41 protein-coding genes are annotated in these 46,035 nt (G+C 46.8%); 27 read left to right on the forward strand and 14 right to left on the reverse strand.

The window, feature by feature from the left end; all coding sequences use genetic code 11:
- The first annotated feature begins 642 nt into the window (after positions 1-642).
- Positions 643-1,371: an MFS transporter gene (locus tag NIES208_RS12325; protein ID WP_075893190.1), complete on the forward strand. Its 729-nt coding sequence runs from the start codon at positions 643-645 to the stop codon at positions 1,369-1,371.
- Between the two features lie 335 nt (positions 1,372-1,706).
- Positions 1,707-3,947 (forward strand): molybdopterin oxidoreductase family protein, encoded by a 2,241-nt coding sequence (locus NIES208_RS12330; protein WP_075893192.1) that lies wholly within the window; start codon positions 1,707-1,709, stop codon positions 3,945-3,947.
- A 40-nt stretch (positions 3,948-3,987) separates the two neighbouring features.
- Here the strand turns inward: NIES208_RS12330 and NIES208_RS12335 are convergent, their stop codons facing one another.
- Positions 3,988-6,147 (reverse strand): hypothetical protein, encoded by a 2,160-nt coding sequence (locus NIES208_RS12335; RefSeq protein WP_075893194.1) that lies wholly within the window; start codon positions 6,145-6,147, stop codon positions 3,988-3,990.
- Between the two features lie 111 nt (positions 6,148-6,258).
- Here NIES208_RS12335 and NIES208_RS12340 point away from each other — a divergent pair, with 111 nt between their 5' ends.
- Entirely contained in the window at positions 6,259-7,566 is a 1,308-nt protein-coding gene (locus NIES208_RS12340; RefSeq protein ID WP_075893196.1) for a proton extrusion protein PcxA, read from the forward strand.
- Positions 7,567-7,611: 45 nt separating this feature from the next.
- On the opposite strand, the gene arsC is transcribed toward NIES208_RS12340, so the two are convergent.
- The 3 genes from arsC to NIES208_RS12355 form a co-directional block, all read right to left on the reverse strand.
- A complete protein-coding gene (arsC, locus tag NIES208_RS12345) occupies positions 7,612-8,013 on the reverse strand; it encodes an arsenate reductase, glutathione/glutaredoxin type (protein ID WP_075893198.1) in 402 nt (133 codons plus the stop codon).
- A 92-nt stretch (positions 8,014-8,105) separates the two neighbouring features.
- Positions 8,106-8,423 (reverse strand): ArsR/SmtB family transcription factor, encoded by a 318-nt coding sequence (locus NIES208_RS12350; protein ID WP_139325051.1) that lies wholly within the window; start codon positions 8,421-8,423, stop codon positions 8,106-8,108.
- A 162-nt stretch (positions 8,424-8,585) separates the two neighbouring features.
- Positions 8,586-9,014, reverse strand: a complete 429-nt coding sequence (locus tag NIES208_RS12355; protein WP_075893202.1) for a hypothetical protein — start codon at positions 9,012-9,014, stop codon at positions 8,586-8,588.
- Between the two features lie 103 nt (positions 9,015-9,117).
- Here NIES208_RS12355 and hemE point away from each other — a divergent pair, with 103 nt between their 5' ends.
- The gene (hemE, locus tag NIES208_RS12360; protein ID WP_075893204.1) at positions 9,118-10,170 is read left to right on the forward strand and encodes a uroporphyrinogen decarboxylase; all 1,053 of its coding nucleotides are present in this window, start codon (positions 9,118-9,120) and stop codon (positions 10,168-10,170) included.
- Positions 10,171-10,338: 168 nt separating this feature from the next.
- Here the strand turns inward: hemE and NIES208_RS12365 are convergent, their stop codons facing one another.
- The 4 genes from NIES208_RS12365 to NIES208_RS18625 all read right to left on the reverse strand — a co-directional run bounded on the left by NIES208_RS12365 (position 10,339) and on the right by NIES208_RS18625 (position 15,803).
- Positions 10,339-11,403 (reverse strand): NAD(P)H-dependent glycerol-3-phosphate dehydrogenase, encoded by a 1,065-nt coding sequence (locus tag NIES208_RS12365; protein ID WP_075893206.1) that lies wholly within the window; start codon positions 11,401-11,403, stop codon positions 10,339-10,341.
- Between the two features lie 160 nt (positions 11,404-11,563).
- A complete protein-coding gene (gene glpD, locus NIES208_RS12370) occupies positions 11,564-13,276 on the reverse strand; it encodes a glycerol-3-phosphate dehydrogenase (protein ID WP_075893208.1) in 1,713 nt (570 codons plus the stop codon).
- A 111-nt stretch (positions 13,277-13,387) separates the two neighbouring features.
- Positions 13,388-14,890 (reverse strand): glucosylglycerol-phosphate synthase, encoded by a 1,503-nt coding sequence (gene ggpS / locus NIES208_RS12375; protein ID WP_075893210.1) that lies wholly within the window; start codon positions 14,888-14,890, stop codon positions 13,388-13,390.
- A 616-nt stretch (positions 14,891-15,506) separates the two neighbouring features.
- Positions 15,507-15,803 carry a hypothetical protein gene (locus tag NIES208_RS18625; RefSeq protein WP_139325052.1) on the reverse strand — a complete coding sequence of 99 codons (297 nt, stop codon included), beginning with the start codon at positions 15,801-15,803 and terminating at the stop codon, positions 15,507-15,509.
- A 154-nt stretch (positions 15,804-15,957) separates the two neighbouring features.
- Here NIES208_RS18625 and gghA (NIES208_RS12380) point away from each other — a divergent pair, with 154 nt between their 5' ends.
- The 11 genes from gghA (NIES208_RS12380) to NIES208_RS12430 all read left to right on the forward strand — a co-directional run bounded on the left by gghA (NIES208_RS12380) (position 15,958) and on the right by NIES208_RS12430 (position 29,547).
- Positions 15,958-18,522: a glucosylglycerol hydrolase gene (gghA, locus tag NIES208_RS12380; RefSeq protein WP_225875305.1), complete on the forward strand. Its 2,565-nt coding sequence runs from the start codon at positions 15,958-15,960 to the stop codon at positions 18,520-18,522.
- 129 nt (positions 18,523-18,651) lie between these two features.
- Positions 18,652-21,012 carry a glucosylglycerol hydrolase gene (gghA, locus tag NIES208_RS12385; RefSeq protein ID WP_075893212.1) on the forward strand — a complete coding sequence of 787 codons (2,361 nt, stop codon included), beginning with the start codon at positions 18,652-18,654 and terminating at the stop codon, positions 21,010-21,012.
- A gap of 102 nt (positions 21,013-21,114) precedes the next feature.
- Positions 21,115-22,623, forward strand: a complete 1,509-nt coding sequence (gene glpK / locus NIES208_RS12390) for a glycerol kinase GlpK (RefSeq protein ID WP_075893214.1) — start codon at positions 21,115-21,117, stop codon at positions 22,621-22,623.
- Between the two features lie 87 nt (positions 22,624-22,710).
- Positions 22,711-23,958, forward strand: coding sequence for a glucosylglycerol 3-phosphatase (stpA, locus tag NIES208_RS12395; protein ID WP_075893216.1), 1,248 nt, complete (start codon positions 22,711-22,713; stop codon positions 23,956-23,958).
- A 30-nt stretch (positions 23,959-23,988) separates the two neighbouring features.
- Positions 23,989-25,077 (forward strand): ABC transporter ATP-binding protein, encoded by a 1,089-nt coding sequence (locus tag NIES208_RS12400; protein WP_075893218.1) that lies wholly within the window; start codon positions 23,989-23,991, stop codon positions 25,075-25,077.
- Between the two features lie 91 nt (positions 25,078-25,168).
- Positions 25,169-26,482, forward strand: a complete 1,314-nt coding sequence (locus NIES208_RS12405; RefSeq protein WP_084176621.1) for an ABC transporter substrate-binding protein — start codon at positions 25,169-25,171, stop codon at positions 26,480-26,482.
- Positions 26,483-26,634: 152 nt separating this feature from the next.
- Positions 26,635-27,612 carry a carbohydrate ABC transporter permease gene (locus NIES208_RS12410; RefSeq protein ID WP_075893222.1) on the forward strand — a complete coding sequence of 326 codons (978 nt, stop codon included), beginning with the start codon at positions 26,635-26,637 and terminating at the stop codon, positions 27,610-27,612.
- A 75-nt stretch (positions 27,613-27,687) separates the two neighbouring features.
- On the forward strand, positions 27,688-27,948 hold the full coding sequence (locus tag NIES208_RS12415) for a hypothetical protein (protein WP_075893224.1): 261 nt from the start codon (positions 27,688-27,690) through the stop codon (positions 27,946-27,948).
- Complete coding sequence (locus NIES208_RS12420) at positions 27,945-28,376, forward strand: type II toxin-antitoxin system VapC family toxin (RefSeq protein WP_075893226.1); 432 nt, start codon at positions 27,945-27,947, stop codon at positions 28,374-28,376. The genes NIES208_RS12415 and NIES208_RS12420 overlap by 4 nt, the downstream gene beginning before the upstream one ends.
- Positions 28,377-28,422: 46 nt before the next feature.
- On the forward strand, positions 28,423-28,632 hold the full coding sequence (locus NIES208_RS12425; protein ID WP_075893228.1) for a hypothetical protein: 210 nt from the start codon (positions 28,423-28,425) through the stop codon (positions 28,630-28,632).
- Positions 28,633-28,680: 48 nt separating this feature from the next.
- Complete coding sequence (locus NIES208_RS12430) at positions 28,681-29,547, forward strand: carbohydrate ABC transporter permease (protein ID WP_075893230.1); 867 nt, start codon at positions 28,681-28,683, stop codon at positions 29,545-29,547.
- Here NIES208_RS12430 and NIES208_RS12435 read toward each other — a convergent pair.
- Positions 29,544-30,104 (reverse strand): pyridoxamine 5'-phosphate oxidase family protein, encoded by a 561-nt coding sequence (locus NIES208_RS12435; RefSeq protein WP_075893232.1) that lies wholly within the window; start codon positions 30,102-30,104, stop codon positions 29,544-29,546. The two genes, NIES208_RS12430 and NIES208_RS12435, sit on opposite strands and share 4 nt — an antisense overlap.
- Positions 30,105-30,174: 70 nt before the next feature.
- Between NIES208_RS12435 and NIES208_RS12440 the strand changes: the two genes are divergently transcribed.
- From NIES208_RS12440 to NIES208_RS12450, 3 genes are all read left to right on the forward strand, one after another.
- Complete coding sequence (locus tag NIES208_RS12440; RefSeq protein WP_075893262.1) at positions 30,175-30,612, forward strand: thiol-disulfide oxidoreductase DCC family protein; 438 nt, start codon at positions 30,175-30,177, stop codon at positions 30,610-30,612.
- A 113-nt stretch (positions 30,613-30,725) separates the two neighbouring features.
- The gene (locus tag NIES208_RS12445; RefSeq protein WP_075893234.1) at positions 30,726-30,959 is read left to right on the forward strand and encodes a hypothetical protein; all 234 of its coding nucleotides are present in this window, start codon (positions 30,726-30,728) and stop codon (positions 30,957-30,959) included.
- Between the two features lie 197 nt (positions 30,960-31,156).
- Positions 31,157-32,494, forward strand: a complete 1,338-nt coding sequence (locus NIES208_RS12450) for a histidine phosphatase family protein (protein ID WP_075893264.1) — start codon at positions 31,157-31,159, stop codon at positions 32,492-32,494.
- Here the strand turns inward: NIES208_RS12450 and NIES208_RS18630 are convergent.
- Positions 32,463-32,705, reverse strand: a complete 243-nt coding sequence (locus NIES208_RS18630; protein ID WP_139325053.1) for a hypothetical protein — start codon at positions 32,703-32,705, stop codon at positions 32,463-32,465. The genes NIES208_RS12450 and NIES208_RS18630 overlap by 32 nt on opposite strands.
- A gap of 115 nt (positions 32,706-32,820) precedes the next feature.
- On the opposite strand from NIES208_RS18630, the gene NIES208_RS12455 reads away from it, so the two are divergent.
- The 3 genes from NIES208_RS12455 to argB all read left to right on the forward strand — a co-directional run bounded on the left by NIES208_RS12455 (position 32,821) and on the right by argB (position 35,342).
- The gene (locus NIES208_RS12455) at positions 32,821-33,576 is read left to right on the forward strand and encodes a hypothetical protein (RefSeq protein ID WP_075893236.1); all 756 of its coding nucleotides are present in this window, start codon (positions 32,821-32,823) and stop codon (positions 33,574-33,576) included.
- A gap of 149 nt (positions 33,577-33,725) precedes the next feature.
- Positions 33,726-34,286, forward strand: a complete 561-nt coding sequence (locus tag NIES208_RS12460) for a shikimate kinase (RefSeq protein WP_075893238.1) — start codon at positions 33,726-33,728, stop codon at positions 34,284-34,286.
- Positions 34,287-34,427: 141 nt separating this feature from the next.
- Positions 34,428-35,342, forward strand: coding sequence for an acetylglutamate kinase (gene argB / locus NIES208_RS12465; RefSeq protein WP_075893240.1), 915 nt, complete (start codon positions 34,428-34,430; stop codon positions 35,340-35,342).
- A gap of 87 nt (positions 35,343-35,429) precedes the next feature.
- On the opposite strand, the gene NIES208_RS12470 is transcribed toward argB, so the two are convergent.
- Positions 35,430-38,726, reverse strand: a complete 3,297-nt coding sequence (locus NIES208_RS12470; protein ID WP_075893242.1) for a CHAT domain-containing protein — start codon at positions 38,724-38,726, stop codon at positions 35,430-35,432.
- Positions 38,727-38,858: 132 nt separating this feature from the next.
- On the opposite strand from NIES208_RS12470, the gene NIES208_RS12475 reads away from it, so the two are divergent.
- The 5 genes from NIES208_RS12475 to trpA all read left to right on the forward strand — a co-directional run bounded on the left by NIES208_RS12475 (position 38,859) and on the right by trpA (position 41,164).
- A complete protein-coding gene (locus NIES208_RS12475; protein WP_075893244.1) occupies positions 38,859-39,101 on the forward strand; it encodes a DUF6737 family protein in 243 nt (80 codons plus the stop codon).
- A gap of 169 nt (positions 39,102-39,270) precedes the next feature.
- Positions 39,271-39,609, forward strand: a complete 339-nt coding sequence (locus NIES208_RS12480; RefSeq protein WP_075893246.1) for a hypothetical protein — start codon at positions 39,271-39,273, stop codon at positions 39,607-39,609.
- 75 nt (positions 39,610-39,684) lie between these two features.
- On the forward strand, positions 39,685-39,921 hold the full coding sequence (gene ndhL, locus NIES208_RS12485) for an NAD(P)H-quinone oxidoreductase subunit L (protein ID WP_075893248.1): 237 nt from the start codon (positions 39,685-39,687) through the stop codon (positions 39,919-39,921).
- 53 nt (positions 39,922-39,974) lie between these two features.
- Positions 39,975-40,298: a DUF3007 family protein gene (locus NIES208_RS12490; RefSeq protein WP_075893250.1), complete on the forward strand. Its 324-nt coding sequence runs from the start codon at positions 39,975-39,977 to the stop codon at positions 40,296-40,298.
- A gap of 71 nt (positions 40,299-40,369) precedes the next feature.
- A complete protein-coding gene (gene trpA / locus NIES208_RS12495) occupies positions 40,370-41,164 on the forward strand; it encodes a tryptophan synthase subunit alpha (protein ID WP_075893252.1) in 795 nt (264 codons plus the stop codon).
- Positions 41,165-41,462: 298 nt separating this feature from the next.
- Here the strand turns inward: trpA and NIES208_RS12500 are convergent, their stop codons facing one another.
- The 3 genes from NIES208_RS12500 to NIES208_RS12505 are packed head-to-tail and all read right to left on the reverse strand — an operon-like array spanning position 41,463 to position 44,708.
- Entirely contained in the window at positions 41,463-44,117 is a 2,655-nt protein-coding gene (locus NIES208_RS12500) for a chloride channel protein (protein WP_075893254.1), read from the reverse strand.
- Positions 44,118-44,175: 58 nt separating this feature from the next.
- Positions 44,176-44,307, reverse strand: a complete 132-nt coding sequence (locus tag NIES208_RS19695) for a hypothetical protein (RefSeq protein WP_282956457.1) — start codon at positions 44,305-44,307, stop codon at positions 44,176-44,178.
- Positions 44,304-44,708, reverse strand: a complete 405-nt coding sequence (locus NIES208_RS12505) for a hypothetical protein (RefSeq protein WP_075893256.1) — start codon at positions 44,706-44,708, stop codon at positions 44,304-44,306. The genes NIES208_RS19695 and NIES208_RS12505 overlap by 4 nt, the downstream gene beginning before the upstream one ends.
- 82 nt (positions 44,709-44,790) lie before the next feature.
- On the opposite strand from NIES208_RS12505, the gene sat reads away from it, so the two are divergent.
- Positions 44,791-45,957, forward strand: a complete 1,167-nt coding sequence (gene sat / locus NIES208_RS12510; RefSeq protein WP_075893258.1) for a sulfate adenylyltransferase — start codon at positions 44,791-44,793, stop codon at positions 45,955-45,957.
- Positions 45,958-46,035: the final 78 nt, after the last annotated feature.

Raw genomic sequence — 46,035 nt, forward strand, 5'->3', positions numbered from 1 at the left:
TTCCTCTTTTCCTTGTCCTCTATTCGACCCTGTTCAACTTTTGTCCTGTACTTAGACCAGACTTACACCATGGAAAAAATCTGTCTCCATCGTTTCAGATAATTTGCAATCTATGCATATCAGAGTATTACTTTATTCTGAAACCGCATAACTTCTTGAAAAAAAGTAGCGAATAATACGAATTTTCCAAGTAAAGAGTGTGATTCTGTTGCCAACTTCTGAAAGCAATTGAAAAAAAAATTTACTAAAACATACAAATTTTGGAAATAGTTCTGCCGACATTTGTTCATGTTAATGCGTAAATTAATTAATCATTTACTTTCATGGCCACAAAGATTTTTAATTGTCTTCAATCCCTGAAAAAAAACAAACAATTAGACATATTGAATACAACAAAATCTTTTTCTTGTGGTTAGGTCTTAAACATCAGAACAGTTCTTTTTGGAAAATAAAAAATGCTCGAAGCAATGTGGTCATTTAATGGGAGATATAAAATCCTTCCTATGACGTGGTTTGCATTTTTTTTGACTTTCATGGTGTGGTTCAACTTTCCTCCCTTTGCCATCACCATCGGTCAAGAATTTGGCTTGACATGTCCTCAGCTCGGTACAATTGGCCTTTGTAATGTTGCGTTGACCGTTTTTGTTCGCGCTATTATCGGCTCGCGTCATTATCGGCATGTTGCTTGATCAGTATGGTCTGAGGCTGACCTACTCTATCCTGCCCATCGATGCATTGATGTCCTGTCTCATTTTTGCAACAGCGCAAAGCTTTAATCAGCTGGTGATTGGCCGTTTTTTGGTGGGTCTTGTTGGTGCAGGATTTGTTGTCGGTATTCGGATGGTTGTGGAGTGGTTCCCTCCTCAGGATGTCGGTACTGCTCAAGGTATTTACGGTGACTGGGGTAATTTTGGTTCTGCATTTGCTGCGTTTACCATGGTGATCTTCGGTATTGCACTATTTTTGATACCTGGCGCATTCAGTTTCGGTGAGCCTGAGACGTTTAAGCTTCTTTTCTTCCCTGCCTTTGATACTTCTATGTTTAACTGGCGTGCGGCGATCGCCGGTTCTGGTATTGTGGCAGCCCTCTGCGGTTGTCTTTACTCTGTGAGCGTTTCCGATACGCCTCCCGGAAAGGAATACAAGCGCCTCGAAAAAGCCCGTGGCATCGAGGTTTCAACCAAATGTGATTTTGGGTGCTTGGTGGCGAATGTTAATGCTACTTTCTTTCAGGTACTCGGTGTTGGTGGCTTAATCGTTGCATTCCTCTGTCTCTTTTCCTTGAAGGAGCCTAGGGGGGCCTTCGCAGAATTCCATGAAGGTGAGGATGAATTGTCCAATGTTCCTGTCGCAAATGAAGTGAGTTACTAAACTTTGTTTGGGTATTTTTTAGGTGTTTTTATCTTCAAAAAAGCGATGCCAAAAAAAAGTTATATTTACCTTTGATTTTAGGTGAGAACGATGGTCTAAATAATCAAAAATTTTCTTTGTAAGGCGATCGCCTCCGTATAATTTAGAGTTGAAATACTCATAGTAATAGATACTCATTTAAGATAAAGAGTATGCCCTATGATGATAATAAAAGTTTAAGGAAGATCAAATCCTAAAGACATTTGTTTGGTACATAGACTAATAGTAATGGGCGAGTTGATCGCAAACTTAATTACTTCAAAACTTTCTTTGATCTCTTAGTAGAGCTTCTAGCAATGGATCAGCAAAAAACAAAAACCCTTTGTCCGTACTGTGGTGTTGGTTGTGGATTGGAGGTTTCTCCCGTTGATAAGCCCGGCCGTACTCCCCTAAAGGTAATGGGCGATCGCTCCCATCCTTCCAGCCTTGGTAAGGTTTGTGTCAAAGGTGCAACTATTGCTGAATCCCTTGATAAGGATCGTCTGCTTTACCCGATGTATCGGCGATCGCTAGAGGATCCCTTTGAGCGAGTGAGCTGGGATACAGCCTTTAACCTCATTACAGACCGCATTCAAACAGTTAAAGCCCAGATTGGTGTAGACGGCATTGCTATGTATGGTTCTGGTCAGTTACAGACCGAGGATTATTACACCGCACAAAAATTACTCAAGGGCTGCCTTGGTACAAACAACTTTGATGCCAATTCACGACTTTGCATGTCCTCAGCCGTGGCTGGCTATATCCAAAGCTTCGGTGCCGATGGCCCCCCACCCTGTTACGAAGATTTAGAATTGACAGATTGTGCTTTTATCATTGGTAGCAATACCGCAGACTGTCACCCCATTGTTTTTAATCGTTTAAATCAACATATTAAGCATTCCAGCGCGAAATTAGTCGTTGTTGATCCCCGCCTCACAAAAACCGCCGAAGCTGCTGATTTACACCTTGCGATCAAGCCGGGCACGGACATCGATTTGCTTAATGGTATTGCCCACTTGCTTTTGAAATGGGAGCATATTGATACCTTTTTTATTGATGAATGTACACGTGACTTTTCGAAATTTGCCACTTTAGTCCAGAGCTATACGCCCGAAACGGTGGCGCGACGCTGCGGTATTCGCATTGATCATTTAGAAAAGGCGGCGAAATATTGGGCAAAAGCGAGTAGCGTTCTGTCCCTGTGGTCAATGGGGATTAACCAATCCTCGGAAGGGACGGCAAAGGTGCGCACCTTGATCAATTTGCACCTCATGACTGGGGAAATTGGGAAACCCGGCTCTGGGCCCTTCTCGTTAACAGGCCAGCCTAATGCCATGGGGGGACGGGAAGCGGGTGGCTTAGCTCATTTGTTGCCGGGCTATCGTCTGGTTAAAAATCCTGAACATCGTCAAACCTTGGAAAAGGCTTGGGGTTTACCGGAAAAGGCGATTTCGCCAGTGCCGGGTAGAGATGCTTGGTCGATGATTACGGGTCTAGAAACGGGAGATGTTGGTTTGCTGTGGGTCGTCGCCACAAATCCGGCGGTGAGTATGCCGGATCTTGAACGAACAAAGGCTGCTTTACGCAAGTCTGAATTTACGATTTGCCAAGATGCTTACTACCCGACGGAAACGGCGGAGTATGCCCACTTACTTTTGCCAGCGCTGCAATGGGGCGAAAAAACGGGCACAATGACTAATTCTGAGCGGGTGGTTACTTATTGTCCGCAGTTTCGCGATCGCCCTGGTGAGGCGTGGGCGGACTGGGAAATTTTTGCGGAGGTGGGTCGCCGTTTGGGCTATCGGAAGCAGTTTCAAGCGGTTTCTTCAGCGGAGGTTTATGGTGAGTTTATTCGGCTCACGGGCGATCGCCCCTGTGACATGACGGCCCTAAGCCACGAATATTTAGCGACACAAGGCCCGACCCAATGGCCTTTCCCCAAGGCGGAGTTGGAGGAGACTGACAAGGAAAAAGAAAAAGATAATCGCGGTTTACTGAAGAAAATTTTGGGTCAAGATGCGCCCCTTAAAGGGAAGCGTTTGTATGAAGATGGTCGTTTCCATACGCCTGATGGACGGGCGAGATTTGCAGCCTATCATTCCCGTGGTTTAGCCGAGCCGCCGGATACGGATTTTCCTTTTGTGCTAACGATTGGTCGTCTCTATGGCCATTGGCATACCATGACCCGCACGGGCAGAATTCCCAAAATCCAAAAAATGCACCCAGCGCCTTTCCTCGAAATTCACCCTAGGGATGCCCAACGCATCGGTATTCAAGATGGGGATTTGCTAGAGGTGCGATCGCGGCGAGGTTCAGCGAAGTTTCCGGCGCTCGTTACGAAAAATATTACTCCGGGCACTGTCTTTGCACCCATGCATTGGGGCGCACTTTGGGGTGAGGATACGGAAGCGAATGTTTTGACCCACCCGGAAGCTTGTCCGGTTTCTCTCCAACCAGAGCTGAAAGCTTGTGCGGTGCAGGTCTCTAAGGTGCGATCGCCATTAACGAAGTCCACGGAAAACCAACAGACACCGACGGAAGTGCTCCAAGGCGTTTAGGTGGCATCAATTTTTAGGTGGCATCAATTTTTAGGTGGCATCAATTTACTGTGTCGATCATTCGCTCTTGGGTGCTTTGCAATAGGGGCATTAAGGGGCCGATTTGCTCGTTGCCATTCACGCTGAGATCGCTGTGACATAGATAAATTTTGTCGCCACAACGCCCCACCAAATCTTGCACAATATGCTGGAGTCTTTGTTGATTTTGGCGGGTTTCTGCTGCCATGGACCAGGGTTCTCCATCCCAATCCCTTTGAAAGACCCCATAGCCAAAGAGTGTGGCAGCCCCCCCTTGTTCCCAGAGTCTTGAGCCGGCATCCAGCCAAAATTGATAACGGTGGTGGAGTTTTGCAGCGCGATATTGAAAGATTGTCGCGAGGGTCACGGTGGGTTTTTGAGCTCGGTTAAAGGTAAATTGTGGGCGGGGATTGGTGGAAATTAAATCCCGTTGGAGCAGTGCAATGAGTTCTGGTAAACGCGATGCTGGAGAAATTTGGGTCCCGTCGTGTGTCTGTAAGCGGCGATCGCCGGCGTAGAAATGCTGACAAGTTTCGGTAAGTTCCCGGAGTGTGGCCAGTTGCTCATAGCTGAGGGACAAATTGTTCAAGAAAAAATAGCGAATTGCTTCGTCTAAGGTCGTTAAAACACCGAGGGGAGAAGGATCGAGTTGTGATTTTTGCCCATTGAGCCATTGGCGAATGTCTTCATAGGCTGTGGTGACCTGATATCCGAGGCGATCGCCCCGTGGCATAGTGTTTGCGGGTAAAAGTTGGGGATTGTCAGGGTCCGGCTGATAGCAATAGTCCACCAATAATCCCGCCCGCACGGGGTCAATGCGATATTCTCCCGCCACCGTTTGCGAAAGCATAATTAACAATTCCGCTACTTCGCTGGTTTGAATTAGTCGGCCGCAGTGGGGATAAAGTAATGCGAGCAGAGTAATCGGCGATCGCCCCCAAGGAGAACTATAAATTGGTCGCTGTTCACTGAGGGGTTCAACAGCAATACCAGATGCACCGAGGCTCCGCATCAAGGTATAACGGGCAACCTCATCGAGACCGGGCGCGATAATGGCAATATCTTCTGGCTGTACCCATTCGTCTTTAATCAAGCGCTGAATTTCAATGATCACTTTTTCTAAAAGGCTGGCACGGGAAAGACTTTGGATGGACTGAATGGTGGTGGGGAGGCTGTTGCTAAATTGCGGTTGTGTTAATTGCTCTGCCAAAATTTCGCCTAGGGTTGTCGCCAAACCACCAGTGGTTTCTAGTTCAAGCTGTTGGCATTTTGTCGCTAATGTCCCTAGATAATTCGGATCAGCATTGAGCCCCAAACGCGTATGCCCGTCGGGGTTGGCCGTAAACATGGCGGGTAAATGGGCATCGAGAAATAACTCACATAAATCCTTGGCGATCGCCGGATAATCATGGACATCATCCGCCCAAATCGAATCAAAGTGTTGAAACAGATGCTTTTGGTAGCCAGCGTTTGGCAACAAATAACGCCAATAAAGCTCATAAATAATGCCATAGGTGAGAAAGCCCCGCTCTAAACACCAATGACGCCAAGCCAATAAAAGTTCCGTCGCCTCTTCCGTCAGCGTGGCCAATAGATCATCCTGACCATAGATAATCGTGCCGCTGAGCAATGATAATTGACCCCCCGTTAAACGTGTCCCAATGTCTTCCGGTGCAACACCTGCCGCCCCCGCTAATTGCAATAAATCTAATAAACGCCGAATTAAACGAGACAGCGATCGCCCACTGAGACCCAGCTCCCAACTTTCGAGCGTTGCAGCCCACAGTTCTGTCGCATATTTTTGTTCTAGCTCCGGACGCAGGCGTAATGGAAACTCGGACCGGAGATTGAGGACATCACAAACGAGTGGAAAAAATAACACCACTTCATCCGCCATAAAACCAAGGGGCGTTTTACTCACAAAATTCCCTGTACCCTGCAAAGCCTCTTGAATTGCATCGGCTAATTCTCGCTGATTGCGATTATTTGCAGCCAGCACCAACATGGATTGTTGCGCCGATTGTGGCGCTTGAAATACAACCGGTGTTTGACCTAAAACCCGGCGATCGCCCCGGGCTGCGTGATGTCGCTGGATCTGCTGAACCAGATATGTCGTTTTACCACTGCAAGACTTGCCGCTCAACCAAAGCTGTTGCCCCTGTGAATCCTGTAACTTTGCCATAACAACGACGATGAAAAACTAAATTGTGACTGCTCAACTCAAACCATTGCCAACAAAACAAATCGCTACAATAATGAACCAATATTGCCTAGGCTCCACTGATGGTATCCCATGAAATTTAATGACCTTGTCAACAAAGCCCGCAACTGGTTTTATGACACACCAGACCGCGCTTTAGAGCAAGCATATCGCGCTGCCCTTACCATCAAGGCAATGGAAGACGAACACTTTGGCGGTAAACCCGTTGCCAGCCGTAATGCTGAGTATAGCGATAGTGTCATTGATTATTTCCAAGGGGAAGTGCGCAAACAGCTCAAAATTGCCCAGGTACGTCTACGGGAATTTCGGTCATTTAAAACAGTCATAGCTGTTTCTGAAGAAACCATTAATCGCAAATCGAGCAATTCTTTCTATCCCGATGCCGCCGAAAAAGAAACAATCATTATCGAGAAATTACGGTTTATCGACGAAATTACAGCACATTACGGTCGCCCTCTGTCGAAACAGTCTGTTGCTTTAATCAAAGTCGATCGCCCATCAACAGCTCCTTTAGAAAATGGCGAATTATCTAATCCCGATGCACCCCGGCCACGCCGCAAAGCCGACACCGCGATGAATAAAACGGGGTTAGTACCGCGCTCGATCCTAAGCACCTTTAGTCGCATTCAGCAGGAAATTGACCCAAAATCCCAAGCAGCAGAAGAAGAAGTCGTTACAAAGTTTCGGCGATCGCGCAACAAAACAGCCGTATCAATTAAGTTTTTGTTGATGCTCGTGATCATTCCGCTGCTGGTACACCAACTTTCAAAAATCGCCATTACGCCCTTCGTGGAAGAACATTTTTTTACCGAAGCGAGTCCTGCTCTATTTGCCAACAACGACCTTGAAGACGAGGCATTTGCAGAGCTAGAACATTATCGTGCCAGCTTAGAAATGCGTCGCATTGTTGGTTTTGCCCCTGCCCTAGACGAAGCAGAAATGCAGGACAAAATTCGGGAAAGAGCCACAGAAATTGCCCTTGAATATCGCGATCGCAGCTATAACGCCTATGAAAATATTTTTGCGGACATTTGTTCCTTTTTTGCGTTTGTGGTGGTTCTTCTTGCTAGCAAACGGGAAATTGCTGTGCTCAAAAGTTTTCTAGACGAAGTGGTATACGGGCTGAGTGATTCGGCAAAAGCTTTTTTGATTATTCTGTTTACCGATATTTTTGTCGGTTACCACTCGCCCCACGGCTGGGAAATTGTCCTAGAAAGCGTCGCCAAGCATTTTGGTCTTGCCGAAAGCCGCGATTTTAATTTTCTGTTTATCGCCACCTTCCCCGTCATTCTCGACACGGTACTGAAATATTCGATTTTCCGTTATCTCAACCGTATTTCCCCCTCTGCTGTGGCCACCTACCGCAACATGAACGAATAAGCCAATAAAGTAGAGTGTGTTAGCGAAGCGTAACGCACATCAACACTAAATCTCTCCAAGTTTCCCTATTAAACTTGATACTCGCCCTTTAATTTGGTCGCGAACTCGGTGAAAGATTTCAATCGACTTACCATCGGGATCTTCTAAATCCCAATCTTCAAAAACTTCGCGAGTAACCCATGCTTCGGGAAGGCTCACACCGCAGCCACACATGGAAATTACGGCATCAAAATCTTCAGCCTGAAAATCACTCAACGCATCAGAAGTTTGTGTTTTTACATCAATGCCAATTTCTGCCATCACTTCAATGGCCGTGGGATGAACGCGGCTGGCTTCTAAACCCGATGACACAACCTCAATTTTTCCAGCTCCTAGAGTTTTCGCAAAACCTTCCGCCATCTGGGAGCGACAGGAATTGCGACGGCAGACAAACATTACTTTTTTCATGATTTTTCTGGCGCTGAACCTTGAAATTCACGACCCAAGATTGCCATAACGATTTTTCTGAATTTAATAATTGACGAGAAATCTGAAACCATTTACTCACAGCAAGGCTTCGCCGGATTGAACTGACTCTTTTTATACCCAGCCAGATAAGACTCCAACTCCGCAAATTGCGACACATTCAGGCGGTAGTACATCCAACGCCCCTGTTGGCGAGCGATCACCAAATTCGCGTCCTTCAGGTTTTTTAGGTGAAAAGATAATTTCGATTGGCTCGTGTCCAGCTCGTCACATAGCTCACACACACACAATTCCTGCGATCGCAGTAGCTCGACAATGCGGATACGTAACGGATCCGATAAAGCACGAAACCCTTGCCAAACTTCAACAGGACTTTGAACAGATGAGGACATAATCAAACAATGAAAAAGGATCGTCGGTAAATCACAAAAACTTGAGTAACGCAGATAAATTCACACCATTAATATGTATGAATAATGAGCTAACGCCTCCCATGACGAAAAGCTGGTTTACACGATCAAGGGAGGCGATCGCCCAATGAACCCAATGTGAAATTAATCTTCGCCGGGTTCTAAGACCTGAACATCAACCACCCGAACATCAGCCGGTTTAGCCTCCACCTCAACAGCATCAACCGCAGAAATATCCACCGTACCAGCAGGAGTTTGCCGTTGAAAGGCCTTATCCACCACTTGGACAACTTCACCACAATTAGGACAGCGGGCAATAGAGTTATTTAAACCCGTAAAAGTTTGACTACAAACTGGACAATCATCCTCAATAATGTTGCGTTTGAGCCACCATTGAAAACCCAAAACCCCAAGAATAATCGTCACTGGAATCAATAAAATTAAAATGATAAAGCCATTGACGATCCAGCCTAGTCCCACCGACGTCAACAGCGCCGCTATCAGGATAAAGGTCAAAAAACAACCCAAGCCGGAAGAATTGAATTGAATATTACGAGAAGAAGGATCGTTCACAATATTTCTTAATAATTGTTAACTGCTTACTCTAATGTCTCAAGCTTATTTCATAAACCGAGATGATAAGCTTACAAAGGCACAAAAATTATTTTAATAAATCATGTCGGAAAGCAATAATACACCTCTGTTATTGAGGGCTGCACGGGGGGAGAAAGTCGAGCGGACTCCGGTGTGGATGATGCGCCAAGCAGGGCGTTATATGAAAATCTATCGCGATCTACGGGAGAAGTATCCGAGCTTCCGTGACCGTTCTGAAAACCCAGATCTCGCGATCGAAATTTCTCTGCAACCTTGGCATGCTTTCAAGCCCGACGGTGTGATCATGTTCTCTGACATTTTGACGCCGCTCCCTGGCATGGGCATTGATTTTGACATTGTAGAAAGCAAAGGCCCCCAAATTACTGATCCGATTCGGACTCAGGCACAGGTTAATGCAATGACACCGTTTGAGCCGGAGGAATGTCTACCTTTTATTAAAACTATCCTCAACACTCTCCGTGATGAAGTGAAAAATGAGGGTACTGTGCTTGGTTTTGTGGGTGCGCCTTGGACCTTGGCAGCCTATGCAATCGAGGGTAAAAGTTCTAAGAACTACGCGATTATTAAAAATATGGCGTTTTCTCAGCCTGCGATTCTCCACAGTTTCCTGAGTAATATCGCCGATGCGATCGCCAAATATGTCTGTTACCAGATCGAGTGTGGCGCGCAGATTATCCAGATGTTTGACTCTTGGGCCGGTCAGCTTAGCCCCCAAGACTACGACATTTTCGCGTTGCCTTACCAGAAACGGGTAATTGATCAGGTCAAAGAAAAATACCCTGATTTTCCTTTGATTCTTTACATTAGCGGCAGTGCTGGTGTGTTAGAGCGCATGGGTAAAACAGGCGTTGACATCGTTAGTGTTGACTGGTCTGTGGATATGCTCGATGCGAAAAAGCGTCTCGGTAAGGACATTATCCTTCAGGGTAATATCGATCCCGGTGTGCTATTTGGCTCCCACGATTTTATTAAGAGCCGCATTATTGACACGGTGAAAAAGGTTGGCGACCAAGGTCATATTCTCAATCTCGGTCATGGTGTGCTCGTCGGTACTCCAGAAGATAATGTGCGCTTCTTCTTCGAGACTTGCAAAAACGTTAAGAGCTTTCTTTAAGGCGATCGCCCTAAAGGAAACCCAATTACCATGTCTTAACGCTGCATAACTACGCCAACTGTTTTGGCAATATTGCTTTTCTAAACGAAAAAAAGTGCCTTGGGGAAAATAATTCCTTGGGGCACTTTTCTATTTTATTTAGTTGGGAAAAACGAAGAAAATTAGAGCTTATTCTTCTTCGTCAGAATTTTCAAAAAGTTCGCAGGACTCTGCTTTGAGTTCCCGCTCCATTAGCGCTTCCACCGCTGCCATTGGGGTAACTGTACCTTTAAGTAAACGGTAAATTTGGCGGGAAATGGAAATGGGAATACCTTCACGATTTGCGAGGTTAATCAACACTTTGGTGGTGTTTACGCCTTCGGCAGTACTGCCCAGCTCTTCAAGGATTTGTTTGAGATCCTTGCCCTGTGCCAAGCCATAACCGACGCGGTGATTGCGGCTTAAAGGACTCATGCAGGTGGCGAGCATATCTCCCAATCCTGCTAAACCGAGGAATGTTTCTGGCTGAGCGCCGAAGTGCGTGCCGATGCGAATAATTTCGGGGAGGGCGCGGGTAATTAGGGCTGATTTCGCGTTTGTCCCCAGATTCAGACCTTCACAAATGCCGACACCAATGGCAATCACATTTTTTAAGGTGCCGCCTAGCTCTGTACCAACGGGATCTGTATTGGTATAGACCCTAAAGCAGTTGGAAGAAAATAATTCTTGGACGGCGATCGCCGCATTTTCATCAGCACTAGCGACAACCGTTGCTGCAGGCAAACCAGCTTCAATTTCCTTAGAAAGATTCGGGCCAGAAAGCACAACAACAGGATGATCAGGAAAAGTCTCTTGCCAAATTTGAGAAGGGGTGAGGGTTGTTTTCGGCTCTAAACCCTTTGTTGCGGTGACAATAATGGCATCCTTGGGAATGGACAACTCTTTCAGCTGAGCGGCGACACTACGCACACCCTTCATGGAAATCGCCGAAATAATGACATCTGCATCGGCGATCGCCTCTTCAAGACTGAGTTCCCCCCTGCGTGACCAGACGCGCAGCTCATGGTCATTGACCGAAGCCAAGGTCGCGAGAGCAGAACCCCAAGCCCCTGCACCAAGCATCGCAATGGTTTTACGATTAGCATTTACTGTCTTAGGACATGTTTGGGGAATGACAGTATTGGTGACAGGGGCTGGACTATTACCTGTATTATGTTGTTCTTCAGTTGTGACAGTGGAAGTAAAAGGAGACATTGTTTTTTGTTTTAACAAGCTTGAGTAATGGTGATCTACGGAAAAAATAACTGTAGGAAGCCTAGCGGTTCCGTAAAATCGCTAAATATTCGCTGTTTAAAAGGTGTTTTTAAATATGCGTAATAAAATGCTGTCCTACAACAAAAACGAGGCAAACTTTCTATGAGTACACTTCTGCTTTGGGAGCAGCGGAATTGCGCTCTGCTGGATCAGCAATGGCAAAATCTGGTAAACAGTTACGTTCGATAAAGCGCTTATAGGCGGCAACTTGGCGATCGCACTCTGCTTGGTCTAAACCGCAATGTTTCTGTAGGGCATCAACAATGGCGGGTAGCGCATCGTAACCATAATTTGCAACCATCGAAAAAGTCGTTCTGCGCCGACAAATATCCTCAATATTGTGGGCAAGCTCTGCGCGCATGGCATAAACAGCTTGGGCTTTGATGTCCGGCAAATAGGGGACAATTCGTTCACCGAGGTCGGCAGCCTCATCTACTAATGCTAAAACATTGGAGGCTTTAGAACCGTACATCCTGAACAAATGTTGGATAGAGATACGATCAACGGTGTTGCCATAACGCTTGATCATCATTTCGATCTGGCTAGAATCGGCGGCGATCGCCCCCGGTAATGGACGCTTGCGGGTAGAACAAGGGGGAACCGTACGCTTGAGTTTTTTATAAACCAAATCCACCATCTCTTCACCCACTTGCCGATAGGTCGTTAATTTACCGCCAATGAGGGAAATGAGATTTTTAACCCCCTCAGGACTGTGGTCAAACAAAATATGGCTGCGGGTAATGCTAGCCGGATTTTTGTCGCCGACATAGGGCAATGGACGTACGCCGGAATAGGTAAATTTCACGTCGTCACGGGTGAGCTGAGCCGAAGGTAGCACCCGATTCGTTTCCGAGAGGAGATAATCAATTTCCGCATCACTCGCCTTAACTTTATCGAGATTACCGTCGTATTTAATATCCGTTGTCCCGATAAGATATTTGCCGAGCCACGGAATAATGAAGTACGGACGGTTGTCGCTAGCGGCTTCCACATAGAGCGCGCCACTGGGTGCGCCGGGAAAAGGATCAACGACAATGTGGCTACCCTTTGTCCCGCCCATTTTGGGCTCTTTACCTAGGGGTTTTGGTTCTTCGCCAACCTTGGCGCGACTACAAACTTGGTCTACCCAAGGTCCCGACGTATTAACGACAACACTACCTTTCGCATTGACCGTAAAGCTTTCACCTGTCAGCTGATCTTTACAAGTTATTGAGGTGATTTCAGTGGGGCGATCGCCGATTTGCAGTTCCGTCACAGTCGCATAATTTAAAACCGTTGCCCCAGCCGCTTGGGCATCAAGGACATTTTCTAAGGCCAGTCTTTCTGCATACTCCGCCTGACCATCGTAATATTGCGCTGCGCCGATAATATCTTGGGAGCGCACCGTACGGAAAAGCTGTTTAAACTTTTGCGCATTTAGCATCCGGTGAGCAGGCACAGTCTTATCAAAACTGAGAATATCGTAAAGGAGCATCCCTGCCTGGATCAGCCAATAACCACGGGCAGCCCCTTTATAAAGGGGAATCGTCATTTGCAAAGGCTGCACAAGATGAGGCGCATTCCTTAATAAAATTTCCCGTTCATGCAAGGATTCACGCACAAGGGGAAATTCTAAATATTCGAGATACCGTAGGCCACCGTGGATGAGGCGGGTAGACCAACAGGTTGATCCACTGGCAAAATCATTCTTTTCTAAAAGTAATGTCTTAAGACCCCGTAACGCTGCATCGCGGGCAATGCCAACACCGTTGATTCCCCCACCGATAATAATCAGGTCATAAGTCGAGTTTTGGACAGTTTGTAAATCTCGCATAAATCCTTGGATTAGTTTACTAGAGGGGTCTCTGGGAAAGATTCCCCTCCATATCTTTTGGGTTGTCAAGCGGGGCGATCGCCCCCAGTACTGAGTGAGAAATTTATCCCCTTAAACAAGGGCTGGTTCCTTACCCAATTCCGGCGAAGCTTGAGCCTCACGGAACATATGATTTGCCCATTGCTGCACGTCATAGCGCTGAATAGATGCGTACATATTTTTCATACGGCGTTGCTGCTCTTCCACAGGCATTGCTAACGCTTCATCAATGGACTCATCCATCCGTTTAGCAGCGTAGGGGTTCGTTAAAACCGCATCAGGTAGCTCCACCGCCGAGCCCGCAAACTCAGACAAAACCAAAACACCGTCCTGCGTACCATGGGCGACAACATACTCCTTCGCAACAAGGTTTAGGCCATCCCGCAGGGGCGTAATCCACGCAATATCCGCCGCGCCAAACAGTGCCAGTAGTTCGGCATAGGACAAAGCACTGGTAAATAGACGGATCGGTGTCCAATTTAGCTTGGCGAAGCGACCATTAATTTTGCCCACCAAACGCTCAATTTCACTCTGGGCATTCTTATAAACGCGCATACCCGTTGCGGGTTTCGCCGCTGCTACAACCAAATTAACCTTAGAAATCAGTTCGGGACGGCGCTCTAAGAGACGCTCATAACAAACAAGCAACTCTTTGGTTCCTTTAACGTAATCGATACGTCCAGCGGAAAGAATGAGTTTATTACCACCAAGTTCTTCACGAATTTCTTTGATACGTTGCTGTGTCGCTTCTTGCTCGACCTGGGAGCGGATCAAACTCGGATTTGTCCCCACAGGAAAGGCATCTAGGTTTACGAGGCGATCGCCAACCTTGAGCTGCGTCGTAATAACAGGCTCAGCGAGGGCAGTGCCCACAGGCGTAAAAGAATTCTCATCGACAGGCACTTGGCGCGTAATCTCCACTTTCCGCAGACTCCTAGCCACTGCCACAAAATTCTGCACATATCGCGGCAGATGAAAACCACAGAGATCACAGCACAGGAGACTATCAACAATAGCCTCACGCCACGGCAAAATATTGAAAATATCCACACTCGGAAACGGCGTATGGTGGAAAAACGCAATCTTGGCATTGGGCTTAATCTGGCGAATGAAATAAGGCGCAAGCCAGAGATTATAATCATGCACCCAAAACAGAGCATCATCTTCCGCCTCAGCACAGGCCGCCTCAGCAAACATCTCATTAATGTGCTTAAAATTATCCCAATCCGAAGAATCGTAGGTAAACTGCCATGGGAAAGAGTGCAAAATAGGCCAAAAAGCTTCCTTCGACGTAACGTGATAAAAGTTTTTGACCTGCTCAGCCGACAAGGGAATACGATGTACCACACTATTCTCTTGGCCGGGATACGCCATTTTATCTTGAAAGGACTCCCGCTGCTTTGGTGTTACTTGCTTCCACGCGACCCAAGTACTTTGTTCAGCATTGGCAAAAAAGCTCTTAAGGGTTGGCATAATGCCGTTAGGGCTTTTCTTATCACGGTAGAAAGTTTTACCGTTTTCGCGCACCTCATCATAGGGTTCCCTATGGTAGAGAATGACGAGAGAAGATTTCATTGAAGACCTCCAAGGGTTCGAATTTTATACATTGTTGATTCTCAACTTACTTTTTTAAGGGGATATTTCTAGAAAAAGTAACTGCATCTATTATGCTACCGAGAACAAACGTTATGACTGCCAACAAATAGACAAAATATTGCAAACTGCAAACTCGTTATGGCATCAAAACCGCAGGGATAAATCTGTGAACAGGGAAGTTTTGTTCAAGGTCGTGATCCATTGGGTAATTTCAAACTACTAAAATTTAGGCGTTTTAAGTATCGAGTTGTGCAAATCGCTTTGTCTGAGCTTCTCCCTCATGGTTTATATTCAGGCTACAAAGCAACAGTGGAATTTATGCTAGTAACGCTGAGCGCTCAATTTGACCAATAACAGACTTGAGTGGTCACACTTTGTATGATGTATCAAAAATGATGCTGAAGCCTTGGTTCGCATTCGGTATTTTTGGTCAGTAAAGTGTACATAATTGCTTTAACAATATTGCTAAAGTCGAATGCAAGGAGCTAAGTGAGCTCTCGGTAGTTGATCAAATATATTCATGATTATATGGAGCAATAACTACAACTCTATTGGTCATGCTAGAAGCATAACACTATCGCCTTGGTGAGATCATTTACCTAGCGAAACATAAATAAATAGACCTAGAGAGTGATAATTTTTTTTGTATAAAAAGTGTGGGAATATTTTTCTTCTTAATATATTTTTTATGATTCGTTTCTCTACTACTTTTGTTTGTATGTGGTTGTTTTTTTCTTGGAATGCTTGATATGACAGGCTTTTTGGGATTGGTTTCTGTTGGTAAGTTGTTTTTTATTGAGTTTTTTTTGGTTGATTTATCTTTTATTTCTGGGATTGAATGTATTGGAGAATTCTGGCGGTCAAGGTGTTTATTGGATGAAGGTAGCTGCATCGCTTATGTGTCGCTATGTTGCTTTGGGTCTCTGGGTATATGTCTATAGGTAGAGAAACGTGTTTTTTGTTTATTGTTCGTGATGAAGGCTTTTTTGAATCGTTTAGTATTTGAAGTAATTATCGAATAGTTGTTGTTGCGGTCATTGGAACAAGTGCATATTTCATCACAGATTTCACTCGAACAAAAGGAGACTCAAAAATTACTGGACTGGGCAGCGGCGATCGCCGATTCTGACGAAAGTATTTTTCATAAAGGCCAACGACTTGCAATGCGGTTGGGGACATATTACCGGGAAGATGGTTTAACGGAAGTTGGTTTTTGGACACCAGAGCTGGCGGGGGAAGTGATTCAAACGAACCGGGATATTTTCCTTGAGGTTTTTACGCCATTGGAACCCCTTGACTATCGCGCAACACAGCAAAAAATCACCTGCCGCCGAGATTGTGTTGAGCTGTGCCAACAGGGGGAGTTTTTCTGGGGGGTGGTTGCAGGGATGCGCCCCGGCACTCGTGAAGAAATGGGTTCTTTATATTGGCTCCGGTACTGCGATCGCCTCCAAGGTCAAATATCCATCATTCGAGATGTCTTAGCTGTTTCAATGCCCTATGGTGTTTTTGGGCCAGCGGAGCTCTACGATGTGGATCGACTACAGCGTGAACGGAAAGACCTTGCGTATTTTGAGGCCAACTCCGTTGCTGTTGGCACTGCTGTGAAGCCAGAAAATCGCCTAATTTTAGCTGAGCCTGATAGTGAGCTGCCCCGTGTGCCTGCGCCACTAAATATTCTACAAATTCACATTAAAACGGCTTCTCCTGAAGGAACTCTGGCGGGTTTGGCGAAGGTGTACCAGGGTATTTCTGACAAGCTGGAGGCTGGCGAAGGGTTGACCCCCGCTGAGCAAAACTATGTGGGCTATGACGCGCTGCAATTGCTGCCCATTGAGCCAACTATTGAATACCGCCTTGAGGGGGATAATCGTCACCATGAATTTTTTGCGATTGAACCGAGTGAGAGTATTGAAACGGGCAAGATTGAGTCGGGTTTAGAAGTCGATATTGTGCTGCGGAAAGCGAAAACCCAAAACTGGGGTTATGATGTGCCGATTCTTGGGTCGGCGGCGACAAATCCGACCATTCTGGAAACCCTGCGACCGGATGAGCTGATTGATTTTATCGCTACGCTCCACAATTTTTCGGGGGGAGCGATTCAGGTAATTTATGATCTTGTTTATGGCCATGCGGATAATCAGGCGTTGGAGCTGATCAATAATCAGTATGTCAAGGGGCCTAATATGTATGGGCAGGATCTAAACCACCAGTTGCCGCAGGTACGGGCGATTTTGCTGGAGTTGCAACGGCGACGCATTAATAGTGGTGCGGACGGGATTCGTATTGATGGGGGTCAAGATTTTCGCTTTTTTAACCCGTTATCGGGACGGGTAGAGCAGGATGATAATTATTTGTTGGCGATGAGTGATGTGATCCAAGAGATTGGCGATCGCCAACGGTTACTCTTTACGATCTTTGAAGATGGGCGACCTTGGCCAGAGGAGGGCTGGGAGATGTCTTCAACCTATCGCGATCTGATTGAGCTACGCCCGGAGTCCTACCAGTGGGGTCCCTTGATTTTTGCCCATAATACTCCTGCCCTTAAAGGTTTTTGGGATTATAAATGGAACCGCATTACTGAGGTGATGTTTAAAGGCGATCGCTGGATTACGGGTTGTGCGAACCACGACACCGTGCGCCGGGGCAATCAGATCGATCCAGAAACGAGCGATATTAATTGGTTCCTTGGGGAAAATCTCACAGAGGTTATCCAAAATGCCTACGATAATCCGGCCACAACGATGTGGGTATATTGCTTTATGCCCGGCTTGCCGATGGACTTTATCAATGCTTTGGTGCGAGCGCCATGGGGTTTTTTCCGTAATACCGATGAGCTTTATGGCGTTAAGGTGGCGGCAGAGGAAGTGGGTTTTCTCGATTGGCAAATTACTCCGGCACTTTACGCTGAGCCTTGGGCTTTTAAGCAACTAAAGGCTCTGGGTTTTGATGATTTGGATGAGCTGAAACGCTTTATGAAAGCCTTGAATGAGGCGTTGATTTTTACCGATTATGATTTGGCGAAAACGGCTGATATTTGCCAAAAATGTATTGATAAAGATGGTGTTTGTCCCGTAGAACCCCTCGAAAAAATTGGTGAGAATGAGCATCAAAAGTTTTTAGATGCACTCACTGTGTCGAAGCTAAAAACGATTGCCATGGCATTTATGGAGGATGGCCATGAAGCCTGTCGGGTGTCCCACTATGAAGGGCGGGTTAGTGCCCAGCTAAGTAACTTTAATCTTTTGTTGCGGCAATATCGTCGGGAACATTCTTGGTTACGGGAAAATCTGCAGGAGCGGGATCGTTTTAATCGCATTAGTGAGTTTGATATCACTGTTTTTTATGGTTTGCGCACAGAGCTTGTGGATCCTGAATCCGACAAAATTCCGGAGCAAATTGTGATGGTTGCCCATATGGGTGGCGAACCGACAACGGTGACCCTTGCTGACTGGCTCCAGTTGGATCTGAGTCAATGGCGCGTGGCGATCGCCACACCCGGCCTAGAGCTGGAGAGTACGGCTGAAGCTTTGCGAGTATTTGAGCTGAGGGATGGTCAAGGTGTGATTCTTGAAGCCATGCCCCAAGGGGCGGATAGTCCGACGGATTAAGGCAAGATCAGGCAAGATAGCCGCAACCTAGCGGTGGTTGACCCAGGGCAATTTTTTTGTGAGTGAGGCGATCGCCCTAGATTTTCTGGGCATATTTTATCGACCATTGTTGTTACCCCAACGAACTGAGTGACTATTTCCCCCCAACTTAAATTAATTATCGACCAAACCCAACAGCTATTAACTTGGGCAAAAAACATTGAGGACAACAGTACTGATGTGTTTGCAGTGGCGCAGCACCTTACCCGTAAATTAGGGGCTCACTATCGGGCTGACGGGCTAACGGAGTTTGGTTTTTGGGTGCCTGATGCGAGTCGGGAGCCATTTTATCTGGAGGTTTTTACACCGCTGAATGCCATTGATTTTCGCCTTGCAAATCAAGAGATCCAATGTCGTTTAGATCGGGTAAATCTTCCTCGCCAAGGGGAGTTTGTCTGGGGTGTTGTGGCGGGTTTACAGGCAGGCGATCGCCACCAATCAGGTGCTTTCTATTGGCTACGACAGGGAGAAGATGATACTCCTGAAAACATTGTGCGCGATATTTTTGCCGATTCATTACCCTACGGAATTTTTGCGCCAGCAGAACTTTACAATATGGCGAAATTGCAGGGCGATCGCCGTGACCTTGAATATTTTCAAACAAATGCCGTTGTAAAACCGCCGACAAATATTTTGCAAATTCATGTGGGCACAGCATCGAAAGAAGGCACCTTTGAGGGGTTGACCCACATTTACCAAAAGCTTTCCCAAAAACTGGCCAACAAACAAGTTTTAACCACCGCCGAAAAAAATTATGTGGGGTTTGACGCGATTGAACTATTGCCCATTGAGCCAACGGTGGAGTATTTGCCAGAAGGAGAACTGATCAATCAACGCTTTTGGCAGGTGATGTCGGCATCAAATCGCTATCTACACATTAAGCTCCGTAAGCCTGACGTTAAAAATTGGGGCTACGATGACCCCATTATCGGAGCCGCGGCGGTGAGTCCGTCCCAACTGGGTAGTTTGCGTCCGACAGAAATTGTCGATTTTATTGCCACTGTGCACAACTTTTCCCAAGGTGCTATTCAAGTCATTTTTGACCTCGTGTATGGCCATCTCCATAACCAGGCTCTACTTCTGATTAATGCGCGATTTTGCCGTGGCGATAATATGTATGGTCAGGATACCAATCAGCAGCATCCCATGGTGCGGGCTATTTTACTGGAATTGGAGCGCCGTAAAATTAATCTCGGTGCCGATGGGATTCGCGTGGATGGCGGGCAGGATTTTCAAATTAAAGATGAGCGAGGCCGTCTCGACTATGACTCTGGTTTTCTCCTCGCCATGGGTGATGTAAAGCAGGAAATCGGCGGACATTGCCGCAAAATTTTAGCGATTTACGAAGACGGCCGACCTTGGCCTAACTCTGGTTGGGAATTGAAGGCAACCTATCGCGATCTAATCGAGCAAAAACCGGATTGCTTTCAGTGGAGTCCGCTAATTTTTGAACATAATACGCCGACATTACAGGGCTTTTGGATACAAAAATGGGGGGATGTTTCCCGCACGATGTGGCAAGGCGATCGCTGGATTACGGGCTATGCCAATCACGATACGGTGCGCAAGGGCAACCAAATTGATACGAGGGCGACGCGTATTAATGAGTATTTTGGGGAAACTTTACCGGAGATTTTACGAAATGCCTATGACAATCCTGCGACCCAGTTGTGGATTTATGGCTTTAGTCCGGGTATTCCCATGGACTTTCTTAATGCCCTAATGCATGCGCCTTGGGGTTTTTTCCGTAATACGGATGATCACTATGGGGTGAAGGTGGCGGCGGAGGAAATTGGTTTTTTTTACTGGCAAGTGACACCGGAACTGTACCAGCAGCCCTGGGCGTTTCGTCATTTAAAAGAGTTTGGGTTTCGCACCCTGAAGCAAGCCCGCCACTTACTTAAAACCTTTGAAAAGGCGATCGCCACTTTAGACTACGACCTCGAAAAAATTGCCGAGTTTTGTCGGGCGCAATTATCCCCGAATTACCCGCGCCTCAGTTATCTCGATGTGACGCAGCTAAAACTCATTGCCACAGCCTTTGTGGAGGATGGCCACGCTGTTTCCCAAGTGCACCATTATTTCAACAATTTACCCCGCGATCGCTGCAATTTTAACTACGCACTGCGGCAATATCGCAAAAATCAGCCTTGGCTACAGCAAAATCTCTGCTTTGAGCAGGGTGATCGCTTTCACCATATGTCCGATGATAAACGCACGGTTTTCTATGGAATGCGTACAAATCCGGTGACCAAAGAGCGTTTGGCTATGGTTGTCCATATGGCTGGTGCACCCATGACTGTCACCCTAGGGTCGTGGCTCTGTCTTGATCTCGCCCAATGGCACTTGGCGATCGCCACCCCGGGTTTGGATATTGTGGAGACTACCGAGCTAGAGCGCATCAAACTGCGTAATGGTGAAGGTTTTATCATTACGACGGAACCACCCTAGAGGCGGCGATCGCCCATTGATAACCTAATTTTTCAATATCTAACTTTTTTATAAACCACTTTTTTTTAACATCACCTAAAAAACTTTGATTTGGGAGAAATAATGGCAAACTCAAAATATGTAATGGCGTTAGATCTCGGCACAACTGGTAACCGAGCCCTCATTTTTAACGCAGCCGGCGACATCGTTGCCCAAGCCTACAAAGAATTACCCCAGCATTATCCCCAGCCCGGTTGGGTTGAGCATGATGGGATGGATATTTGGCAAGATGCCCAAACCGTGATGCAGCAAGCGATGCGGGAAAATAATATTGCTCCCACCGAGATTGCTTCCATTGGGCTGACCGTACAGCGCGAGACCTGTTTACTCTGGGATAAAACCACCGGCAAACCCCTCCACAACGCCATTGTGTGGCAAGATCGCCGCACCGCAGATTTTTGTAGCAAACTCAGTGCAGCAGGCAAAGCCAGTGCAATTTACGACAAAACGGGTTTAGTCTTAGACGCTTATTTCTCCGCGACAAAACTCAATTGGTTATTGGATTGGGCGAAAAAAAATAGTGACATCAATTTAGACCATGTTCTTGCTGGAACCGTTGACACTTGGGCTTTGTGGAATCTCACTGGCGGCAAAGTTCACGCCACGGATCACAGTAACGCCAGCCGGACAATGTTACTCAATCTCAACACGCAAAATTGGGATGCGGAACTACTGGATTTATTTGGAATTCCCGCGTCAATGATGCCCAAGGTGCAATCGAGTTTAGGCGTTTTTGGTTACACCGATCCCGCTTTATTCGGTGCAGAAATTCCCATTGCCGCCATCTTTGGGGATCAACAGGCAGCCCTCTATGCCCATGGTTGCGATCGCCCCGGTTTGTTGAAATGTACCTATGGCACGGGGGCGTTTTTAGTGGCTCACACGGGTGATCAAATTACGCGATCCCAGCACAAACTGTTAACTACCATTGCCTGCACCCAGCTCAATGCCGATCAGACGAAAACCGAGGTGGGTTATGCCCTTGAGGGGAGCATGTTTACCGCTGGAGCTTGTGTCCAATGGTTGCGGGATGGTCTAGAAATTATTAAATCTGCCAGCGAAACGGAAGGACTTGCTTTGTCTGTGCCCGATAATGGCGGCGCATATTTTGTGCCTGCCCTGAGCGGTTTGGGTGCGCCCCACTGGGATATGGCGGCAAGGGGAGCATTTCTAGGGATTACCCGTGGCGTTGGGAAAGCCCATATGGTTCGCGCAGTACTGGAGGCGATCGCCTACCAAGCCAAGGAAGTAGTTGACGCGATTAATGAAGATTCCGGCACACCGATTAAAGAACTTAAGGTCGATGGCGGTGCTTGCCAAAACAATTTTTTGATGCAGTTCCAAGCCGATGTGTTGGGGATTCCCGTGGAACGTCCCGCCGTGCTCGATGCCACCGCCCAAGGCGCAGCTTTTGCCGCAGGTTTAGCCGTGGGTTTCTGGGATAGTTACGAAAAACTGGTGGGCGATCGCCAAATTGATCGCGTATTTACCCCCGGTAACGGAGCCGCCGCCGCCCAAGCAAACTTTGCGACATGGCAAAAAGCCGTGGAACGCGCCAAAGACTGGATTTAACGTTTTTTTATTTAGCGAAAAGTCCCCCTGTGTTAAGGGGGATTTAGGGGGAGCTCCCCATCACAATTATTGATTACACAGAGGTTTATGATTTTCTCGCCGCTCCATGAGCAATCCTACTCCCTTAACCATGAGGCGTTTATTAAAACCCTCGCCACCACCGAAAATTTACTAATCATCCAAGACCTCGATGGCGTTTGTATGGGTTTAGTGAAAGATCCCCTCACCCGCAAAATTAGCCCCGACTATATCCGTGCGACCCAGCAATTTGACAGCCATTTTTTCGTGCTAACCAATGGTGAACACGAAGGACGACGGGGCGTTAACCGTATCGTTGAAAAAGCTTTTAGTAATGGTGATCAAGTTTCCTATTTACCCGGTTTAGCGGCAGGTGGTGTCCAGTGGCAAACCCGTAACGGCGAAATTTCCCATCCCGGTGTCACCCAAGCCGAACTTACGTTTTTGGCTTCGGTGCCGATGTTTATCGAGCAAAGTTTAGCCACTTTTTTTGAAGAGCATTCAGACTATTTCGCCGAGTCAAAACGCAAGATGCTCGTTCAGGCGGCAGTACTTGATAACCTTGTTTCTCCCACGGCAAATCTCAATGTTTTAGCAGAACATTTGCAGGACAATCTCGATATTTACCTGCAACTCCAAAAGGCGATCGCCGCCCTGATGGATGACCTTTTAGACAAAGCCAAAGCACAAGACTTAGACAATAGCTTTTTCGTCCATTACGCCCCAAACCTAGGGCGGGACGACAACGGCAAAGAAATTGTGCGGTTTGCCACAGCTAGCGATTCCGGTACAACAGATTTCCAGTTTATGTTGCGCGGCGCGGTCAAAGAAGCAGGTGTGCCAGTGTTGCTCAACCATTATTATCATCAGCGTACGGGCAGCTATCCCCTCGGTGCCGAGTTTAACGCTCGCCAAGCCCCCCAAGAAAATAGCGCGTTATTGCAACTCATAAAAGATAATTTCGACCCAGCTTTGATGCCCCTAATCATTGGCGTGGGCGATACCATCACCAGCCAAATCGAACTCGATACTATCCGTCGCGGCGGTAGCGATCGCCTATTTTTGCAACTAATCCAAGACATAGGCGCATGGGCAAAGAGCAGTAATCTTGTCACATACATCGACAGTTCCCAAGGCGAACTAAAAAACCGAATCCCCCTGACCCTCGATGAAATTAACGGCGAAATGAAAGTCGTAACAGGCGTAACCGATCCCGCCGATCCCCTACAGATCAACATCGCATTCCCCGGTGGCTTCCAGCAATACACCGCCGCTTTCCAAGAAGCCGCTAATTTACGCACCCAAGCGAAGCACTGATACCTGATCACTGATAACTGTTAACTGACTATGGCAAGCGTAACCTTCGAACAGGTAACCAAACAATTTGGCGACTACACCGCCGTTAATAACCTAAATTTAGAAATTGCCGATGGAGAATTTCTGGTGTTTGTGGGGCCATCCGGCTGCGGTAAAACCACGTCATTGCGGCTATTAGCAGGCTTAGAAACCATTAGCTCCGGTAACATCTGGATCGGCGATCGCCCCGTAAATCAACTGTCCCCAAAAGATCGTGACATTGCGATGGTGTTCCAATCCTACGCCCTGTATCCCCACATGAGCGTCTTTGAAAATATGGCCTTTAGCTTGCAATTGCAGGGCAATTCCAAAGCCGACATCAAAAAACGAGTCCAAAGTGCCGCAGCGCAGCTTGGCATCGAAACATTATTGCACCGTAAACCCAAAGAATTATCCGGCGGCCAACGGCAACGAGTGGCAGTCGGGCGGGCGATCGTGCGGCAACCAGCGGTTTTTCTGATGGATGAACCCCTATCGAACCTCGACGCAAAATTGCGGGTACAGGCGCGGAAGGAAATTAGTAAATTGCAACATGATCTCAAAACAACTTTTATTTACGTCACCCACGACCAAGTAGAAGCCATGACCATGGGCGATCGCATTGCCGTGATGAAAGACGGCATTTTGCAGCAAGTCGATAGCCCCGCCAATCTCTATAACAATCCCGCTAATAAATTTGTGGCGAGTTTTATCGGGAGTCCAGCCATGAACTTTTTTGAAATTGAGCAGACCACCGCAGCCGGTAATCCTGTCCTCAAAATTGGCGATCAAACCCTTCCTCTGCCTAGCTCAGTAAATCTTGGTAATAATCCTGTCACCCTCGGTATCCGTCCCGAAAATATTTACCACCCCCAATATTTGCCGCCGGATATTCATAGCATCAAAATCTCGGCGATCGTTAACCTAATCGAAATGATGGGCAACGAACTCATCGTCTATTTACAAACCTCTGACAACATCGAATTTGTCGCGCGCATCGATCCTCGTGCTGAGGTGGCGGAAGGACAAGAGCTATCTTGGCTATTCGATACAGAGCGGCTGTACTTTTTTGATCGCGATATGGAAACCGTTCTAGCCTAAGTATTTACGCTTATCGTGTTAGAGAAATCTTTTTTTGAAACTTCCTTAAAAAACCTTATTTAAATTTTTAATTCCATAATTTAATCTCACAATGAAAACTTTCTTCTCTCAATTTCAGCTCAACTCCACAGCGAAATACCTTACGCCTCTTTTAGCTGGGTCAATGCTCCTCGCTAGTTGCCAACCCGCAGATCAAGCCGGTGGCGGTGGCGGAGAAAATGATCAACCCCAAGTGACAATTCTCGGCGTGATGATCGGCGAACAACAAGAAAAAGTTGAAGCCGCCCTTGCCCCCTTTACCGAAGAAACGGGCATTGAAGTAGTTTATGAAGGCACAGATTCCTTCGCCACAACCCTACCGATCCGTGTGGATTCCGGTAGCCCACCAGACTTAGCCATGTTTCCCCAACCCGGTTTGATGGCAGATTTTGCCCGCGAAGGCATGATGATTCCCCTCACCGAATTTATGACCGAGGAAGAGCTAGCCGCCGCCTATGATCAGGCATGGATTGATTTGGGGACAGTGGACGGTGATGTCTACGGTGCTTGGTATCGTGCCTCTGTGAAAAGTTTGGTGTGGTACAACCCTGAGCAGTTCGACGCGAATGGTTATGAAGTGCCGATGTCATGGGACGAAATGCTGGCATTGAGTGACCAAATCGTATCCGAAGGAAAAACCCCTTGGTGTCTGGGTATGGAAAGTGGCGATGCAACGGGTTGGGTTGGTACGGACTGGGTAGAGGAAATTATGCTGCGAACAGCTTCCCCGGAAACCTATGACCAATGGATTAGCCACGAAATTCCGTTTAATGATCCGGCGGTGAAAAATGCCGTGGATAAATTCGGTGAGATTGCCCGCAATGAGGAGTATATTTACGGCGGCATGGTGGGTGCTTTGAGTACGCCTTTTGGGGATTCGATTCGGGGTTTATTTGGCGAAGAACCGAATTGTTACCTCCACAAACAGGGCAATTTTATCGCCGCATTTTTGCCGGAAGACATCGACACCGCTAGCGAAGTGGGAATTTTTCCTCTGCCGAGTATTGACCCTGCATATGGCTTGCCTGTGTTGGTTGCTGGAGATGTGTTTGGCATGTTTAACGACACCCCCGAAGCGCGACAGTTGATGGAATACCTCACCACAAAAATTCCCCACGAAGTTGCCGCAGAGCTGGGTGGTTATATTTCTCCCCGCAAGGATATTGACCCAGCCCTTTACCCTGATGATTTGACGCGGGTGCAGGCAGAAATTCTTGATAATGCCGATGTCATTCGGTTTGATGCGTCGGATATGATGCCCGGTGCGGTGGGAACTGGCACATTCTGGTCGGGCATGGTGGACTATGTCGGCGGCACGGATGCAGACACGGTTTTACAGAACATTGAAGACAGTTGGCCAGAGTAAATCAATCCTTCCTTGGGGAAGGTGCCGAAGGCGGAAGGGGTTGCGATAGTCTACGGAAACCCACCCCTTAATCCCCTCCCAAGAGGGGAATTTAGTTAAGGCGTTTTTATCCGAAATGGTTCATTTTATGAACAATTGAATTGGGGGGAATAATGGAAATTTTGTATCGAATTGGCTCAGTGGTGTTGGCGATCGCCCTCGGATGTGGCGGCGTAATTGGGCTATTTTATGGCGCAAATTTAGCGATTAATGCGTTGCCGAAACCGTGGAATAATCGTCTGTTGCCTTGGGTCTATATTTCACCAGCGTTGGCATTGCTGTCGGGCTATTTGATTTTGCCCACCATTCAAACCATTTACCTAAGTTTTTTTGATGGGCGATCGCAGAATTTTGTCGGGCTAAAAAACTACATCTTTGCCTTTACCGATCAGTCGATGCGGGTGGCTTTCAGGAATAATTTGCTGTGGCTAGTGTTGGTGACGGGCATTAGCGTCAGTTTGGGCTTAATTATCGCGGTGCTCGTGGATAAGGTGAAGTACGAGGCGATCGCCAAATCTCTGATCTTTCTCCCCATGGCGATTTCCTTTGTGGGGGCAAGCGTCATCTGGAAATTTATCTACGCCTACAAACCCGCCGGCGATGCCCAAATCGGTTTACTCAATGCCGTGGTGGTGAGTTTAGGCTTTGAGCCCGTGGGCTGGCTGGTGGAAAGGTCAGTCAACAATTTTGCCCTAATTGCCATCATGATTTGGCTGTACACCGGATTTTGTATGGTGATCCTCTCAGCAGCAGTGAAAGGCATTCCCGAAGATGTGATCGAAGCCGCAAAAATTGACGGGGCAAATAGTTGGCAAATTTTCTTTCGCATCACCATCCCGATGATTCGCTCCACCATTCTTGTGGTCAGTACCACGGTGGTGATTTTGGTATTAAAAGTTTTCGATATTGTCTTTGTGATGACAGGCGGTAACCAAGGCACAGAGGTGATTGCCAGTCGTATGATCAAAGAAATGTTTAACTTCCGCAACTTTGGGCGTGGGTCGGCGATCGCCGTGATTTTATTAATCCTGATTATCCCCGTGATGATTGGTAATATTCGTCGGTTTCGTACCCAAGAAAAACTGCGTTAATGACGTTCACTGCTCAAATGAGTATGCCACTCTGAATTAGAAACATTGCCTAAAAAACGTGTTTGGAAAAGCGTAATGACACTTAAAGAAAAACTCCATCAAATTATCGATAGTGCTGACGAAAATAGCCTTCAAGTTCTGTGGCAATTTTGGCAACAAAACCAGCACCAATCTTTAGAGCTTACTGCCGTCCCGCTTGACTCTGTTGACTTGAGTCCCTTCGAAGAGACCAATGGTTTACTCATCATTAAAGAAGCATACGATGTTAATTTAGACAAAACGGATTGGGTGGAAATTTCTAGAGAAGAACGTCTTCAGCAAATTATGGAGCTATGAAGGTTTTATTTGATACCAATATCGTGGTTGCTTCGTTTCTCAAGCATCACTCTCATCACAAACTCGCTTTACCATGGCTCGAAAAAACAAAAAATAATGAGATTCAAGGTTATCTTTCCACGCATTCTCTGAGTGAAATTTATAGTGTTTTGACTCGCATTCCTCTTCCTACTCCTATTTCCTCTAAACAAGCCCAATATCTAATCACAACTAATCTCCAGCAATTCACTTTTGTCTCTTTAGATAGCCCTGATTACTTTCGGATTTTAGGACGAGTTGCTCAGTTAAATATTACTGGCGGCGGAATTTTCGACGCAATTATTGCCGAAGCTGCATTAAAGATAAAAGCCGATGTACTTCTCACTCTTAATCTCAAACATTTTGTTCGTTTGGGCGACGATATTCAATCTATTGCGCGATCACCGTGATTTTATTGATGTTGAATAAAATAAAACATTTCTACGAGGAGGAATAATGAAGTTTGTTTTGTGCTTAAAAAACGAGAACTATGCAGCATCCCTTGAGCCACGGAAAATTTATCAAACTATTGAGGATGCTCAAGCTCAGACAAAAAACTTTCTCAGAATTATTGATGAGTCTGGCAAGGATTATCTTTATCCTGCAAATTATTTTGCACCGATTCAAGTCCCGGACAGTGCTATTTCGCTTTTTGCAACTTCGTAATCATTTCCCAGCTAATCCATAAATTCAGCAATTTCAACCTTTATCGTCATGGCAGCAGTTAAGCAAAAACAAGCCTTTTGGCAGAAAATGCCCATTCATATCGCGATTGTGGCGATCGCCTTTTTGTGGACATTACCCAGTGTCGGTTTGCTGATCAGTTCCCTCCGCAAACGGGACGACATGCTGACGACGGGTTGGTGGACAGTCTTTCAACATCCCTTTGAACTGACGCAATATCACCTCGGCAACTACATCGACGTGATCAATTCCCAGGGGATGGGGCAGTCATTTTTAAATAGTCTGACTATCTCCATTCCCGCCACCATTATTCCCATTGCGATCGCCTGTTTTGCAGCCTATGCCTTTGCTTGGATGAAATTTCCGGGGCGACAATTGCTGTTTATTTTGGTGGTTTGTCTGCTGGTTGTGCCGCTCCAAACGACGCTGATTCCCGTATTGCGCGTGTATCGAGATTGGGGATTGTCCAATAGTTTTCTGGGAATTTGGCTGGCGCACACCGGTTATGGTTTGCCCCTCGGCATTTATCTGTTGCGCAACTATATCGGCGCATTACCGAAGGATTTGATCGAAGCGGCTCAGGTGGATGGTGCATCCCATCTGAAGATTTTTACGAAATTAATTGTGCCCCTCTCGATGCCGGCGATCGCCTCCTTTGCGGTCTTTCAATTTCTCTGGGTGTGGAACGATTTGCTGATCGCATTGGTTTATCTCGGTGGTACGCCAGACGTTGCGCCAGTCACGATCCAGCTCACAAACCTCGTCGGTTCCCGTGGGCAAGATTGGCATCTTTTAACGGCAGGGGCGTTTATTTCAATGACTGTGCCGCTGATGGTTTTCTTTGGGCTGCAACGGTATTTTGTGCGCGGTATTTTGGCGGGTTCTGTGAAATCTTAAGCCTTATGAAAAATTGCTTTGAGAGAATTGAGATTGAGCTGAATTTTCGTATCGACTAATTGCTCATCAACTGTGAGGCGATCGCCTGTCACCCAGACTTTTTCGGGAGTAAATTTATACATCCGGCGACAAGACTGCCCTAAATAATCTTTGGCGAGGCGAGGATTGGGACGTTTGGCGCGTTGGTCAAAAAGTTTGAGAATATTTTGTGCTGCCATTTCGCCATTTAATTCCGTCGCAAACCCCGAAAAATACACTGCTTTCACCTTTGCCACATCGTATAGAGTGATGAATGATCGCCCTTCATTTTGCGCTAAATTTTGGGAATGTTGGGCGGCGATCGCCGAAGACCAGTAAAGATTCAATTCCTGATCAAACACGTAAAACAGAGGTGTTGACCAAGGTATTCCGCCAATAGAAGCTGTCGCTAAAGTGCAATAAATTTGTTCAGAAATTAAAGAAGCAGCAAGGGCGATCGCCCCAGTACTTTCCAAGCTTTCCGACTCAGCGGTATTCACCCACCCATTAGCTGCTGTCGCGATTTGCGGTTTCGACATGGAATTCAAACTAAAAAACTTTGTTACGATCCTGATTAATCTTTACTGTAGCGAGTTTGTAGCGAAATTTATGGCCGTTTATCCCGCCCCAGCCGAAAGTATCATCGATGTCAAAATCGATAAACCCATTATTTTTTTCGATGGTGAATGCAATCTCTGCAATGGTTTTGTGGACTTTATGCTGAAGATTGACTACGAGCAAAAATTCTATCTCGCTCCCCTCCAAGGTTCCACCGCCAAGCAATATTTACCACCTCTGCCCCCTCAACAAGAAGACTGGGCGATCGCCTATTTTGAGGGCAAGAAAACCTATTTCGCGTCCGAAGCCTGCATTGAAATCTGTAAAGAACTCGGCGGCATTTGGTCAATTTTTGCTTTAACGCAACCCTTACCTGTGAGCTTTCGAGATTTCGTCTACAGTATCGTTGCAACCAATCGTTATAACTGGTTTGGACAAACCGCTTGTCGCACCATGACCTTTGACGGGCGATCGCCATTTCTTCCCTAAAAATTCAACTATTAACAATTGCATAACTTTTTATTTTGTCAACGATAAATCAATAAGAGTTAAGTCTACTGACTTATTTACTCGTTTTTATTGACAACCTCAGGAGAAACATCATGGGAAGACAAGCCCAAGAACTCATCAACAAATACGGTGGCGACTACAGCTGGGACGAATTACGTCAGGTTCATAAAAAAGCCGATTTTTCCAAAATCCAATATGCATTTCCGAAAAGCGTTGGTGGAAATACATTTTCCCAACTCGAGTCTCTTGCGAAACAAGGAGATGCTGATGCCAAGAAAGCAATTAAGCTGCCACTGCAAATTCGTCGATTAAATGAAAAACTGTAATTAAACAGATCCATCACAATTGAGTCTTTCTTTAGAAGCAGAGAAGTATTTAGAACCCTTCACAACATATCTGAAGGGTTTCGTTATGATAAATCGACTGAAATTCCCTTGGAGGAAAACTGACGGTCAATCATCCGATACTATGATGTAGGCAAAAAATCTGCCCGGCAAATCAGCAAAAATTGGAGGCAACCAAGGTGGCAACTCGCGTCATTATCGTGCGTCACGGACAAAGTACTTACAACGCTCTCAAAATGATCCAAGGACGTTGTGACGAATCAGTACTCACCGACAAAGGGATCGCCGATGCCACAACCGTAGGTAAAACCCTCAACGGCATCAACTTCGCCGCCATCTATTGCAGCCCCCTCCAACGCGCAACCCAAACCGCCCAAACAATTCATGCTCAACTTGGCGAGGGTAATCCCGCACCAGTCCCCGCCGAAGGATTACGGGAAATTGATTTGCCCAACTGGGAAAAAATGCCCAAAACTGAAGTTGCCGAAAAATTTCCAGAAGAATACCGTCTCTGGCACGAAAAGCCCGCTGAATTTTGCATGATTCTCCCCGACGGCACAGAGCATTACCCCGTGAGAAGTCTCTATGAACAAGCCAAGGGTTTCTGGCAAGAAATTCTAGCTAAACACAAAGACGAAACCATTCTCATCGTTGCCCACAATGGCATTAACCGTTGCCTAATCATGAGTGCCTCCGGCATTGACCCCAGCAAATATCAAGGCATCCAACAATCCAACTGCTGCATTAACGTCATTAATTTCAAAGGCGGTCTAGGCGAAACAGTTCAATACGAATCCCTCAACCAAACCGAACATCTCGGCGTAAAAATTCCCTCTTTCCGTCCCGGCCATGAAGGTCTACGGATTTTGTTAGTGCGCCACGGCGAAACCAACTGGAATAAAGAAGGTCGTTTCCAAGGCTCTAAAGATATTCCCCTCAACGATAATGGTCGCGCCCAAGCCGCCAAGGCACAGGCATTTCTCAAAGATGTCGAGTTGCATTTTGCCATGAGTAGTTCTTTGAGCCGTCCGAAGGAAACCGCCGAAATTATCCTCCAAGCCCACGGTGATATTCCCCTTGACACCCATGATGAACTGATCGAAATTGGTCATGGTCTCTGGGAAGGCAAGCTAGAAGCAGAAATTGAAGCGGGTTTCCCCGGTATGCTCGAAGAATGGCAAACCACTCCCGAAACGGTGCAAATGCCTGAGGGGGAAAATATCCAAGGGGTTTGGGAGCGTGCCAATAGGGCTTGGGATGAAATTATCGAAAGATATGCGGCGAAGCCTAACCAAGTGGGCATTGTTGTTGCCCATGATGCGATTAATAAGGTGATTCTTTGTCGTTTGATGGGTCTGCAACCTAAAGATATTTGGGCGATTAAACAGGGAAATTGTGCGGTGACGGTCATTGATTACCTCAAGGGTGCTGATAGTGAACCGATTGTGCAGGCGATGAATATTACTTCTCATCTAGGTTTTGGGGTCATCGATAAAACTGCTGCTGGTGCGCTGTAAGCTGGTGCGCTGTAAACTGGTGCGCTGTAAAAATGAGTAGATAAAAAAAACAACAAATAAAGGGGCGATCGCCCCTAATGTGAAATAAATATTTTTCCCATGGGACTAGGGCGACAGTCATTAATTTGATTCTTCCAGCGTTCCTCACTGTGCCTGATAAATATTTTTCCCATGGGACTAGGGTGACAGTCATTGTCGGTGGTTTTTTCATAAACACTTTCTCAGAAATAATCCACCTCTGAGGCCAACCATGGGAGGATATTTGAGGTGTGAGGCTGATTCCCATATACCCCGACAAAATTATTATTTAATATTGTTTTTGATTTATGGAAAATATCTCTGACTTCAACAAAAATATTGCTGTTTTATATGAAAAAGATTCTAGTATCAATAAAACCGTTGCCATCAAAGAACTTCTAGACTGTGACGAAATTGGATTAGAAATAGTCAAGCGTTTTGTTTTAGATAGAACGAATCGAGTCAGTGTTAGGTTGCTTGCCCTTGCTGAGCTATGGAATCACCAAGCTGACTACAAGGATTGGATTATTACGCTGATCGAAGCAGAACAGGAATATTTATTTTTACAGCAAGATTTTCTGGATTTTCTCTACAAAAATGGTGACGAACAATGGCTAGAAAGACTTTCTAAAAGTCAAAATCAAACCCTTAGGGTAAAGGCCTCGGAGGTGTTTTTACAAAAGCTCCATAAACGGATTTCCCAGCTTAATGAATCTGTGATTCCCTATCAACAATCTCTAGAGATTGAAAATCAAAAATTGAGGGATTTATCTGCTCTGCTAGATGCGGAAAAACGTGAGGAAAGCCGACTCTATCAGGAAATAGAAAAAATTAAACGGGAAATTGGGCAGTTAGAGGAGCGCAAGCAAAAACTTAATTTAGAAATTTCTGTGCAAAGGGACAATGTGAATGCGTGCCAAACAGAGCTAAATGATATTCAGTCTGAAAAGGAGCGGGAAATCCATGCTCTACAACGACGAATCCAAGAGTTGTCTACTCTGTTTCAGCAGAAGGAAATGGCTCATTTAGCTGAAACGGATTTAGCGGCTAGCCGTTTTTCTTGATGGCTGTAGTGATTTTCAAGGGGTGATGCGGCGATCGCCAATTATTATGCCAACACTATGCTCTTCTACCAAACAAAGATCACAAACCCCATCAGAGATTCACGAAGCATCCTAAGATAAATAAGTCTGAACGGATTTTAAGTTAATCGATGGAAGATTTGCTCAAAGGATTAAATATTTACCTCGTCGGCATGATGGGCACGGGGAAAAGTACCCTCGCCAAGATTATTGCGGAGATTATGAACTACCGCGTTCTAGATTCTGACGACATTATTGAGCAGCTTGCAGGCGCTTCAATTAGTGACATTTTTGCTGAGATGGGCGAACCGGAATTCCGTAAACTTGAAACCCAAGTGCTGGGCAAAATTGCGGTACAAACCCGTACCGTTGTGGCGACGGGCGGCGGTATTATTTTGTCCAAGGATAATTGGTATTATCTCCGCCAAGGTTTAACGATCTGGCTCGATGTGCCCATGCCATTACTTATGGATCGTTTACGCAGCGATACGAAACGGCCGCTATTGCGTAATGTCGACCTTGAAACCAAACTGAGTCAACTGCTCAATGAACGGCGATCGCTGTATCAAGAAGCCGATTTACATTTTTCGATTAGTACTGCTCGGCCACCCCGCGCTGTGGCAGAAGACATCATTGCCACCATTCCCTCTGTGCTGCGTAAACCACCGCAAATCATTGGTGAGAACAACTAGGCACTCTTAATTTGATTGCTGTGATGAATTTCATCAAAAATTGACGAGATTACACATCTTTAACAGATGGGGCGATCGCCCATCCCGTAAAATACCAAGCAGCTTATTTATTTTTTACCTAGTTAGTACAGCCAATCATTCATGGAAAGCGAATATATCAGAGAAGCGGAAGCCACTCGAGTGCGGATTCTTAGTGAAGCCCTGCCCTACATGCAGCAATTTGCCGGACGTACCGTTGTGGTGAAATACGGCGGCGCGGCAATGAAAGATAGTACTCTCAAGGATAAAGTGATTCGTGATATCGTTTTTCTCGCTTGTATTGGTGTTCGCCCTGTGGTGGTTCATGGTGGTGGCCCCGAAATTAACACATGGCTAAGTAAACTTAATATTGAGCCTCAGTTTAAGGATGGTTTGCGGGTCACTGACGCTGACACCATGGATGTGGTGGAGATGGTGCTTGTTGGTCGTGTGAATAAAGAAATTGTTTCTTTAATTAATCAAGCCGGTGCTTCCGCCGTTGGTCTATGTGGTAAAGATGGCAAAATGATCCAAGCGCGCCCTGTGGGAAAGGAAGGGGTAGGTTTTGTCGGTGAGGTGACGAGCATTGATACTAAGCTAATCAAATCTCTTGTTGAGAATGGCTATGTTCCTGTGATCTCTAGTGTGGCAGCGGATGAAACAGGTCAAGCTCATAATATTAATGCTGATACTGTTGCCGGGGAATTAGCCGCAGCGCTCGGGGCTGAAAAATTAATTTTACTGACTGATACGGCGGGGATTCTTCGGGATTATCACGATCCGGCGACGCTCATTCCGAAGGTTAATCTCCAGGAGGCACGGGCACTCATTGATTCTGGTGTTGTGGGTGGTGGGATGATTCCGAAGGTTTCTTGCTGTGTGCGATCGCTGGCGCAAGGGGTAAAGGCGGCTCATATTATTGATGGGCGTATTCCCCATGCTTTATTGCTAGAGATTTTTACGAATGATGGTATTGGCACTATGATCGTTGCGTCGGATCATGTGTATGCCACGCCATTTTCGCCTTTCAAAGAATAGATTAAAGCAACAAGCCGAAGCTCTATTTTTAATGATTTGAGGTGGTTGTCTACGGGGCGATCGCCTCTTTTTTTTAGCAAAATCAGCTTAATTCCAGTCACCTTGGAGAATAAAAGCCGCCCAATAAAAAGGATGTTGCCATTCAGTTTCGGTGCGCATTTGCTGTTGGGTTTGTTGGAGAGCGGCGGCGGGGGTGAGATTTTCCCTGATTAAAAGGCGATAAAAACGGGTCATAAATTCGGCGGTCGCTGCATCGTCTACCTGCCAGAGACTCACAATAATTCTCGGCACGCCAGCGTACATAAATCCACGACTAAGTCCGACTAAACCTTCACCTTTCACTTGTTCGCCAAGTCCGGTTTGGCAAGCGCTGAGTACCACCAAGCTAGCGTTGAGCTTGAGGTTAAACACCTCGCTAAGTCGGAGAAAACCGTTTTGCGGTTCGGCATTTTCGTTAACGAGGGAAAAAACAATGCCGGATAGTTCTGGCTCGACGGTATTGAGAAAGCCGTGGGTTGCCACATGAATCAGGTCATAGTCCTGGAGGCGATCGCCAGTCATGAGGTCTTTACTGGCCTCAAAACTTAGGGCATCAAAGGTTTTTTGGGATTTTTGATTGACAAGGTCTAAAATGCTTTTGGCTTCGGTGCGAGTGCCGAGGAGCCGATCCCAATTTACATCGTCAAAACCTTGGGCAGACCGTTTTAGCGCTAGATTATTGAGACTATTAGAAGCCAGAAAGGTGGGTGCTGGATCGGTAATTTGATTTTCGCAAGTATCTACATCACTTTCTAAACGGCAATCTTTTTCATTGAAAACGGGGTCGGCAATGATTGCTAGGGAAGCATCCGGCTGAATTGGTTTAATGTTTTGGGCGCGTAGGCTGTCTAGGGTCGCAGCAGAAGGGACATTCACGATTTCGTGGCGATCGCCGATGGGGTTGTATTCCTGCCCACTGAGGCTGAGGGCACTAAAGGGAATAAAGTGTAAATCTTCGTCGGCTACAATCACCAACCGTTTTTTGTCTAGCTTCTCTATGGCTGGGCGGAGGATGAGATCACTGAGGGTGGCAATGGCTGCAACCCGTTGTTGGGTTTGACGGCGCTCAAGGTGGGGCGGTAAACCAGTACGGATAGAGGTAATGCTTTGGCGTACAGCCTCGATCGCCTCCCGCAGGGTTTGGGCCCCGGCTAGCTCATAACTGACAAAATCATTTTGACTAATAGCCCATAGATAGCTTTTGTCGCGGTGGAGAGAATATTGCAGCAGCACGGTTTCTTCGTCCAAAATATCCTGCTGTAATGTTTTTAGGGAGGTGGGTTCGGGATATTTAAGCTTGGCGTATTGGGGGCTAGAGCGGCGAATTTCGTCCTGCAATTCTTTATAGGCTGTGGTGGCGATCGCCAGTTTTTCATCGGCTTCCTGTTGCGCTGCGGCCGTACTATCTGGATTGCTAAACACCAAAAATCTCGCCTGCTCCACTTGATCGAGTAGGGCTAATTGTTTTTTTTCTTGTTGGAGTAATGCTGGCTCAACCCCTGCGCGAATATCGGCATTTGCTTCGGCCAACAGATCTAGGAGGGTGCGGGCGCGGGACTGTTCACTGGCGAGAAAAGCTTTTTGGGCGTAACCTTCGTTGGGACTTTTGGCCTCCTGCTCCATCAGCAGCTCGATGTACAGCTCGTAATAAAATTGCACCGTTGCAAAATAAGACTGCCGTAACTCTGGGCTGGCCACAGTGACCCGTAAATCTTCAATAATTTCAATGGCAGACTCGATGGCGACAATGGCTGGTTCTTGATTGTCCCGTTGCCGTTCGAGGTTGGCAATATTGTAAAACGTGAGAGCTTGACCAGAGCGATCGCCGATGGCCTGGGACAAACGCAGGGATGCTTCAAAATAAGCCAGAGCCTGTGCCACATCACCTTGTTTTTCATAGATGAGGCCAAGGTTATTGAGGGTCGTTGCTTCCCCACCACGATCGCCCGTTTCGCGGGTAATGGGTAACGCCTGTTCGTAATATTCCAAAGCCCGTTCAGGACGATTAACATTGGCAAAGACTAAACCCAAATTATTGAGGGTTGTCGCTTCTCCGCCGCGATCGCCAACAGCTTCTAACAGGGGCAATGCTGCGAGGTAATATTCCACAGCCTTTTCGTACTCACCCCGCTCCCCATGGATTACGCCAATATTGCTCAGGGTGCGGGCTTCACCGAGGCGATCGCCGACATTGCGAGAGAGGGGCACAGATGCGGCATAAAATTCAAGGGCACGCTCATCCTCTCCGAGATCATCATAAACAATGCCAATATTATTCAGAGCTGTGGCTTTGCCGCCATCATCAGAAATCTCCTCAAAAATTGCCAAAGCCTGACCATAATAATCCAGAGCCTGTTGGCGCTCCCCCAAAACATCATAGATACTGCCCACATTACTAAGAGTGCGCGCTTCCCCCTGTCGATTACCGACTTCCCGCAACACAGGCAAAGATTCTTCGTAATATTTAAGCGCTTCTTCCTGCTCTCCTAACGCGCCATACACCGCACCGATATTGTTTAACGTCGACCCTTCCCACTGGCGGTTTCCCACTTCCCGGAGCAGTACCAAGGATTTTTTGTAGAGTTCTAGAGCTTTTTGTTTATTGCCAGTCGTAGAGTAAACGTGACCTAAATTATTCGTGACGATCGCCTCACCATAGCGATTTTCTGAGGCCTGATGTAACGCCAATGACGCTTCATACCGTTCTAGGGCAATCTCTTTTTCGCCGAGGGAATCCGCAATAAACCCCAGACTACTGAGCACACTAGCCTGCTGTGCCCTATTCCCGACATTACGGTAGAGCGCTAACGCTTCTAGCCATTTTTCCTCCGCCTGTCGCAGGGCGATCGCCGAACCCTCCTGGTAAAACTCATTCGCCGCATCAGCGAGACGATTAGCTGCGAGATTAATATTTTCCAGCTCAGAAGTTTCCCGCACCGTCAGAAAATAAGTCCCCAGTGTGTCCGGCTCATGGCTCGTCGGAACAATATGAATCAGACCACCATTAGGATTTTCTAGCACTAAACCAGAATGACTGCCGCGAAAATCATCATTTTCCGCAATCTTGTTCCATTCCCCATCAAAAACAAAGAGATGACTATCAAAATCATCACTGCCCAGCAAAATCACTAAATTTTGATTAGCCTCGGTGACAAGTTCAAAAAAATCTACATAACGGCCATTGTCTAGCCGCTCATCTTCTTCCGTGAGCGCCCCCTGTTCGTTGAGGATAAAGTCACGCTCGGTATCTGCCAAACTCGGCATCCCTAACCACAAACCAGAAGCAAAACCCAAAGCCGCGAGGGATTTGCACGTAGCCGCGAAAAATGAGGGGCGCATCAACATAGCCAATGTAAAACTCCGAATAGCTCCGATCCTAAGAAGTTTGAAACAGTAAATGGCAACCCTGTACCAAAATTTATATCAAAATCTTCTATCGTTATTGATCGAGCATCATTTAGGAGACCTAAAGAAACCATGGCAACAGATCAAAATTCCCAAGAGCTGAGTGTGTGGCATTACAAACCTTGGTGGTGTCAACCTTGGTCGATTTTATTAACGGGTTGCGGGGCGATCGCCGGCAGTTGGTTGCTGTTCCACCGCTACTGGCTAACTGGACTAGTGGGAGTGCCACTGACGGCATGGATGGTCTTTTTTGTTGGACTTTATCCCAAGCTTGCGCAGGAGTCGGGCTTACTCGACGAGATGAAAAATCACTAGAAAAGACGTAGGAAATTTTCGCGCATATTATGCTAGTTTCCCCTAAGTCGATACCTTGTAAGTGATCTTAACCCGACGAACCAGTGATTTGGCGGTAGGAACGAAGTGCACTTTTCATCTACATTAGGGTATAAATTTTTATCCTTTCCTAAAAAATTAGTCAGAGCTCATGGACTATAAGACTGCCTATCAATACCTTTCCTCCCAAAGTTCATTGAGCGATCGCCGATCTTTTTTAGCCTTACTAGAACAGCAAAAAGCACCGATTCCCGGACAAGTGACAAATATTCTGTTGACCCTTAAAACGGTTTATCAGCACGTAAAAGGCTTAGATTCTATTGATCGTGGTTTAGCACATATGTTATTTCGCTTGGCCTACGATAGCCGTCAATATTACGAAGCTGGCAAACAACAAGCCGTCAACTGGCCACCTTTACTAAACGAAGACCTCGCCCGCATTGCCCAGGGTGTCAATAATATTTTGTCGAACCAGTGGATCGATACCTAAAAACCATTGCCGTAACCCTGAAGCTCTAGGCTAAAATAACTAAAATACAAAATTTCTGTTGAAGAAAGTACCGTTATGCCACCCTTTGATTTACCTCTAGAAACTCTGCTGGTTGCTGTTTTATATCTGGGTTTAAGTGCCACTTACCTGCTTGTTTTGCCCGCGGGTCTTTACTACTACATTAATAAGCGCTCCCTCGTGGCAAGCTCCATTGAAAGATTATTTATGTACTTTCTGGTGTTTTTCCTATTCCCCGGCATGTTGCTCCTCAGCCCATTCCTTAACCTTCGTCCCCGTCGTCGCGAAGTCTAGGTAAGAGCTGTGTTACAAGATTAAAATTACCCATTGTTTAGGTTGCTTTCACTATGCGACGTCTTGATGTTTTTGCCATCGGTTTCGGTATTTTTGTCGCCGGTGGCCTTTTGTACCTTGGTTTTAAGGTTGCAGGTCTCGACAGTATGGATGCAGGCATTTGGTCGCAGGCAGCCCTGGTTATTGTCGTCATCGGTTGGGTCAGTACTTACCTCTTTCGAGTGGGCACAAGGACCATGACTTTTCACAAGCAGCGTGAAGAATATGAAGAGGCGGCTCTCCAACGTCGCTTGGATGAAATGAGCCCCGAAGAGCTGGAAAAATTAACTGCTGAGCTGACAGCGGAAAAAACAAAATCTACTTCTGAGAAAAAATAAACCCGCGGCGATCGCTACAGGGGGAGTTTGCGGCGTACAATAACCCCTTGTGTAATCATTCCGCTAAAGCTATGACCTCCGTTTCCGAACATTTCCAATCTCTACGACAAGCCGGACAATGTGCTCTTATTCCCTTCATTACAGCGGGTGATCCGGATTTGGAAACCACAGAAAAGGCGATCAAGATTTTGGATGAATCCGGCGCAGATTTTATTGAATTGGGCGTGCCCTACTCGGATCCTCTCGCTGATGGCCCAACTATTCAGGCGGCTGCTACCCGTGCCCTTAGTCGTGGTGTGACCCTCGAAAATGTTTTAGGGATTGTGAAGCGTGTTAGCCCAACGATAACTGCGCCGATTATTCTTTTTACTTATTACAACCCCATTTTTTATCGTGGTGTGGCTGCGTTTATGCAGCAGGTTGCTGCTGCGGGCGTGAAGGGTTTGGTGATTCCAGATCTTCCCCTTGAGGAATCTGATGCTGTTTTGGCTGCGGCGACGGCGAATAGTCTGGAGTTAACGCTTTTGGTTGCACCCACTAGTCCTAATGAACGGATTGAGGCGATCGCCAAAGCATCTCAGGGTTTCATTTATCTCGTGAGTGTGACGGGGGTAACGGGGGCAAGGACTTCTGTGGCCAGCCGTGTGGAAGAGCTATTACCGAAGCTCCGTGCTGTCACTGATAAGCCTGTGGGTGTTGGTTTTGGTGTGTCTGATCCTGACCAAGCTAAGCTCCTGAGAGATTGGGGAGCTGACGGTGTGATTGTCGGGAGTGCCATTGTCAAACGTCTGGCTTCTGGTACGCCCGCAGAAGGGTTGCAAGCCGTCAAAGAATTTTGTGAATCTCTCAAAGGGGCGATCGCCTAGAACATTGACGAGGGTTTAAAGTATGGGGAGGTTGATTCATAGGAGTTGGCCTCTTTTCTATTTTTCTTTAATCCGTGGTTGGGCAAGAACAATGTAGGCTGTGTGGAGATGGCAAAAACGCTTTAAATCAACCGATAATTTCTTGTCTGTCGTAATGCATCATTTTGGGTGTATTGAATACTAAAAAAATGGGTATTGGTGGGTCTTAAAAATGCTCAAAAGTTCAATAAATTATTTGCCACCGCCACTTTATCTTGACCATGGTGTAATCTCACTAAAATTTCTTCAACCATAAAGCTCAAAAAGATAAATCTTTTTCGAATTTGCCGCGCACAATAATCACTGTTCTGTTTGTCCCTTTGGCGATCGCCTCTGGGATATTACCGTGGAGGGCTTGCTGGAGGAGACTGTCGCTGCTTGCTCCCATGACAACGACATCATAGGTTTCTTCCTTAATGACTCGAATAAGACTATCTATGATCACTCGTGAGCGGATAGGTAAAGGAATCACCGGAATTTCGACATACTCTTTCAATTTAGTTTGAGCGGAACTGAGAACGGGAAAGTGACGCATTTGATGTTTAGGGCGATACACCTGACATAGACAAATTTGTGAGGGTAGCGAATAACGGCGGACATCCGGGGTAAGGCGCAACAGAGCCGGGACAAACTCCAAAGCTCGTTGGGCATTATGGCCACCAGAAATAGGACACAAAGTACGTAGGCGAGGTATGGAGGGTGATGGGGCTAGCTTTAGGGGATGAGCATGGCTGGTTTTTGCTAAAAGGACATCGCAGGGAGCCTCTTTGACTAATACTTCAATGACATTACCGAAGAGCTGTCCCGCAGGGTTGCGATCGCCCTGCCAACCAAGGATTAGTCCAATATCATCGGTGGACAGTTGCTGTAACATCACTGCTGCAACGTCATGCGCCAAAATAATTTGGGTATGAATAGCGACTCCCCATTGGTGACCTAGCTTTTCGAGGCGTTGTAAGAGCTGACGTTCGGGGATAGTATTGATCGCCGTTTCTGGTAAGGGACAGGGTGCAGATACTTCGATAATGTGTAAACAGCAAATGATGGCATTTTTATCTTTGGCGATCGCGTAGGCAATTTTTAGTAAGGCTTCGGCGGTGTTGGGGTTGGCGATCGCCACCCAGAGTTTCGGTTGATGGCGGTCAATATCTTGGGTGCGATAAACACAGTAGCTCGGTTCCCGCAGCTTAATCGCGTGCTCACTGTCTCCCAAGAGCTTTTGGGCTTCGGCGCGAATGATATCAGAGCGGGTAATAATACCTCGTAACTGATTTTGCTCGACCACAGGTAATCGCGAAATTTGATAGCGATTAAGCAAATACAACACATCACTGAGGGAGGCTTGCGGTGCAACAGTAATAATCTTGCGCTGCATTAATTCCCCAACAGTAATATCCCTTTGATTCGGCGATGCCTGCCCTAAATCCCCCTGGGTTAACACCCCCACTAATTTGCCACGCTCCAAAACTGGAAACCCCCTGTGGGGTGACTGGGACAAAATCGGTAAAAGTTCATCAATGGTCAGGTGACTTTCAATGGTTTCAACATCGGGTTGCATCACCTGCGCTGCCGTTAAATCCATGAGCACCCGGGAGTTATTTTGCTCCTTAAGATGAATGCCACTCGCTTCAAGGAGATGCTCGTAAATGGAACCTTTAAACATGCCTTCGCCCACAATAAACGCCGTCACCGATGCCAGCATTAAGGGCAAAACTAAATTGAAATCTGTAGTGAGTTCGAAGACAATCACGATCGCCGTCACGGGAACGCGTACCACCCCCGTAAAAAACGCCCCCATTCCCGCAAGGGCATAGGTATATTGGGAGGCTTCGGGAATTAGGGCTTCCGCGCAAAAACCCACCAGATATCCCAATGCTGTTCCGAGGACTAAAGTCGGCGCGAACAACCCTCCCGGCGCACCGGAGCCATAGGCCAAGAGACTAAGACCAAAGTGGGCAACGAAGGCGATCGCAATCACTTCCCAACCGGCATCCCCCGTTAAAAGAAAATCCCGTAGCCCAGCGTTATCCCGGAAAAAGGACGGTAAAAACGAAATGACAATACCCGAAATCATGCCGGCGATCGCCATACGCGTGGCAAGGTTTAGGCGCATGCGCCGATTGAAATGCAAGACCGTCAAAATACCACGATTAAAAAAAGCACCCAGACCCCCAGCCAAAGCGCCCAAGATTAAATACAGCGGAATTTCCTTGACCGAAAAATAACTTTGATTCGCCGCAATCAGTAGCTCACTGGGCAAATTTAAATCCGACGTGCCAAACCACCGCGATACCACCGACCCCGTAAAGGAAGCAACGATCGCCGTCTCTAAGGTGAGGCCGGACACATCCCGCATCAACTCCTCCACCACAAAGAGCACCCCCGCAATGGGCGTATTAAAACCAGCCGCCAACCCCGCCGCTGCTCCCGCCGCAATCATTTGCCGACGATGATCCGGCGTAATGGGTAACCACTGACTGAGCTGCGCTGCCAATGCCGCCCCAATATGCACCGTCGGGCCACGCCGTCCAAGGGTTAAACCGCCCCCTAAAACTAAAATTGTCCCGATCGATTTGGCGATCGCCACCTTCCAAGACAAAGGCAGCGGAAACTGAGCCAAAACCGCCTTAACTTGGGGAACCCCACCCCCCTTAGCCTCAGACGCAAACGTCTGCAACGTAAAACCAGCCAAGCCACCACAGACCAAACCAAAGAGCGGCAAAATTAGCCATGCCCCATATTGATGGCTGAGAGCAACACGATAACTCCCAAGACTGCCAATGCCCGCTTTCAGAAATAAAGCCGAGAGACCTGAAATTATGCCGATAATACAGGCTTCAACAATTAAATAATTGCGATTGAGACTAAGCTGCCCAAATCGACGAGATATTCCCCAATTTCGCACGGGAATCATGATGGTTTCCTAGTCGTGGAATCTCGAACATGAATTGATCTGCTCTTAAGCTATCAGATTATTTGCCCGTTCCCCGCCGTAAATTCAAGCTTGCTCCAAGATACTGTGCAACAAAGACCTCTATTTGTGGCTCAGTGAGATTTTGTTCTGCTGCGATTTCCCGTAAAAAATTTTCTGGCAAGGCTTTCATTTCGCTGCAACATCCCCAAAAAATTCTCTTAGTAAGGCAATGGTAGCAATAGTCAGATAAAAGTCAGGCAAAGTCCGAAGAAGTTGGGGACGACGAACACCATAACCCCTCAATATCGTGAAATTGTTCACTTCTACAGAGCAATTCACATGAACATTAATTTCGTTGGTTTCGCCTTTCTCTTCATCGCTCTCAAAATCTCTGACGCATTTTGGGAAGTCGTTTTTACCCGGATGTGGGAATGGGTTTTCGCGCAGATCGATTGGCAATAGTTCACCCGCAAAGTCAAACTCAATTTGCTGTTGCGTTAGGGCACTTAGATCTTCAACTTCTCTGAGAAGTTGAAGATCTAGAAAGAAAAAGACAATATTTACAAGAAAGGGCGATCGCCATCTCTTCATATGAGGAAAGATCCTGTATCAGTCCCAAACTGATAGTATGTGTGCTTGAAGGTCAACTTGCTTTTATTCCTAAAAATTTATTATGAGTACCGAATCAGGTCTAATTGCTCCCCACGGCGGACAATTAATTAACCGAATCGCCTCCGAAGCCGAAAAGAAAGAATTTTTGGCACAGGCCGATACCCTCCCCCGCGTTACCCTCGACAAACGCGCCCAGTCCGACCTCGAAATGATTGCCATTGGTGGTTTTAGTCCCCTAAAAGGCTTCATGGAGCAGTCTGACTATGATTCCGTCGTAGACACCATGCACCTCAGCAACGGTCTACCTTGGTCTATTCCGGTGACCTTGCCCGTAACCGAAGAGATTGCAGCACCCCTCAAAGAAGGCAACTGGGTACGCCTTGACGATGCGAATGGTCGCTTTATTGGTGTCCTCGAACTCACCCAAAAGTTCCACTACAACAAAGCCCACGAAGCAGTTAACGTCTACAAAACAGACGAAGAAAAGCATCCCGGCGTAAAAGTAATTTACGACCAAGGCGAAGTAAACCTTGCTGGCCCTGTTTGGTTGCTAGAGCGTGACCCTCATCCTCTTTTCCCCGCCTACCAAATTGACCCCGCCGCTTCCCGTGCAGCATTTGCAGAGCGTGGCTGGAAAACAGTTGTCGGCTTCCAAACCCGTAACCCCATCCACCGTGCCCACGAGTACATCCAGAAGTGTGCCCTCGAAACCGTTGATGGTCTGTTCCTTCACCCCCTCGTTGGTGCAACCAAGAGCGACGATATCCCCGCCGATGTGCGGATGCGTTGCTACGAGATCATGATGGAAAACTACTTTCCTCAAGATCGCGTCATTTTGGCGATTAACCCCTCTGCCATGCGTTATGCAGGTCCCCGCGAGGCGATTTTCCACGCCCTCATTCGTAAGAACTACGGTTGTACGCACTTCATCGTTGGTCGTGACCACGCTGGTGTAGGTGACTATTACGGTACGTACGAAGCTCAAGAAATGTTCGACAAGTTCGACCCTGCGGCTCTCGGCATTACACCCATGAAGTTTGAGCATGCCTTCTACTGTAAGAAGACTGAGCAAATGGCGACTGCGAAGACTAGCCCCAGTGGCCCCGAAGATCGCGTCCACCTCTCTGGTACTAAGGTGCGTGAAATGCTTCGCCGTGGTGAGCTTCCCCCGCCACAATTCTCTCGCCCCCTTGTTGCAGCTGAGTTAGCTCGCGCTATGCACAAGTAATTTGATTTAAATTACATCGATTTTTAAATAACGTCAGTTATGGATAAGAATGTAGCCAAAATTCTTTAGAGAAAAGGA

Origin of the sequence: [Limnothrix rosea] IAM M-220 (genome assembly GCF_001904615.1) — a bacterium.
Lineage (GTDB): Bacteria > Cyanobacteriota > Cyanobacteriia > Cyanobacteriales > MRBY01 > MRBY01.

Bases quoted from the DNA above. Each gene is read 5' to 3' on its own strand.
- glpD (WP_075893208.1), bottom strand. From the start codon at position 13,276: ATGCGAGATTTACAAACTGTCCAAAACTCGACTTATGACCTGATTATT.
- NIES208_RS12350 (WP_139325051.1), bottom strand. From the start codon at position 8,423: ATGTCCTCATCTGTTCAAAGTCCTGTTGAAGTTTGGCAAGGGTTTCGT.
- NIES208_RS12420 (WP_075893226.1), top strand. From the start codon at position 27,945: ATGAAGGTTTTATTTGATACCAATATCGTGGTTGCTTCGTTTCTCAAG.
- NIES208_RS18630 (WP_139325053.1), bottom strand. From the start codon at position 32,705: ATGAAAAAACCACCGACAATGACTGTCACCCTAGTCCCATGGGAAAAA.
- NIES208_RS12425 (WP_075893228.1), top strand. From the start codon at position 28,423: ATGAAGTTTGTTTTGTGCTTAAAAAACGAGAACTATGCAGCATCCCTT.
- NIES208_RS12405 (WP_084176621.1), top strand. From the start codon at position 25,169: ATGAAAACTTTCTTCTCTCAATTTCAGCTCAACTCCACAGCGAAATAC.
- sat (WP_075893258.1), top strand. From the start codon at position 44,791: ATGAGTACCGAATCAGGTCTAATTGCTCCCCACGGCGGACAATTAATT.
- NIES208_RS12475 (WP_075893244.1), top strand. From the start codon at position 38,859: ATGGCAACAGATCAAAATTCCCAAGAGCTGAGTGTGTGGCATTACAAA.
- argB (WP_075893240.1), top strand. From the start codon at position 34,428: ATGGAAAGCGAATATATCAGAGAAGCGGAAGCCACTCGAGTGCGGATT.
- hemE (WP_075893204.1), top strand. From the start codon at position 9,118: ATGTCGGAAAGCAATAATACACCTCTGTTATTGAGGGCTGCACGGGGG.
- NIES208_RS12500 (WP_075893254.1), bottom strand. From the start codon at position 44,117: ATGATTCCCGTGCGAAATTGGGGAATATCTCGTCGATTTGGGCAGCTT.
- arsC (WP_075893198.1), bottom strand. From the start codon at position 8,013: ATGAAAAAAGTAATGTTTGTCTGCCGTCGCAATTCCTGTCGCTCCCAG.
- trpA (WP_075893252.1), top strand. From the start codon at position 40,370: ATGACCTCCGTTTCCGAACATTTCCAATCTCTACGACAAGCCGGACAA.
- NIES208_RS12340 (WP_075893196.1), top strand. From the start codon at position 6,259: ATGAAATTTAATGACCTTGTCAACAAAGCCCGCAACTGGTTTTATGAC.
- NIES208_RS12415 (WP_075893224.1), top strand. From the start codon at position 27,688: ATGACACTTAAAGAAAAACTCCATCAAATTATCGATAGTGCTGACGAA.
- NIES208_RS12435 (WP_075893232.1), bottom strand. From the start codon at position 30,104: ATGTCGAAACCGCAAATCGCGACAGCAGCTAATGGGTGGGTGAATACC.
- NIES208_RS19695 (WP_282956457.1), bottom strand. From the start codon at position 44,307: ATGAAAGCCTTGCCAGAAAATTTTTTACGGGAAATCGCAGCAGAACAA.
- NIES208_RS12490 (WP_075893250.1), top strand. From the start codon at position 39,975: ATGCGACGTCTTGATGTTTTTGCCATCGGTTTCGGTATTTTTGTCGCC.
- NIES208_RS12430 (WP_075893230.1), top strand. From the start codon at position 28,681: ATGGCAGCAGTTAAGCAAAAACAAGCCTTTTGGCAGAAAATGCCCATT.
- NIES208_RS12365 (WP_075893206.1), bottom strand. From the start codon at position 11,403: ATGTCTCCTTTTACTTCCACTGTCACAACTGAAGAACAACATAATACA.
- NIES208_RS12335 (WP_075893194.1), bottom strand. From the start codon at position 6,147: ATGGCAAAGTTACAGGATTCACAGGGGCAACAGCTTTGGTTGAGCGGC.
- NIES208_RS12505 (WP_075893256.1), bottom strand. From the start codon at position 44,708: ATGAAGAGATGGCGATCGCCCTTTCTTGTAAATATTGTCTTTTTCTTT.
- ndhL (WP_075893248.1), top strand. From the start codon at position 39,685: ATGCCACCCTTTGATTTACCTCTAGAAACTCTGCTGGTTGCTGTTTTA.
- glpK (WP_075893214.1), top strand. From the start codon at position 21,115: ATGGCAAACTCAAAATATGTAATGGCGTTAGATCTCGGCACAACTGGT.
- NIES208_RS12470 (WP_075893242.1), bottom strand. From the start codon at position 38,726: ATGTTGATGCGCCCCTCATTTTTCGCGGCTACGTGCAAATCCCTCGCG.
- ggpS (WP_075893210.1), bottom strand. From the start codon at position 14,890: ATGAAATCTTCTCTCGTCATTCTCTACCATAGGGAACCCTATGATGAG.
- NIES208_RS12455 (WP_075893236.1), top strand. From the start codon at position 32,821: ATGGAAAATATCTCTGACTTCAACAAAAATATTGCTGTTTTATATGAA.
- NIES208_RS12410 (WP_075893222.1), top strand. From the start codon at position 26,635: ATGGAAATTTTGTATCGAATTGGCTCAGTGGTGTTGGCGATCGCCCTC.
- stpA (WP_075893216.1), top strand. From the start codon at position 22,711: ATGATTTTCTCGCCGCTCCATGAGCAATCCTACTCCCTTAACCATGAG.
- NIES208_RS18625 (WP_139325052.1), bottom strand. From the start codon at position 15,803: ATGCAGCTACCTTCATCCAATAAACACCTTGACCGCCAGAATTCTCCA.
- NIES208_RS12400 (WP_075893218.1), top strand. From the start codon at position 23,989: ATGGCAAGCGTAACCTTCGAACAGGTAACCAAACAATTTGGCGACTAC.
- NIES208_RS12480 (WP_075893246.1), top strand. From the start codon at position 39,271: ATGGACTATAAGACTGCCTATCAATACCTTTCCTCCCAAAGTTCATTG.
- NIES208_RS12330 (WP_075893192.1), top strand. From the start codon at position 1,707: ATGGATCAGCAAAAAACAAAAACCCTTTGTCCGTACTGTGGTGTTGGT.
- NIES208_RS12440 (WP_075893262.1), top strand. From the start codon at position 30,175: ATGGCCGTTTATCCCGCCCCAGCCGAAAGTATCATCGATGTCAAAATC.
- NIES208_RS12460 (WP_075893238.1), top strand. From the start codon at position 33,726: ATGGAAGATTTGCTCAAAGGATTAAATATTTACCTCGTCGGCATGATG.
- NIES208_RS12445 (WP_075893234.1), top strand. From the start codon at position 30,726: ATGGGAAGACAAGCCCAAGAACTCATCAACAAATACGGTGGCGACTAC.